This is a genomic window from Sphingomonas sp. LT1P40 (genome assembly GCF_036663835.1).
Classification (GTDB): domain Bacteria; phylum Pseudomonadota; class Alphaproteobacteria; order Sphingomonadales; family Sphingomonadaceae; genus Sphingomonas.
The window spans coordinates 1-57,671 of the sequence record NZ_JAXOJT010000002.1 but is presented as its reverse complement, the minus strand read 5'-3'; the positions used below and the strand labels follow the sequence as shown (position 1 = coordinate 57,671).

Here is a 57,671-nt window from a genome sequence, read left to right as displayed (position 1 = left end):
CCCTGACGGCCGGCGCGTTCGACGACGCGGTGTCGTGGTGCGTGCTCGCGGTCGTGCTGGCGACATTCGGCGGTGGACCCGGCGTCGCGGTGCTCGCGATCGGCGGTGGCGTGGCCTATGCCGTTTTCATGCTGCTCTTCGGCAAGCGCCTGCTCGCGCCGCTGGGTCGTGCAGTCGAAAAGGCCGGCGAGATGAGCAACACCGTGCTGGCGATCACGCTGATGCTATATTGCATGTCCGCATTCCTGATGGACGCGATCGGTATCCACGCGGTGTTCGGCGGCTTCCTGCTCGGCGCGTTCATGCCGCGTGGCCTGTTCGTGGAAGAGCTGAAGCGCAAGGTCGAGCCGATCGCGGTCGTGCTGCTGCTGCCGATGTTCTTCACTTACTCCGGCCTCAACACGCGCATGGACATGGTCAACTCGCTGTCGCTGCTGGCGATCGCGCTGGGCATCCTGGCCGTCTCGATCCTCGCCAAATTCGGCGCATGCTGGGCGGCGGCGCGGCTGGCGGGTGAGGACAACCGCACCGCGCTGGGCATCGGCGCGCTGATGAACTCGCGCGGGCTGATGGAGCTCATCATCATCAACATCGGTCTGCAAAAGGGCATTATCGGCCCCACGCTGTTTGCGATGATGGTGCTGATGGCGATCGTCACCACGGTGATGGCGGGACCGTTGTTCGAGCTGGTCTATGGCCGCAAGGCCCGGGCGAGCGGCGAGTTGGGGTCGCTCCACGGCGGTGCGGTGGCCAACGCGGGCTGACGATCCCATTCAAGACGTCCGGCCCGCACCCCCTCCCCGAGCGGGCCGGACAAGGGGGATTACGATGAAGACGATGCCGGCAATGCTGGTGGCGCTGCTTGTGAGCGGCACCGCCCTCGCGCAAGACGTGAAGGTGATGCCGACGCTCGACGCGCGGCTGCGCTATGAAACGGTCGATCAGGCCGGACTGCCACGCGACGCCGAGGCGCTGACGTTGCGGGTGCGGCCTGGGGTCGAGGCGAGCAAGGGCAACTGGTCGCTGCTGGTCGAGGGCGAGGCAACGCTGGCGATCGTCGAGGATTATAACAGCGGCACCAATGGCCGGACCGCGTTTCCGCTGGTGGTCGATCCCGCCAATTTCGAGCTGAACCGCGCGCAGTTGCGTTATGTCGGTGCGAACGGACTGGCACTGACGGCGGGACGCCAGCGGATCGAACTGGCCGACCAGCGCTTCGTCGGATCGGCGGGCTTTCGCCAGAACGAGCAGACATTCGACGCCATGCGCTTCACATGGGGCAAGCCCGTCGGGTTCAGCACGGACGTCACCTATGCCTGGAACGACCTGACCGTGAATGGCCGCGACGGCACTGGCGCGCGGCAACAGGCGGTGGGCGGCGACAATGCCTTCGCGCTGCTAAGCTATGGCATGAAAGCGGGGAAGCTCACCGGCTTCGTCTATCTTGTCGATCAGGACGAAGCGGCGGTGCAAGGGTATCGCCTGTCGAGCCAGACCTATGGCGTGCGCTTCGCCGGGAGCGCTTTGCTTACGAAGGGCGTAACGCTGGGTTATGTCGCCAGCGTCGCGCGGCAAAGCGACTGGCACCGCAATCCCAACGATTACGCCGCGACCTATTGGCTGGGCGAAGCAGCGCTGGGCGTGCGCGGCTTTACGCTGACCGGCGGCTATGAGGTGCTGGGCGCGGACAAGGGACTGGCGCTGACCAGCGTGCAGACGCCGCTTGCATCCCATTTCAAGTTTCAAGGGTGGGCGGGCAAGTTCGGCACCACGCCGCCCAATGGCCTGCATGACCTGTACGCGACGCTGGCGCGGGGATGGAAGAAGACCGGGCCGTTCGACGCCGTCACCCTGTCGGCAACGTGGCACGACTTTGCCAGCGACCGGCTCGACCAGCATTACGGCAACGAGATCGACCTGCTGGCGAGCGTCAAATACGGGCGTGCAACCGTGTCGGCACGCTACGCCCATTATCGGGCGGACGCCTTTGCGACGGACACCGACAAGGCGTGGCTGTCGGTGGATTTGGCGATTTGAAGCTTACGCCGCCGCGTTGATTTCCTCGATCAGCGCGCGGTGCGCGGGCAGGTCGCGGGTTGCGCTTTCGCTGAAGTTGCGGATTTTGGCAAAGATGCGGTCGGCGGTGCCGACATCGGGGAAATCCTGTCGTACCGGCGCCAGGTCGGTCTGAAAGCCCATGCCGTAGAGAATGTACTGATAGTTGAAGAAGGCGAAGCTTTCGAGATCGAGGATGAAGTCGAACCGGCTTGGCGGGCGGAAGCGCCACTGGTCGAGCAAATCCCGTAGCCGCTCGGAGATCGATGCCGGATCGGCATTGTCGCGCCAGAACGGTTCGGTCCGGCGGCTGAGGCAATAATGTAGTTTCAGGAAATCGGCGATATTGTCGTAGCGCGCGGTCATCAGCTGGTTGAAACGCCGCGCGGGGGCATCGATCGGCCCGCTGCGGGGCAGGAGTTCGGCGATCATGCCGATTGCCGCCTCGATCAGCACCACGCCGGTCGATTCGAGCGGTTCGAGAAACCCGGCGGACAGGCCGACGGCGACGCAATTCTTCACCCATTGCCGCTCGCGATACCCCGCCTCGAACGCGATCAGGCGCGGCGCGATCTCGGCATTCCCGACATAACCGTGCAGGATTTCCTCGGCGCGATCGTCGCTGATGTGATCGCTCGAATAGACGCAGCCGATCCCGCGCGCGCCCTTCAGCCCGATGTCCCAGGTCCACCCCGCTTCGTGCGCAGCGGCGATGGTGTAGCTTTCCAGCGGGGCATCGTCGCGGTCGTAAGGAATCTTGCACGCCAGCGCGCGATTGGTGAACAGGCCGTCGCGTACCGACTTGAACGGCACCTCCAGCGCCCTGCCGATCAGTTCGGCGCGGAAGCCGGTACAGTCGATATAGAGGTCGGCGGTCAGCGCGCCGTGTTCGCGCGTGACGACATGGTCGATCGCGCCTGCATCGTCGAGCGCGACATCGGTCAGCATGCCCTTTTTATGCTCGACGCCAAGCGCGCGGGCGCGATCGGCGAGCACGCCGGCCAGCTTCACCGCGTCGAAATGATAGGCGTAATTGAGCGGCCCGGAAAACTCGCCTTCATGCGGGCGTTTCGGGGCGCGGCGGGCCTCGGCGACGCGGTTTTGAATCGTCACGGCTTCGGCGAAAGGCGGGCGCGTGGCTTCGTCCTGGAGCAGCCAGTAGGAGACCAGACTGGCTTCCTCGGTGTAGAACGGCGCCTCGAACGGGTGGAAATAATGGCTGTGGCGGCCATCCACCGGCGTTTCGGCCCAGTCGTTGAAGCGGATCCCCTGTTTGAATGTGGCGCTGGTCTCGCGGATGAAGCTCGCTTCGTCGATGCCGAGAAACTGGAGCGTGCGGCGGATCGTCGGAAAGGTGCCTTCGCCGACGCCGATGATCCCGATCTCGGGCGATTCGAGCAGGGTGACGTGAAGATGGTCCGCGCCCGACCGCGCCAGATAGGCGGCGGTGAGCCAGCCCGCGGTCCCACCGCCAACCACCAGAATCTTGCGCTTGCCCGCCATGCCGTCAGCCTAATGCAGCATGGCGACGGTGGATAGCGGTAAGCGTCGAAGATGGGGCATTACCCCATGAACGGCTTGCCGCGAACGTAAGGTCTGGGCCATGATCCCGACAGGATCGGGAGAGTGGAATGAAGTACGCGATGTTGGCGGCGGCTGTCGGAATGACGCTGGTGGGCGGTGCTGCCCAGGCGAAGCGTTACGATGCGACGATCGTGCGCACCACGCACGGCATCGCGCACATCACCGCAAGGGACTGGCGCGGGGCGGGTTACGGCGTCGGCTATGCCTATGCGCAGGACAATCTGTGCATGATCGCCGAGGAATTTGCGACCGTCGCGGGCGAACGCTCGCTGCATTTCGGGCCGAAGGAAAGCGCGACCCTGGGGTTCCAGACGGTCGATAATTTGACCTCGGACGTGTTCTTTCGCGGCGCGGTCGATCTGCCCGCCTTGCGCAAGGGCGTGCGGTCGCAGGGCCGGGAAGTGCTGGCGCTCGTCGCGGGTTATGTCGCGGGCTATAACCGGTATCTGCGCGATATCGGCCCGGGCGGCGTTCCGGCCGAGTGCCGGGGCAAGGCATGGGTGCGGCCGATCACCGCCGACGACACGCTGCGGCTGAATGAAAAGCAGATGCTGTTGGCAAGTTCGCTGGCGCTGGCCCCGGCGATTGCGGGGGCGACCCCGCCGGGGGCTGCTCCGGCGGTCAAGACCGGCATGCGCCTGCCCGATCCGGGCGAATTGGGGATCGGCAGCAATGGCTGGGCATTCGGCGGCGACGTGACGGCGGACCAGCGCGGCATGCTGATCGGCAACCCCCATTTTCCGTGGTCCGGCCCCAGCCGTTTCTGGCAGATGCAGGTGACGATCCCCGGCCAGCTTGACGTGGCGGGCGTCGGCATCGCCGGATCGCCGCTGCCGACGTTGGGTTTCAACCGCGACATCGCCTGGACGCATACGGTAACGGCGGCGCGGCATTTCACACTGTATCAGCTGAAGCTCGATGCCACCGATCCGACGATCTATCTGGTCGACGGCAAGCCGCACAAGATGACGTCGAAAACTGTCAGCGTGCCGATGCCGGACGGTGCGGCGGCGGTGACGCGCACGCTCTATTCCACACGCTTCGGGCCGGTCATCACGATTCCGGCGGCGGGCGCGAACTGGACCAAAACAATGGCGTTCACGATGCGCGATGCCAATCAGGGCAATCAGCGCGGGCTTGGCGCATGGGTGCGGATCGCGCGGTCGCGCAACGTGGCCGATGTGCGTGCGGGGGTGACGCAGACTTTGGGCATTCCGTGGGTCAACACCATCGTTGCCGACCGCAATGGCGACGCGATGCATGCCGATGTCACCGCCGTGCCGAACGTGTCGGCGGAGAAGATCAAGGCGTGCGCGACGCCGATCTCGGCGCTGGTCGCCCGCAGCGCGATCCTGCTCGACGGGTCGAGATCGGCGTGCGACTGGGATGTAGCGGCGGGGACGCCGGTTCCCGGCCTGATGCCTGCCAGCGATCAGGCAATCCAGCAGCGCCGCGATTACGTGGCGAACATGAACGACAGTTACTGGCTGAGCAATCCGCGCGCGCCCCACACGCCGCTGTCGCCGATGCTGGGCGATGCGGAGAAGCAGGTGTCGCTGCGCACGCGTTCGGGCTTTATCGAGACCCACGCGCTGATCGCGGGCGGCAAGGTCGATCATGCACGCGCACAGGCCATGGCGTTCGCAAACAAGAGCCTGGCTGCCGATCTGGCGACCGGCCCGATGCTGGCGGCGTGCAAGGGCAACGCCGAGGTGGCCGATGCCTGTGCCGCGCTGGGCAAATGGGATCGCCGTTACGATCTCGACAGCCGGGGCGCGTGGCTGTTCGACCGCTTCTGGATGAAGGCGCGGGGCATCCCCGGCATCTGGGCGGTGCCGTTCGACGTGAAGGATCCGGTCAACACGCCGCGCGATCTGGTGACGAGCGGCGAGACCGGCGTGAAGCTGATCGCGCCGCTGAAAGCAGCGGCGGCGGAGGTGACCAAGGCGGGCATCGCGCTCAATGCGCGCTGGGGCGACGTCCAATATGCGCAGCGCGGCGCCGAGCGGATTCCGGTGCATGGCGGCGACGGCGCGCTCGGCGTACTCAACGTTCAGATGTCGCTACCCGCCTCCGGTGGCGTGACGCCGCGGCATGGCTCAAGCTATGTGCAGGTGGTCGGGTTCGACGCAGACGGGCCGGTTGCGGATACGGTGCTGAGCTATTCGCAGTCACCCGACCCGGCATCGCCCTTCTATGCCGATCAGACGCGGCTGTACTCGAAGAAGGGCTGGGCGCGGTTCCCATTCTCTCCGGCACAGATCGCGGCGGCGGCGGTGGGAAAGCCGGTGAAGATCAGCGAATAGCGGGTCATACTGTCGGGCAGGACTTCGCGGCGTCGCTCAGGCGATAGCGGACCGTCTGCGCCCGCCCGCGCCCCTCAAACCGCACGCGATCGACAGCCCCTGCGACGCAGCGTCCGCTGCGCCGTAGCTGCCAGCGATCGGCAGCATCGCCGGTCAAATGGCATTGCGTCGTATAGGCACGCTCCCCTGTGGGACTGGCGGTGCAGACGCGCATTCCGGCCGGGACCGGCAGCGGGGCGGACCAGCCAGGGGAGGGGGCGATGAGGCTGCCCGTCAGCGCCACGGTCTGGAGCGGCTTGGCGGCGTCGGCGGGCGCGGCCATGCGCCGCTGCACCTCGGCCAGCACCGCCTGATAACGCGCATCGGCCCAGCCGGTGAGGGTCACACGGTCGCGCTGGGCCTGCGCGATTGCCGCCTGATCGGCGGGGGTGAGCGGTTCGCCGCGTTCGACCTTTTCGCGGATCGTCCGCAGCGTGGCGGCACGCGCGGCATTGCGGCGCGTTTCGATCGCCCGCTCGATCCGCGCCAGTTCCTCATCCTGCGGACGCGGCGCACGCAGCCACGCCGGAATGCCCAGCCGCGCGAGCACCGATTCGGGGACCAGCATATTGGCGAGCGCGACCGCCAGCGCAGCCAGCGGCAGGCCGACGAACAGCCCGCGCTCGATCCTCGGCTCAACGCGGCCGAACAGCATGATTGCCAGCACCGCGACGGAGCCGAACAGGACCAGCCGCATCGACGCGAGGAACGAGGTATCGCCCGGTGCCAGCGCGAACAGGAACAGGATGGCGAGGAAGCCGAGCAACAGCCGCCCGAGCAGCCGCGCATAGCCGAGCATCGCCGCCTGTGCGTCCGCCGCCCCGCGTACCGCCGCCACGCCGCCGCCGACCAACAGCAGCCCGGCCAGATGCAGCGGGCTGAGCGCCGCCCATAAAGCGCCTGCGCCCGCCAGCGCGATCAGCGCATAATTGGCTCCCCCCCAGCCGATGCTGCGAAACAGCGCGCCGAGCACGATCAGCCCCGCCAGCGCGAGGATGACGATGAACAGCCGCAACCGCACGCGCTCCGCCGCGACGCCCGCCGCCTCCAGTCCGCGCGCCGCGCCGGATGCGCCGGTGTGAAACAGCCGTGAGGCCGCGCCGCCGATCCGCGCCAGCATGCCGCGCGGCGGGGAAGGATGCGCCAATGGACCCGGTGTCGAAACCGCTGCCGGAAGCTGGCTCATGCGTCGATCCCCCTGACGTCCCCGGGGCGATGCTACACCAAAGCAGCCTGCGGAAAAATGCCCGTCAGCCGCCCGAGATCATGCCGCCGACACCCAGCCTTTTGCCGCGCGTGATGATGACGCGGTCGCCCAGCTTTGCCTGTGCGAACAACAATTTGGCGAAGGGCAGCGGCACGCCGATACAGCCATGCGTCGCCGCGCCCAGCTCGACCTCCGACGCATGGATGGCGACGCCGTCGTTGGTCAGGCGCATCATGTACGGCATCGGCGCGCCATACAGGTTCGAGATGTGATGCACCTTTTTCTGCGTGATCGGATAAATTCCGACCGGAGTCGGCTTCTCGTCCGCGCCGAACAGCACCGCCGTGGCGCCGATTTCATAGCCGTCGCGGAACACCGACATCGTCTCGGCCTCCAGATCGACGGTAATAATCAACGGGCCGGGTGTCTTGGCAGTGTCCGCGTCCCAATAATATTCGCCGAAACGGATCGGGCCGGGGATATCGAGGATGCGCTTGACGATCAGCGCTTCGGGGGTAGCCGGTGCGGTAACAGGTGCCGGGGCGGGTGCAGATGGTGCCACCGCCACTGCCGGCGCCGCGACAGTCGGGCGCGGTGCCGTTGGCACGGCGGTGCGCGCGGGTTCGCTGGCGGGGAGCAGGGTGGTCACAGCCACTGCGGCGGCAACGAAGCCGGCCCCGGCCGCCGCCCTGAACATCCACGCACGCATTACAACGACTCCATAACTCAACCTGCCTGATGCGGGGTCGGATGGCGCGTGGCCACCCCCGATTTGGCGACGTTTCAACCCGGCACATGTGGCCCGACCATTAACTTCCGCGCGCGCCCTCTTTGAAAACGGGGGCGAGTGGGCCTAGAGATCGGCTATTCTCCGGGCGTCGCAGTATCCCATATGGGCGGCCAGCCACCCGGCAATGTCGCGTTTGAGGGTTATGAGAATGTCCAGCTATGCCGATCGTCTGACCGCGCTGCGCGCGCAGCTGAAGCGTGACCGCCTCGACGGCTTTGTCGTGCCGCTGACCGATGAGCATATGAGCGAATATGTTGGCGGCTATGCCCAGCGGCTGGGCTGGCTGACCGGGTTTCAGGGTAGCGCCGGGAGCGCGGTGGTGTTGCCGGAGGCGGCGGCGATCTTCACCGACGGGCGCTATACGTTGCAGGTGCGTCAGCAGGTCGATGGTGCGCATTGGGACTATGTGCCGGTGCCGCAGGTCAGCATCGCGGCGTGGCTGGGCGAGCATGCGCCGAATGGCGGGCGGATCGGATACGACCCGTGGCTGCATACGCGCGGCTGGGTCGAGGAAGCGCGCAAGGCGCTGGCCGAGAAGGGCGCGGAGCTGGTCGCGGTGACCGCAAACCCGATCGACGCCGTCTGGGCCGAGCGGCCGCAGCCGTCCGACGCGAAATTGAGCGTGCAGGCCGATACCACGGCAGGCAAGACCAGCGCCGCCAAGCGCGCCGATATCGCCGACTGGCTGGCCGAGCGCAAGGCCGACGCGGTGGTGCTGTCCGCGCTCGATTCGATCGCCTGGGCGTTCAATGTGCGCGGCGATGACGTCAGCCATACGCCGGTCGCGCTGGCCTATGCCATCGTCAACAATGACGGCACCGCCGACCTGTTCGTGGCGCGCGAGAAGGTGGGTGACGATGTCGCGCAGCATCTGGGCAATGCCGTGCGCATCCATGAACGTAGCGCGTTCGCCCCCGCACTGGCGGCATTCGCGGGCAAGCGAGTGGCGGTCGATCCGGAGCGCGCCGTGGCGGCGATCTTCGATGCGCTCGACGCTGGCGGCGCGAAACTCTTGCAGGTGCGCGATCCGGTGGTGCTGGCCAAGGCGATCAAGAACGACGTTGAGATTTCCGGCCACAAGGCAGCCCAGGCCCGCGACGGCGCGGCGCTCGCCCGCTTCCTGAAATGGGCGGAGGCGGAAATGCCCAAGGGCGGCATTACCGAAATGTCCGCCGCCGACCGGCTTCAGGCGTTCCGCGAGGAAACCGGCGTGCTGAAGGATCTGTCGTTCGACACCATCTCTGCAACCGGGCCGAACGGCGCGATCCCGCATTACAAGGTGACCGACGAATCGAGCCTGGCCGTCGAGACCGGCCAGCTGTATCTTGTCGACTCGGGCGGGCAATATGCCGACGGCACCACCGATGTGACCCGTGTGATCCCGGTGGGGGAACCGACGCAGGAAATGCGCGACCGCTTCACCCGCGTGCTGAAGGGGCATATCGCCATTGCCACCGCCGTGTTCCCGGAAGGGACCACGGGTGGCCAGATCGACGCGTTCGCGCGGCGGCCGCTATGGGAGGTCGGCTGCGATTATGGCCACGGCACCGGCCACGGCGTCGGCGCGTATCTGTCGGTACATGAAGGGCCGCAGCGCATCGCCGCGCCCAGCTATCCCGGCGGTGGGCCGTCCGAGCCGCTGTGCGCGGGCATGTTCCTGTCGAACGAGCCGGGTTACTATAAGGCGGGCGAGTTCGGCATCCGTATCGAAAATCTGGTGCTGGTGACCGAACAGGACATTCCGGGCGCGGAATCGCCGATGCTGGGGTTCGAGACGCTGACCTTTTGCCCGATCGAGCGCGGGCTGATCGAACCGGGACTGTTGAGCGAGGAGGAGCGCCGCTGGCTCGACGGCTATCACGCGAAGGTGCTGGAGGTGCTCGGCCCGCAACTGTCGCCGGACGAGCGGGTGTGGCTGGAGGCGAAGTGCCGCCCGATCACCGCTCGATAGGTTTGTCTTCGGCGACCGGCGGCACGGTGGCCGTTTCCCGCGCCTGCGCCTTGCGTTTGCGCAGATTTTCGCGGAGCGCGGCGGCGCGGCGGGCGTTTTTGTCGGCGTCAGTCATGACGATACCGATAAACCCGCCGCCTTCGCCTTGACAATGGGCCGTGCCCGCGCGAAAGGGCCGCTCCCGCGCGGGGCCGGACACGCCGCCCCTGCCCGAGTGCTGCCGTAGCTCAGTGGTAGAGCGCATCCTTGGTAAGGCTGAGGTCGTGAGTTCAATCCTCACCGGCAGCACCATTTTTCGGGCGAGATTGGGGCGCGATGGGCGCCTCAATGACTTCGTTGAGCCCTTAAGCGCCGCGCTGTGCCGCGAGAATCCGCAGCACATTGCCGCTCCAGATCTTCTCGATATCGGCGTCGCTGTAACCCGCCGCCTTCAACCGTGCCGTGACCTTGGGCAATGCGGTGATATCCTCGATCCCGTCGAGGCCGCCGCCGCCGTCCCAGTCCGCGCCGATGCAGATATGATCGACCCCGGCCACATCGATCGCGCGCAACAGCATCGCCATGAATTTCTCGAAATCGGACGCCCACATCTTCTCGCGGGTATCCAGATCGCGCCAGCGACGGGTGAGGTCGCCCTGTTCGGCGGGCGTCATCGTGCCGATCGCCTCGTATTTGCCGAACAGATCGGCGCGTTCGGCCGACAGGTTCATTTCCGACATATAGATGGTGGAAACACACATCGCACCGCCCTTGGCCGCCAGCTTGCGCAGCCGCCCTTCGTCCAGATTGCGTGGGTGGTCGTAAGCCGATTTCAGGCTGGAGTGCGACAGGATGATCGGCGTTTTCGACAGCTCCAGCAGCTGGTCGAACGCGGCGTCCGACGCATGGCTGGCGTCGATCACCATCCCCAGCCGGTTCATCTCCGCGACCCATTTGCGGCCGAGCGCGCTGAGGCCATTCCAGCGCGGCGTGTCGGTCGCGCTGTCGGCGAACTGGTTGTTCTTGCCGTGCACCGGCCCGGCCATCCGCACGCCCTTTGCGCGGAATTCGGCGAGCAGCGACAGGTCCTCGCCCAAGGGGTAGCTGTTCTCGATCGACCTGAATGCGATCAGCTTTCCCTCGCGGTTCAGCCGCCGAGCATCATCAGCAGTGAGCGCAGGCGCGACCAGCTTTGGATAGGTCGCAATCGTGCGGTCGATCAGGTCGGACCGCGCGCGCGCGAACGCCAGCGCATCGGCATAGCCTTTCGCCGTCAGCGGCCCCTGATCGGTATAGATGACGAAGAAGCCGCCATCGAGCGCGCCCGCCCTCATCCGCCCGCCATCGACTTGCGACATATCGCTCGCCAGATCGTGCGCGACGTCGAACCGCCACCCCGCACGCCCGAAATGCAATGGCGTGTCGAGATGCGTGTCGAGCGTGAGCATGCGGCTGTGCAGTGCGGCCGGATCGCTTGCGGTCTGCGAGGTCGTCGCACAGGCCGACAAGACACACGCGCCAAGTAGGGTGGCGACGCGCCTCACTTCGCGGCCTCCGATACCGGCTTTAGGTCGAGATCGTGAAAATCCCAGCTGAAGTCCGCGATCGGGCTGACGGCCTTCATCGTCACCCCGGTCACCTTGCCATCGGCATCGAGCGCGAAGGTGACATAGGCTGGCTCGATCGCCTTGTCGTCATACTCGCTGACGAAGCTGTCATATTGCCAGTGCTTCAGCCGCCCTTTCATGCGCGGGGTCGAGGTGAAGTCGATCGTCAGGCCCGCCGGGGTCGATGCCACGACGATGTCGCCATACCAGGGATCGCGATAACGACCGGCATAGCGCGCCGGGTCGAGCGACGGACCCACCTTGACCGGTGTCGCCTTGGCCTGTGCCACGAACGCCCGGCCGCCTTCCAGCCGTGCCTCGTACCAGCTCTGCCACTTCGTCGGCCAGTCATAGTCCGGCACGTCCAGATAATGGTCGAGCAGCATGTAGTAGAGGCCGAGCAGCAGCCCGCTGTCCTCGGAATTCAGCATGATTGCGAAAGCGATGTTCTTGTCCGGCACCATCACCACGCGGGTGATCGATCCAAACACGCCACCGCTATGCGCGACAATGCGGTGGCCGCGATAATCCTGAACCTGCCAGCCCAGCGCATAGGCCTGATAATTCGGCATGGCTGGCGCGAGCGAGGCGGGCAGGGGGGTGATCGGCATCGTCACCACCGGGTTCCACATTTCCTTCGCCTGCTTCTCGCTGAACAGACGTCTGCCGTCGGGCAGCGCGCCATAGCCCAGCTGGATTTTCAGCCACGCGGCCATGTCGTCCGCGCTCATTGCGATGCCGCCTGCGGGTGCGCCATTGCGGCCCAGTTCGTCGCGCTCGTCGAGCACTTGCTGCGGGCCGAGGCCACGCAAAGCCCCCGACAGGCGGGCGTGCGGCCAGGAGCGGTTAGCGATGCGGAAGCGGTCCTCGCTGTCGCTGGTCGCGTGCTTCATGCCTCCGGCGCGCAGCACGCGGTCGCGCATGAACACCTCCCATGTCTTGCCGGTGACTTCCTCGATCAGCTGTCCCGCGACGGCATAGAGGATATTGTCATAGGCATAGGCGGCGCGGAAACTGGTCTTCGGCTTCAAATGCGCGACGCGCTCGACCGTCTGCTTGCGGGTGAGATAGGTGCGCGGCACGAACATCAAGTCGCCCTGTCCCAGCCCCAGCCCGCTGCGATGGACCAGCAGGTCGCGGACAGTGATCTCACGCGTCACCCAGGCGTCATGCATGCGGAACCACGGCATATGCTTGATGACCGGATCGTCCCACGCGATCTTGCCTTCATCGACGAGGATGGCGAGCGCGGCGGCAGTCATCGCCTTGCCGGTCGATCCGGTCTGGAAAATCGTGGCGCTGTCGACCTTGGCGCTCTCGCCCAGCTTGCGCTCGCCCCAGCCGCGCGACAGCGTGGTTTTGCCATTCTCGACGATGGCGATCGAGATGCCGGTTGCGCCGACCTTTTTGCGTAGCGCCTCGACCTTTGCCGCCAGATCGCCGGGCGGATCGGCCGCCGCCGGAGTCGCAAACGCGAGCAGGCTTAGAGCCAGCAGATGGATCGGCTTCATGGCAGCGATTCCTTGGATTTGGTACGAAACAGTCGCCAGACGCCGATCGTCAGCAACGGCACGAGATAGACCCCCAGAAACATCCAGGCGAGGAAGCGGTAACCGCTGGCAATCAGGTCGATCAGGCCGATCCGCGCGGCGACGAACATGCAGCCGGTCAGGATGCCGACGCCGATCGCTGCGCGTGCGCGGGTGCCCAGCGCTGGGCGTCCACTTGCCTCGACCGCACCCGAAATCCGTTCGTTGACCGCATGCACCGCGCCCGCGCCGCTTTCGAGCAGGGCGGCGAAAATCATGATCTGGAACAGCAGGTGAAATGCGGGGATGCCCATCATCCGCAGCAGGAAATCGGACGGCAATGCCTCCGCCCCGATCTGCGGATAGAAGGCCATCATCGCGACGAAGAACAGGATTGCGGGCAACATCGCCAGCGGGCCGGCGATCAGCCCGGAAACTACCGCATCGCGCTGGCTGGTCAGATGCCGCAGCACCGGCAGGATCACGACCGCGCCGACGATGTTGTAGCTGGCATAGGTCAGCCCGCCTGCGATCCAGTTGCCTGACGGCGGCGGCGCGGCGGCGAACCCTTCGCCGATCAGCCCGCCGAAACTGGCCAGCGCCAGCACCAGAAACAGCGCATAGACGCCATAGAGCAGGAACGAGACCCATTTGAACAGCTGCTCGACCGCGCCGGTGCCGAGCGCAGTGGTGGCGACGATCCCGACCGCCAGCAGCACCGACCCCGCCACTTCGGGCCAGCCGAAGGTCGCCGCCCCGATCGCCCCCGCCGCTGCGCCGAACACGGCGAGGATCAGGATGACGAAGATCAGATACGCAACCTCGAACGCGATCCATGCCGGGCCCAGCAATGCCTGAAAGAAGCTGCGATAGTCATAGGCGTTCAGCGCACGAGCGAGCGCGAAGGTCAGCGCTGCGACGATGCTCCAGATCGCCGTCGCCAGCAGCATGGCGGCAAGCCCGCCCCACGGCCCGGCGGGCACGAAATACTCGGCCAGCTCGCGGCCGGTGGCATAGCCGCCGCCGATGATGACCGCTTTCAGCGCGAAGCCGGGCAGCAGGAAGCGCTGGAACCAGCTCGACCCGCCGCCCGGGCTCATGCGAGGCAGCTGTCGACGAGCGCGTCGAACGCCGCGCCGCCGCGGATCGGATCGGCGACGGGCATCCCCAGCCGCTCGCTCTCCGCTGCCATCAGCGCGGTCGCCGCCGCTTCGCTGTAGCGCGACGTGTTGAAGCTGACCCCGCCGCAACGGATCGCCGGATTGGTCCGCGATCCCAGCCGGATGGTCAGGTCAATGACATCCTCAATGCTGGGCAGGCTGTATCCCTCCAGCCCCAGCACATGCTCGCGCGCCGGATCATGGCATACGACGAACACGTCGGGCTGGCTGCCATGCAACAGGCCGAGCGAAACCGCCGCATAGGCCGGGTGATAGATCGACCCCTGACCCTCGACCAGATCCCAATGGCCGTCCGCCGCATCGGGACTCAGCATTTCCGCCGCCCCCGCCTCGAAATCCGAAATCACCGCGTCCATCGGGATCCCCCCTCCGGCGATCATGATGCCGGTCTGCCCCGTCGCGCGGAAGTCCGCATCGATCTCGCGTGCGACGAATGCCCGGTGCAGCGCCAGCGCGGTGTATTTCTTGCCCAGCGCACAATCGGTGCCGACCGTCAGCAACCGTTTGCCGCTGCGCCTGCGTCCGGTTGCGATGGGAATGTCCGACGGCGGGGTGCGCACGTCGATCAGCCGTTGCCCGGTTCGTGCCGCCGTAGCTGCCAGCTCGGGCACGCTCGCCAGCCGGACGTGCAGCCCGCTGACGATGTCCAGCCCCGCCTCCATCGCCGCGACCAGCGATGCGATCCAGCTTTCGCCGATCACCCCGCCCTGATTGGCGACCCCGATCAGCAGCGACCGCGCGCCCGCAGCCTTTGCTTCGGCGGGCGACAGATGGGGCAGCCCGGTCGTCACCGTACAACCAGCGACCCCCAGTTCCCCCACGCAGCGATCCGCTGCCCAATCCGCCAGCCCGAACGCGGTCTTGGCAAAACCCGCCTCGGTCGTGTCGCCCAGGAACAGCAGATAGGGCTGGGGCAGCATTGTCGCGCCCTCCCCATCGGCGTTCACACGCCGTTGCAACGCAGTGGCCATCTCAATTCTCTCCGGTGCGTCGTCAAAACCCGGCGGTCAGGCTGATGCCAAACGTCCGGGGGCGGATGACGGCCGTTCCGGCGGCACCCAGCGGAATGTTGCTCGGCTCCTCGAACGACGTCTTGCCCTCTGCATCGGTCAGGTTCTTGGCGTAAAGCTCGATCGAATAGCGGCCGAAATCGACGCCGGTACGAAGATCGACGACTTCATAAGCGGGCAGATAACGCTGGCGCCCATTGGCGGTACGGAAAGCCGCGTTGAAGGCGGCGGGCTGTTTCGACAGGCTGCGGATCGATGCCCCGACGAACGCCGTGGTGTCGCCGCCCAGCGACCATTCGTAATCGGCATTGGCACCGATGCTGAATTTGGGCGTGTAAGGCAGACGATCGCCGCTGCGTCCGCCGACCTGCGCCGGCGTGTCGTCCTTCAGCTTGGCGTTGGTATAGGCGCCGTTGAACGACACGTTGAAGCCGCGCGTAGGACGCAACGTGGCGGTGAATTCGACGCCGTCGCTCCTGGCCTTGCCGCCGTTGAAGTTCACGCCAAAGGTCGTGTTGTTGACCGGCACCTGGCCGAACACCTGAATGTCGCTCCAGTCGATATGGAAAGCGGCAATGTCGATCGTGAAGCTGCGGTCGGCAGTTTCGGCCTTCACGCCGATCTCATAGCTGATCAGCGAATCCGAGTCATAGGTTCGCACGCTGGCGGGAGCTCCCGGCGCGAGAATGTTCGGCCCGCCCGGGCGAAACCCCTTGGCCACCCGCGCATAGACGGTCGCGTGGTCGTTGATTTCGAACTGCGGTGCGACCGAGAAGGTGAACACGTTCTCGGACGAGCGAGCCGTCGGCAACACGTTCGGTCCGCCTGCCAAGGCACCGTCCGATCGCTGATCGGCGGACTGGCGGTTGTCGCTATAGCGGCCCCCGACGGTCAGGTTGAACCGGTCGCCAAAATGCACCGTCGCATTGGCGAAGCCGGCAATTTCACGATAGCGCGAATCAACCCGGGCGACGCCCAGCAGCGGCAGGCCAGGGACCGGGGTCAGCGTGCCCGGATTGACCGCATTGAATGTCTGATCGATCAGCCCCTTTTCATGCGTGTAATAGCCGCCGATCAACCATTCAAAGGTGTCGCTTTCGGGCGATTGAAGGCGAACTTCCTGAGTGAACCGCTTCACACCGGTCAATTGGCCCTGAAAGAATTCGTTCGGCGTTCCGAACACCGCTGCGACCAGTGCGGCGAGCGAGGGTGTCAGATCGCCCCGGAACTCCTGCTCCAGCGTGCTGTAGCTGGTCGCCGATATCAGGTTGGCAAAGCCGAGATCGGCATCGATCACACCGCTGTAAACGCGATAGCGAACGTCCGAAAATTCCGGCACGAACCGCGATTGGGTCAGGCCGCCATACAGCGTCGCGCCGGTGAAGGCATTGCTGTCGACGATGTTCGACGCATCCGATTCCTGATTTTGCAGATAGGCGCTGACCTGGACCGAGAGGCTCTCGCTTGGCTTGAACAACAGCGACGCACGTCCGCCAAAGCTCTTCAACGTGTTGATATTCTCCGCGCGGTCCGACCCGCCGGTGCCGATCGAGTCGATGTAGCCGCCGAAGTCACGATAAAAGCCGGTTGCACGGAAGGCCAGGACATCGCCCAGCGGCACGTTGACGACCGCACTGCCCAGATAGGATTCGTCACCGCCGCGCGTCGTTTCGACATTGCCGCGTGCGCGCGCCTCGAACGCACCCAGCTCCGGTTTGCGCGTCACATATTTCAGCACGCCGCCCATCGCGCTGGCGCCATAGATGCTGCCTTGCGGTCCGCGCAGGACTTCGATCCGTTCAACGTCGAACGTGTCGAAATCGCCGGCCAGGATCGCGCCATTGGCGATACCGCTGCTCGACCCGAAGATCGTTTCATCCTGATAAACCGCCACGGTCGATGCGACTCCGCCGGTGTTGATGCCGCGTAGCACCAGCCGCCCGAAACCGGGTGTCGCCTGAGTCAGCTGCAAGCCGGGAACGAGTTTCAGGAAATCGGCGAAGTTGGTCGCCTGAACTTTCTCAAGCGCTTCCTGCGACACGACGCTCACCGATTGCGGCACGTCGATCAGCGCCTGTTCGCGCTTCTGCGCGGTCACGACGACCTCGGCGATATCCTGCGCGTCGCTGTCCTGCGCCAGCGCGGGCAGGGCGGCGCCCATTGCGATCGTGCTGCCGGCAATCCAAAGAACTCGCTTCATCATTGTCGTTCCCCCATTTCGGTAACTGCAACCGATCTGTCGTCGGCCAGATGTCATGCGTCCCCGATCGCCCCGCACTTGCCATGCGGGACGTCGCCGGGAACGATTCCCACGCTCAACTTCACGATATTTCAATTACGAGACTATTGTCCTGATTGGAGAATTGTCAACCCTATCAGGCTATCTATTTTTCGCTTAACCGCCCCAAATCGCATCGGGACAATGGATCATCCCTTCACGATAGCTGACACCCGGCTCCCGATCGCGCGCCAGAAAGGTCGGCCCGTCCAGATCGACGACGTCGCACGCCTGCCCCAGCAGATAGGCGGGGGCCATCGACAGGCTGCTGCCCATCATGTTGCCGACCATCACCTTCAGCCCCAGCAGTTTCGCCTGGGCGGCGATCGCCAGTCCCTCGGTCAGGCCGCCGCATTTATCCAGCTTGATGTTGACCACGTCGAACCGTCCGACCAGCGCGGCGGTATCGGCGAACGACACCGCGCTCTCGTCGGCGGCAAAGGGCAGGGGTCGCTTCAACCCGTCCAGATCGCCCTCACACCCCCGTGCCAGCGGCTGTTCGAGCAGCGCGATCTCATTCTCCACCAGCACGGGTAACAGGTCGCGCAGTGATGCGATCGAATAGCCCTGATTGGCATCTACCCCGATCCACGCCTTGGGTCGCGCCGCGCGCACCGCCGTGACCCGCGCCATATCGTCCACAATATCACCGGTGAGCTTCAGCTTTACCGGTGCCTGAGGGTCGATTGCCAGCGCCGCCGCCGCCATCACCTCGGGCGTATCCGCCCCGATCGTCAGCGTCGAGCGCAACGGTCGCGGCTCGTCCAGTCCGGCCAATGCCCATACCGGCTTGCCCGCCCGTCGCGCTTCTAGTTCCCAGAACGCACAGTCGAGCGCGTTGCGCGCCCCCCCCGGCGGCAACAGCGATTGCAGCTCGGCCCGCGTCGCACCGCCCTCGATCGCGCCGCGCACGCTTTCCGCCTGGGCCAGCATATGATCGGCATCGTCGCCCAGATAATAGACGCCCGCCCCCTCGCCGCGCCCGCGATGTTCGCCGTCCGAAAGCTCGGCGACCAGCACGACGGTCTCGGTAAAGACATGGCCGGAGATGCGGAAGGGTTGATGGTAGGGGAAGCGCTCAAGCGTCAGCCTGAGCGCCACCCCCGTCGTCGCGGTCGCCATCAATAGACCATCCCGAAGCCATAGAGATTGGCCTTCAATACCACCCACAGCACGACCAGCCCGGCGAGCAACAGCAACGCCGCCCCCAGCTTCGCAGTCCAGCGACGCTTTTCCTTCCAGCTGAGCCAGAGCAGCCAGCCCGCCGATGCTACCAGCCCGATCGCGGTGAGCGGCGAGAGGATGCGCAGCAGGTGGATCAGCCAGTCGAGCGGGCCGCCGATCGCACCGATATCGGCGGAGAAGGCCGCGATCAGCCCCATCCACCCGGCCACCGCCGCGAGCACGCCCCAGGCAAAGCCGCGCGACAGGCGATAGGCAAGCCGCGAACGACCCTCCAGTGCTAGCTTCGTACCATAGCTGCGACGCACCAGCGCCCGCACCGGCCAAGCCAGCGCCGCCAGCAGGATCAACCCGAGCGACAGCAGCAATGCGGGCACCAGCCATGCGGCGTTGATCCCCGCCGGAACCGGCTGAAACACCATGAATGGCGAAGCCGGATCGACGCTCATCCGCACGACCTTGCCGTCGCGTACTTCGGCGGCAATGCGCTCGCCGCTATTGGCATCACGCCACACGAATGGCGCAACCTCGACCCAGTCGCGTGCACCCGCACTCAGGCCATCCAGTGCGGGGAAGGCGATCTTGCCGTCCTCGTTCACGGTGACGGTCGCCTGTCCGATTAGGCCGAGCAGGCTGAGGAAGTTGGTGAACGAGCCCCGGCTGCTGCCATAATGGCCTGCCAGCATCGCGGCGTGCTGCTTCGCGGTCGCATCGTCGACCTTTCCGACCTTCGTTTCGCCCGGCAGATAGCGGTCGGCGAATTTGTGGAACAGCGCGCTGCGGATCGCACCCGGTGCCCCCGCCTCGCCATCGCTGTTCATCGAGATGTACAGGCCGATATCGGCGTCCGGGAACAGCCACAGATAGGAGTGGAACAGCGTGGTATCGCCGCCATGCGCGATCGCGCGGCGGCCGTTGACGTCCAACTCATAGAAGCCCAGCGCCATGGTGTTGAGCGGTCCGATGCCCGGCGCACGGAAATCGTGCATCGCCTTTGCGGTTGCGGGCTTCAGCAACGCGCCGCCGTCGTTCAGATGCGCCATCATGAAGCGCCCCATGTCCGCGCCGGTTGCCGACAGGCTGCCTGCGGGTGCGGGGATAACGATCTCGAACGGCTTCGGCTTTTCCGAAACCGTCGGATAGCCAAGCGACATCATCGGCGCGAGCTTCGCGGGGAGCGGCTGGCGGAAGGTCGATCGCGTCATGCCGATCGGTGCCATAACGCGCTGTTCGATATAATCGTCGAAATTCATGCCCGACACGCGCTCGACGATGTAACCCGCCAGTGCGGTTGCGTAATTCGAGTAAGCCGGGGTCGTGCCGGGTGCGAACACCCGCTTCGGCAATGCCAGCGGCATCTGTTGCTTCAGTGGCATGACCTTCGCCGGGTCGCTGCTGATGAGATAGCGCACCGATTCCTCGAACCCGGCGGTGTGCGTCATGATGTTGCGCAACGTGATCGGTTTGCCGTCGAACGGCGGAATCTTGAAATCGAGATAGGCGTTGACGTCCTTGTCCAGATCGAGCTTGCCCGCCTCGACCTGCTGCATCACTGCGGTCCAGGTCAGCAGCTTCGACACCGAGCCCGGCCGGAACAGCGTGGCGTCCGTCGACACCGGCTTGCGCGCCGCGACATCGGCATAGCCATAGCCCTTTTCCAGCACTGCGCCGTTGCCGCGCACGACCACGACCACGGCACCCGCGACGCGGCCCTTTTCCAGCGCATAGGGCATGAAGCCGTCGAGCCATGCCTCGACATCCTTCGCGTCCAGCGGCACGGCAGCACCCCCGGCTGGCTGTGGCGCGGCCGGGACAGCGGGCGCGTCGGCTTTCTTCGCGGCAGGCAGCGGCGCCGGTCCCTGTGCCGCCAGATGCCCCGCCAGCGGAAGTGTCAGCAGCGCCATCATTACGATCATCAGCTTGCGAATCGAACGCATCGCTTTCCCCCTTTTTGCCTTCCCCACGCGACAAGGTTGCAGCCTGTCGCCGGAGGGCTTAGCATTAGGCCAGTAGTTAGCCCGATGGGGACATAATGATCCTGATTGGAAAATTGTCAAACGCGGAGTGTGATATCTGATGGCGGATCGTGCGGCACCGCCGACATTGGGTACCGTGATGCGCGGGATTCGGGCGCGCCATGGCTGGACACTCAAGGAAATGAGCGCGAAATCGGGGATACCCGTGTCGACCCTGTCGAAGGTCGAGCATGACCGGCTGACGCTCAGCTACGACAAGCTGCAACAGCTCAGCCAGCGGCTCAACATCCGCATGTCCGATCTTTTCGCCGAAGGGTCGGACGACAGCGTTCCCCGCGTTACGGGTCGCCGCAGCCTGGGCACGATGGACCAGGCCGTTCGCGTCACCACCGACAATTACGACTATAATTATCTATGCACCGATCTGCGCCGCAAACGCATGATCCCGCTCATCACCCGCATTCGCGCGCACAGCGCCCGCGAGTTCGGGGACCTCGTCCGCCATCAGGGGGAAGAGTTCATCTATGTGATCGAGGGGCGGATCGAGGTTCACACCGAGTTCTATGACCCCGTCACGCTCGGGCCGGGCGAAACCATCTATATCGATTCGTCGATGGGCCATGCCTATGTCGTCGCCGAGGGATGTGACGAGGCGCTGGTGCTGGGCGTGTGTTCGAGCGCGGACGAAGGCCTGATGGACTCGCTGATGAGTTTGCATGGCGAGGCCGCTGCCTGACAGGTTACGCCGCCGACTCGTCTAGTCTCTCGACGGCGCTCACCAGCACCATCGACCGGAGCTTGTCGACGATGCGTTCGGCCAGCGCCATCGCAACCGGGATCGTATCGAGCAGCATCCGGCATCCGCCGTCGTCACGCTCGATCAGCGCACGCTCGACCACAACCCCCTGTTGCGCCAGCAGGTTGAGCACGCGCAGCGCGAGTTCAGGCGATTCCGCTCCGGTAATCGAAAGGCGCATGGTCGGTCACAATCCTGGCTGAATGCGCGTCACCTATGCCTTGAAGTTCGCGGTGATTGTCACCTGACATGTGCGGAAAGTGGTCATAAGTCGGTCAGTCTGTCCGCAACGTAAATATTATGAGGTCATAATGATCGAACTCGACCGATATGAGCGCCGGATCATCCGCGAGCTTCAGCGCAATGCGGATCAGACCACGGCCGAGATCGCGGCCAAGGTCGGCCTCTCCGCCTCGCCCTGCTGGCGGCGGATCGACCGGCTGGAGCGCGAAGGCGTCATCCGCGCGCGCATCGCGGTGATCGACCGCCGCAAGATCGGCCTCAACGCGCATATCTTCGCGCAGATACGCCTCAACGCGCATGGCCGATCCAACCTGGACGAATTCAGCTCGGCGATCCGATCCTTTCCCGAAGTGCTCGACGCCTATGTCCTGATGGGCCAGACCGATTTCATGCTCCGCATCGTCGCCACCGACATCGATGCCTATGAGCGCTTCTTCTTCGAGAAGCTCAGCAAATTGCCGGGAATTCAGGAAATCAACTCGACGGTCGCGCTGTCCGAGATCAAATCGACCCATGAATTGCCGCTGGGCGATTAAGAGCCGCCGCGACGATGCCTCACCTGATCGACGCGCTATCGTGCGGTCGCGTTACGCCGATCCATGCCGATAGTTGCATGAACGCCACAGGTGCAAACCGCCACTAGTTTGCATTAATTTGCATTGTATCTGGATTGACCTTCATACACCCCGCGATTTAGATATGCGCAACTGGCAGCACGAGGCTCGACAAGGAGTCCGGATTACCGGCTGAAAAGGGGAGGAGCGAGGCAGTTTTTGCACCGATGACGGCAGGCACCGAATTCCGCCGATCGTGCAAGCGCAACCAAGTTCCGAGACTCTGCACGACAAGCCCCGTCAAAAGGGGCGCGCCACAGGCGAAGCAAAAATTTGGGGAGGTTTCCATGACTGATCGCATCTTCATCCGGTCCCGGCGTGCCGCTTGGCGCTATGGCGTGTCCGTCGCGGTGCTGAGCGGGGCGCTGGCTGCAACGGCGGCACAGGCGCAGGACACCACCGGCGCGGGTGACGCTGCGGTGGCTGAGGAAGCGGCGGCCGACGATGTCATCGTCACCGGTTCGCGTCAGGCGCTGGAAACTTCGCAGAACATCAAGCGTAACGCTGACACCGTTGTCGACACGATCACCGCGACCGATATCGGCGCTTTCCCCGACAAGTCGGTGGCGGAGGCGCTGCAACGCGTGCCGGGCATCACCGTCCAGCGTTTCGCCGCGAGCGACGACACCTCGCACTTCTCCGCCGACCCCTCGGGCGTGCTGATCCGGGGTCTGACTCAGGTCCGCTCCGAGTTTAACGGACGCGACACGTTCAGCGCCAACTCGTCGCGCGGCCTCAGCTGGGCGGATATCTCGCCCGAACTGATGGCTGGCGTCGACAGCTACAAGAACCAGACCGCCGAACTGATCGAGGGCGGTCTCGCCGGCACGATCAACCTGCGCACGCGCGTGCCGTTCGATCAAAAGGGGCTGCTGGTCCAGGCCAGCGCCAACGCCAATTACGGCGACCTTTCCGAGAAATGGACGCCCGATGTGTCCGCGCTGGTCAGCAATCGCTGGGAGACCGGTATCGGCGAGATCGGGCTGCTCGGCAACGTCGCCTATTCCGACATCCAGAGCCGTACCCAGGGCATCGCCTATGGGCGCACCGCCGTGTTCCGCGATGTCTATGGGCCGGGGATGCAATATATCCCGTCGAGCGTAGGCTTTCGCGACACCATCTACGACCGCACGCGCCTCGGCATTTCCGCTGCTGCGCAATATGAGAGCATCGGCGGCGATTTCCTGCTGACCGCGCAGTATAACCGTTCCGACTATGAGGAAACATGGCGCGAGCGCGGCGTCATTAGCTATCTCACCGACTTGTTCGCCTTTCCCGCGAATTTCGTGTTCACCAACGGCGGCGCCTTTTCGCCGCGCATCCCGCGTGCCGCGCCGGGCACGTCCGCCTTCACCTTTGACGAGGACGGCAATTTCGAGACCGGCGTGCTGGTCAATCAACAGACCGATTTCTCGTGGTGGGGCGCCAGCGATGCCGAGGCCGGGCAGATCGCGCTCAACAGCCAGGGCGTCAACATGCTGCATCCCTGCTATAGCTGGGGCCCCGGTGCGCCGGGTTCGTGCGGTGCGGATGCGCGCGGCCCCGATCTCAACGCCGTCACCCGCTATAACGAAACCAACCGTCTGACGCAGGATTTCGGCCTCAACGCCAAGATCAAGCTGACCGACCGGCTGCAGGTCAATCTCGACGCGCAATATGTCGAGGCGAGCCTCGACAATTACGATGTCGAGGTCGGGCAGTATTCGTTCGCCAATGTCGGCTTTAACGGCAGCGGCGACCTCCCGCGCATGACCTTCCTTCCGCCCACCAACATCAACCAGTCGCCCGGTGGCCTGACCAATCCCAACAATTATCGCTACAATCACGCGATGGATCATGTCGAGCAAAGCCGGGGGACCGAATGGGCCTTCCGCGCCGATGCAGCATGGGATCTCGACGGCGAATGGCTCGACTCGCTCAAATTCGGCGCGCGCTATGCCGTGCGCGAGCAGGAGGTGCGCTACAGCAACTTCAACTGGGGCAACATCGTCAACAACTGGAATCTGGGCAGCGGCCAGTCCGCTTACTGGAACATCGACAAAACCACCCCGAACGGCGCGTTTCGCGGCTATCCCGGCACCTATGAGGCCGTGAATTTCGGCAGCTCCTTCTTTGGCGTCAATCAGCCGTTCGTGTTCTTCGACATGAACGCGCTCGAAAATCGTGGCGTCAACGCGCTGGGCTTCGACAAGCTTGGCGTCGGACAGGATCAGTGGATGCCGACCTGTTCCGGCGGCGGCAACAGCGGGGGCAGCCCCCGCCGTGGCGAAACGCAGGGCTGCTTCCGACCCGACGAGATCAACCTGGTCGAGGAGGAAACCACCGCCGCCTATGTCATGCTGAAGTTCGGCGGCCGCGATGCGCAGGTCGGCGGGATCGGAGTCTCCGGCAATATCGGCATGCGCTATGTGCGAACGGTCGATCGGGTATCGGGCTCCACCGTTTTCCCGAACGCGCTGACCCCCGCGACCAACAGCTGTCAGCGCAACGTGCCGGGTGCCGGGCAGCCGGCCGCGCCGATTCCCTATACGCTGGGCTGTTATCTGTTCGGCAACGCCGCGTTGCGCGCCAGTACGCCGCCGCCTGCTGGCTTCACCGATATCGTGCTGACTGGCAGTCCGAACACGGTCGCCTTCAACAATGGCGGCGCCACGCCTGGTGCATCCGAAACAGTGCATCACAACTGGCTGCCCAGCCTCAATTTGCGGCTCGATCTCGATGACAAAACGCTGCTGCGCTTCGCAGCGTCGCGGGCGCTGTCGCGGCCGGACATGGGGCTGCTCAAAAACTACACGACGATTCAGTCGCAGCTGCCCGGTGCCGATCCCAATGATCCGCGCTATATCAAGAACGGGGCGGGCCAGATCACCGGTGTCAATGCCAGCTATACCGCGAGCGGTTACAACCCGACGCTGAAGCCGATGACCGCGACGATGTTCGACCTCAGCCTCGAACATTATTTCGCGCCGGTGGGTTCGATCACGGTCGCAGGCTTCTACAAGAAGTTTCAGAACTACATTCAATACGGCTCGCGCTTCGTCGATTTCAACAACAATGGCGTGACCAACTCGGTCGAGGTGCGCACGCCGATCAACGGCGATGGTGGCAAGGTTTATGGCGTCGAGGCGGCGTTCCAGACCTTCTTCGACTTCCTGCCCGGCCCGCTCAGTGGCCTCGGCGTTCAGGCCAACGTCACCTATGTGAAGAATGACGGGATCACCAATTCAGGCCTGAAGAACCAGAGCGGCACCGAAGGCGGCGGTCAGGCGCAGCCAGGGTCGGCCGGCACCGTGCTCACCGTCAACTCGCTCGAGGGGCTGTCGGACTGGTCGTATAATCTGGTCGGCATGTACGAAAAGTCGGGGCTGGCGGTTCGCGTCGCCTATAACTGGCGGTCGAAATTCCTGATGACCGCCGTCGATTGCTGCACCTACTTGCCAATGTGGCAGAAATCGGCCGGCTTCCTCGATGCCTCGATCCGCTATGCGGTCACGCCCAATATCGAGCTGAGCGTGCAGGGCACCAATTTGCTCAACACGATCACCAAGCTCGATCAGCAGGTGTCGAGCGCGGAGGATGGCAGCGTCCTTCGGCCGGCGGGGTGGTTCCGCAACGACCGGCGCTTCATCGGCGGCGTCCGCGTCAAATTCTGATTATTGGTGTCCTCCTGGGAGCGCCCCTGTCGGGCGCTCCCTTTTCCTTTGGCGAACGGTGTCGTCGCGCTAGGTTCGACGTGGATCAGCGGAGGGGGAAGTCAGCGCAATGAGCGGGCCGATGCACGTCGTGATACTGGGCGGCGGCACCGCAGGCTGGATGACGGCCATCGCGCTGGCGGCGCTGGTGCCCGAACGCCGGCGCAAGATCCGGCTGGTCGAATCGGAAGCGATCGGCACCGTCGGGGTGGGGGAGGCGACGCTGCCGCAGATGCGCGCCTTCAACGATGCCGTCGGCGTGATCGAGGCCGATATGATGCGGCGCACCAACGCCACCTTCAAACTGGGCATCGAATTTGCCGACTGGGGCTTTGAAGGCAGCAGCTACATCCACCCGTTCGGCGCGCACGGCAAGGCGATGGCAGGGGTCGCCTTTCACCATCTGTGGCAGCGCGCGGCGCGATCGGGCGATGCGGGCGCACTGGAGGAATACAGCTTCGCCATCGCCGCCGCCCGCGCGCACCGCTTCGATTTCCCCGGCGACGATCCCGCCGCGATCGACGCCACCTTCGACTATGCCTATCATTTCGACGCGAGCCTTTATGCCGCCTATCTGCGCGATCTGGCTGAGCGACGCGGGGTGCTGCGAACCGAGGGCAAGTTCGTCGAAGTGCTGCGTGACGGCGAAAGCGGCAACGTCACCGGCGTGCGGATGGAATCGGGCGAAATCGTCGCGGGCGACCTGTTTGTCGATTGCACCGGATTCCGCTCCGCCGTGCTCGGCGATGCGCTCGGCGTCGCATGGGAAGACTGGTCGAAATGGCTGCCGTGCGATCGCGCCTGGGCGGTACAGAGCGAGCGGATGGATGACTTGCCGCCCTATACCAAATCGATCGCGCGCGGGGCAGGGTGGCAGTGGCAGATCCCGCTACAGCACCGCACGGGTAACGGGCTGATCTATTCCAGCGCGTTTATCGACGACAATGCCGCGCGGGAGACGCTGGTCGCCGGATTGCCGACCGCCGCGCTGATGGAACCGCGCCAGCTGCGTTTCGTCCCGGGTCGGCGGATCGACAACTGGGCGCGCAATTGCGTGGGCGTGGGGCTGGCGAGCGGTTTTCTGGAGCCGCTCGAATCGACCTCGATCTACCTGATTCAGGTCGCGGCGATGAACCTTGCCGCGCTCTTTCCCGAACGCGCTGACGACGCCATACTCGCCACCGAGTTCAACCGGCGGATGGATGTGGAATATGGCCGCATCCGCGACTTCCTGATCCTCCATTATCACGCCAACCGCCGCGACGAGGCGATGTGGCGGCATTGCCGAGAGACGCAGGTGCCAGACAGCCTGGCCGAGAAGATCGCGCTGTTCCGCCATCGCGGGGCGATCCCGCGCTATGGCGAGGGCCTGTTCTCGCCGCCAAGCTGGGTCAGCGTCTTCTTTGGTCAGGGGCTGGAACCGGACACGGTACACCCGCTGGCAAAGGCGCTGCCCGATGCCGAACTGGAAAAGCGGCTGTCGGCGATGCGCCGCGAGATCGCCGCTGCGGTCGACGCGATGCCGCGCCATGACCGCTTCGTCACCGACTATGCGGAGTTCGGTCTCTGATGGCCGCACCGGTGCGCAGCGTGGCGGTGGTCGGGCGGGACATTGCTGCCGTTCTCATCGCTTTGGGCGTGCATCGCGCGCTGGCGTCGGTCGGCGTCGCGGTGCGGCTGGTCGAACTGCCCTCGGCGCTCGGGCCGGGTCAGGCCGTTTCGGCGCTGCCGTCGCTCGGCAATCTGCACGCGCTGCTGGGCTTGCGCGAAGAGGTGCTCGCTACGCGCTGCGGCCGGGTTCCGGTGATGGCGCAGCAATTCACCGGCTGGTCGGCGACGCCATTTCTGCACGGCTATGACGTCGCGCGTCCCGCGATCAACGATGTCGATTTCGTGCAGTTCTGGTCGCTCGCTCGGCGCAGCGGCATGCGCGTCCCGCTCGACGAGTTCTCGCTTGCCGCGGCGGCCGCAAAGCAGGGACGGGTGAGTGGGGGCGGCGATGCGCCCGCGCCCGGCTATCATCTCGACGCAAGCGCCTATGCCGCCTTGCTGCGCGAAGGCTGCGCGGCGGCGGGCGTGACGATCGACACGACGTCGTCGGTGCAGATCGAGCGCGAGGGCGAGCGCATCGCCGCCATACAGCTCGCGGACGGGCAGCGGATCGAGGCGGATTTCTTCGTCGATGCGTCGGGTGCCGAACGCGTGCTGGTCGGCGACGCGCCGTTCGAGTCCTGGGCGCAGTGGTTCCCCGCAGATCGCGCCTTCACCGCTATCGCCGCGCCGATCGACCCGCCGCCCGCTTTCGCTCGCATCGCCGCCGCACCCGATGGCTGGGTCGGCATGTTTCCGTTGCAGCGCCACATCGCCCTTGCCGGACATTTCGCCGCCAGCGGCGCGGGCGACGAAGCCGATGCACATCGCATGCTCGACGCCGCCGGGATCGCGGGGGTACAGGCGCTGACGGTGCGTCCCTTCGCATGCGGCGCGCTGCGGCGGAGCTGGATCGGCAATTGCGTCGCGGTGGGGGAGGCGGCAGTCGCGCTCGAAGAGCTCGATGCAGTCGAACTGCAAGTGCTCCAGATCGCCCTGTCCACGCTTGTCGCATGGTGGCCGGTGGACCGGGATACCATGCCCGAAGCGGTCGAATATGACCGCGCCATCGCAGGACATGTCGGCAATATCCGCGATTTTCAGCTGGCGCATTACGTACTGTCGGACCGTCCTGAGGAAATGTGGCGCACCGCTCGTGCGGCACCACCGCCGGAACGGCTGGCGGCGCGTCTGGCGCTGTTCGGCGCGCGCGGGATCCTCCCGCCCTATGATGACGAGACATTCTCGGCGCAAAGCTGGGCGGCGGTGCTGGCGGGCCATGGCGTGGTTCCCGCCGAATCCGATCCCGCGGTCGATCGCACCCCGCCGGACGAGCAGATCGGCAAGGTCCAGCGATTGCTCCAGCTGATCGCCGAACAGGTGCGCGCGATGCCTGACATGGCCGCGCATCTGGCCGCGCGAAAGGCCGCCCGGTGACCGCGCCGCCGCGCATTGGACGGGTCGTCATCGTCGGTGGCGGCACCGCCGGATGGATGGCCGCCGCTGCGCTCGCGCGCGTGCTCGGGCCGCGCGGCCCGTCGATCACCCTGATCGAGTCCGAGGCGATCGGCACGATCGGGGTGGGGGAGGCGACGATCCCGCCGATCACGCTGTTCAACAAGCTGGCCGGGATCGACGAAGACGAATTCATCCGCGCGACGCAGGCGACGTTCAAACTGGGCATCGAATTCGCCGACTGGCTGCGTCCCGGCCACCATTATCTTCACAGTTTCGGACTGTATGGCGCCGACATGAACGGCATCGCCTTCACCCATTATCTGTTGCGCGCGCGACATGAGGGGCAGGCGATCGACCGCGATCTTTACAATGCCGAGGCGATGGCGGCGCGCGACAATCGCTTCGCGCGCACTCCGCCCGGTTCGCCGCCGACCTTGCCAAAGATCAACTACGCCTTTCAGTTCGATGCCGGGCTCTATGCGGGATTTCTGCGCCTTCATGCCGAGAGGATGGGCGTCACCCGTATAGAGGGCCAGATCACCGGCGTGGCGAGCACCGGCGAGCGTATCGACGCCGTTATCCTTGCCGATGGACAGCGGATCGCGGGCGATCTGTTCATCGACTGCTCGGGTTTTCGCGCGTTGCTGATCGAGCAGGAACTGGCGTCGGGCTATGTCGACTGGAGCGAGTGGCTGCCGTGCAACCGCGCGGTCGCCATGCCCTCGGCCCGTCTTGCGACCGTGCCACCCTATACCCGCGCCACCGCGCGTGCGGCGGGATGGCAGTGGCGCATCCCGCTCCAGCACCGCACCGGCAACGGCTATGTCTTTTGCGACGCGTTCCTCTCGGAGGATGAGGCGACCGCCGATCTGATCGACCAGATCGAGGGTGAACCGACGGGCGAGCCGCGCATCTTGCGCTTCACCGCCGGTTATCGCTGCCGTCAATGGATCGGCAATTGTGTCTCGCTCGGGCTTGCCTCGGGTTTTCTCGAACCGCTCGAATCGACCAGCATCCACCTGGTGCAAGCGGGCCTTGCCAAGCTGCTCGCGCTGTTCCCACAGGGCGATTGCGATCCCGCGCTTGCCGATCGCTACAATCGCGAAATGGCGGTGCTGTATGAGGGTATCCGCGACTTTCTCGTCGCGCATTATGTGCTGACCGAGCGCGACGACACGCCATTCTGGCGCAGCCGCCGCTCGATGACGCTTCCCGATACGCTCACTGCCCGCCTCCACAATTTCCGCACGCGTGGCGAGGTCGGCGCGGGCGGCATGGAGCTGTTCCGCGACACCAACTGGTTCGCGATCCTCGACGGGCAGGGGCTGGCGGCGGCGGATTATCATCCCGTCGCCGACGCGATGCCGCCGGAGCTGTTCGAGCAGCGGCTTCGGCAAATCCGCGCGGCGATCGAACAGCGCGTCACGGGTATGCCGTCGCATGACGACACGCTCGCGGCAATCGCCCGACGTTGATGAAGCGCCTTGCCCTAACCCTACTTGCCCTCACCCTCGCCGCGTTCGCAGCGCCGGACATCCCGGCTCCGACCAAAGCCACCATTGCCGCCACCGACGCCGCCGTCGCCAGGGGCCGCGGCGCGCCCGTCCCGTTCGTCGAATATGAGGCCGAGAACGCGGTCACCAACGGCGTCCAGATCGGCCCCGACCGCCGTTTCGGACAGCTTGCCGCCGAAGCATCCGGGCGTCGCGCAGTACGGCTGGACAAGGGCTCGCACAGCATCGCCTTCACCCTCGATCGGCCCGCCAACGCCATCACCCTGCGCTATGCCATTCCCGACGCCGCAGATGGCAGCGGCATCGACGCTAGCATCGGGATGTTCGTTGGTGGCAAGCGCATCGCGTCGCTGGCGCTCACCTCGCGTCACGGCTGGTTCTATGGACGCTATCCGTTCACCAACGATCCGAAGGACGGCAAGGCACACCATTTCTTCGATCATGCGCGGCTGCTGCTCGACCGTCCGCTTCCCGCCGGAACCATCGTGACGCTGAAACTGGAGGCGGAGGACCGCACCCCCTGGGCGGCGATCGATCTTGCCGATTTCGAGCTGGTGCCGCCGCCGCGCGCCCAGCCGAAAGGGTCGCTGTCGCTGCTCGATTTCGGTGCGGATCCGGCGGGTATGCGCGAGTCCGGCGATGCCCTGCGCCGCGCCGTTGCTGCCGCGCGGGAAGCGGGCAAGCCGCTATGGATTCCGCCGGGCAATTTCCATGTGGAGGGCCATGTCCATGTCGATCGCTTGACCATCGAAGGCGCGGGCATGTGGTACAGCGTGCTGCGCGGCGAGGGACTCGGCTTCTACGGCAGCGCGCCGCCAACAGGCTCCACGGCGGTGGTGTTGCGCGACTTCGCGGTGATCGGCGAGGTGACCGAGCGCAAGGATCATCTGGCGCTGTCCGGCATCGGCGGTTCGATCGGTGGCGGCAGCGTGATCGAGCGATTGTGGTTGCAGCATCACAAGGTGGGCCTGTGGTTCGACGGGCCGATGGACGGCATCCGCATCACTGGCTTGCGCATTTTCGACATGACCGCCGACGGCCTCAATTTCCATTGTGGCGTGAGCAATGCGGTGATCGAGGACAGCTTCATTCGCGGAACCGGCGATGACGGGCTGGCGGCGTGGTCGGAGAAGAAGCCTAACCGCAACCTCGTCTTTCGCAACAACACCGTCATCGCGCCGGTTCTGGCCAATGGTATCGCAATCTATGGCGGGCGCGACATTACGGTCAGTGGCAACATCGTCGCCGACACGCTGACTCAAGGCGGCGGCATCCATCTCGGCAACCGGTTCAAGGCGGTGCCGCTGGCCGGACGGATCGACATCGTCGACAATGCGCTGATCCGTGCAGGCAGCTTCGATCCCAACTGGAAGTTCGGTGTCGGCGCGTTTTGGTTCTACGCGCTCGACGCTCCGATTGCGGCGGACATCGCGGTGATCCGGCTCGACATCATCGACAGCAGCGAAGAGGCGGTGAGCTTCATCGGCTCATCGGTCTCCGGGGTGTCGTTGCGGGATGCGCGAATCATCCGACCCGGCGGGTTTGTCGCAACGCTGCGCAGCGCCGGTGCCGCGCGCTTCGACGCGATTGCGGTCGATCCGCCGAAAGCCGCAGCTATTCTTGCCTGCAACACCCGCTTTCGTATCACCGCGCCGTTTCGCAAGCGCGCCACCGCGCCCTGCGGTCCGATCGATCGCTGACTATTCGCGGTCCAGCCCGCGTTGCACCGCCGCGCGCACATCGCTGCGCCCCTTGTCGTCGAGCGGTCCCAATATCCCGCGCGCACCGGTCGGCAAATGCGCACCCGCCTGTTCCTCCCCGGCAAAGACATAATGGTCGAAATGCGCGCGCCACGCGCGGCGGTGCGCCTCGGGCAGGTGCCGGATCGCCAGCATCGCGTGTAGCAGCGCGTCGGTCGGGTGGCTGGCATCGACCTTGGTCGGCCCCCACCAGTAATTGACCAGCATGTTGATCGCGTCGACCGACCGCACATGATGCCACCACATATAGGGGATATAGAGCGCGTCGCCCGGCACCATATCGACTATGATCGCGGCCTTCATCGCCTCGGCAAAACGCGGATGGGCGACCGGGTCGGGATCGTCGAAATCGACCATCGAGATCGTCGCCCCGGCGGGCGTTTTCTCCATCGGTCCCATATAAAGATTGTCGATCTGTTCGGGCGGAAACAGCGTGAAGCGCCGCCGCCCGCTGACGACACAGGCGATATTCTCGTTCGGATCGTGATGCGCCGCGACGATTACGCGATTGCCGATCCACACGCGCGGCTCGACCTCCGGCCCCAGCAGCGGCAGCAAATTCTCACCCTCGAACCCCGGCAACCCGTTCCACACCTGGGCCGACTGGATGGCGAAGGTAGGCGGCTCCGCTTCCTCCGCCGCGCGCAGCAGGAAATCGAACGCGCCGTCGAGCTTCACGCTCTGGCGGCGGAAATTAAAGCCGGTAGCGTCGTCATTGTAAAACAGCCGGCCCTTGATCCGTGGCGGGCCGAGCATCGCGCCCATCGCCCGCGCGCGATCGAACCGTGCGAGATACTGCGCCAGCGCCGCCCCGGATTGCTGCGCGGCGGCGACCACCGGCCAGTGCGCGACCAGCCCGCGCAGCACCACCGGACGTCCGGCGGGCACGATCTCGCTATGGAAGCGTTCGGGCGTGACGCCGGTGGCCTCCATGATCTCCACCGCTCAGGCGCCGCAAGATTCGCGGACGATCAAATTGGTCGGCAGCAGTTGCGGCTGATTGTCGGACGTGGGGTCGAGCACATGGCCGACAAGGATGCGTCCGGCCTCCTGCGTATCCTGTCGGATCGTCGTGAGCGCCGGGGTGCTCAGCCGCGCCAGCAGCATGTCGTCATAGCCGACCACCGAAACGTCGCGCGGCACCGAAAGGCCGGCGCTGCGCAGCGCGCGGATCGCCCCCAGCGCGATCAAGTCGCTCGATGCCACGATGCCGTCGAATCGCATGCTCCGGCGCAGCAGCCGCGCAACTGCGTCCTGTGCCGGCTCCATCTCGAAGTCGATCGGTACGATCAGCTCGGGGTCGAGCGTCATGCCACTTTCCTCCAGCCCCTCACGATAGCCGCGCCGCCGCAGGATCGCCTCTGGATCGGTAGTGCCGAGGAACATGATCCGCTTGCGCCCCAGTCGCGCAAGATGCTGTGTCGCGCGCCGTCCGCCCAACAGATTGTCGGACCCGACAGAGCAATATTTCTGCTTCGGCATCTGTGCACCCCACACGACGAAGCGGGTACCGATATCGGCCAGCCGGTTAAGCTCGTCATGCAGCATGCTCTGCCCCAGAAAGATCACGCCATTGGCGCGGCTCGTCGTCGTGGTCAGCACCAGATCGTCGAAGCTGGCGGGGGCGGTGTGGCTGACGGTGAAATCGCAGTCGCGCGCGCGTGCCGCCTCGCCGATGCTCGCCAGCAGTTCGAGGAAAAAGGGGTGCGACAGCGGCAGCGCGCGCCCGCGCAGATGCGGGGTCACGATCACGATCGATCCCTCCGCCCCGATCGGTCCGGCGGGCATGTGGCGGCGAAACGGATAGTCGTGCTCACGCGCCAGCGCCCAGATTTTCTGCTTGGTGCGCGTGCTGATCGCCGGATGATCGTTGAGCGCACGCGACGCCGTGGACACCGACACGCCGGCCAGCGTGGCAAGGTCTTCCAGACGGGTGGTTCCGTTGCCGTTGCTCATCGCGCCATACTATGTTGAGGGGTATCCGGAACGTTAATGCACCTCGCCACGATCTTGGCAAGCGAGGGCGGGGGAAGAGGATGGAAAAGCTGCCACAGGTTCCGCTCGCGCGGCAGTCGATCCGGGCGATCTGCAACATGTGCCTGGGCCTGTTCGGCGTTCAGATCGTGTGGGGGCTGCACAACGTCAACACCAGCCGCATCTTCCAGACATTCGGCGCGGACATCGACCAGCTGGCGTTCCTGTGGATCGCCGCGCCCGCCGCCGGATTGCTGGTGCAGCCGCTGATCGGCTATCTCAGCGACCGGACCTGGGGGCGATTGGGGCGGCGGCGGCCCTATATGCTGATCGGCGCCTTGCTCTCCGCTGCGGTGCTGTTCGCCATGCCGCACATGACCAGCCTGTGGGCGGCAAGCGTGATGTTGTGGCTGCTGATCGCCGCAATCAACATCGTGATGGAACCGTTCCGCGCGCTCGTCGCGGATTCGTTGCCCGAGGATCAACGCACGCTGGGCTTTGCGATCCAAGTGTTCTTCATCGGCACGGGTGCCGTGTTCGCGTCCGCTTTGCCATGGATGTTGTCGCACTGGTTCGGGGTCGAGGCGCAGGCGGCGGCCGGGCAATTGCCGCCCGCGATCCGCGTCGCCTTTTATGCAGGTGCAGTGGCGCTGCTGCTGTCGGTTGCGTGGACCGTTTTCACCACGCGCGAATCCCCGCCCGCGCCGCTCTCCGGTGTGGCGCTCGAACAGGCTTCGGAAGGGGGCATGGACCCGGTCGATCCGCGTGGCTGGGCGATATGGGGCTGGGGCTGGCTGGGCGCGGCGCTGCTCGTCGCGCTGACCGCGATATTCTGGCTCGACGATCGTGAACTGCACGTGCTTGCGGCGATCGCCGCCGGCTATGGCGTGCTGGTGCTGCTGGTCGTGCGCTATCGTCTGCGCGGCAGCGCGCTGCCGCCGGTGCTGGAAATCGTCGAGGATGTGATCCGCATGCCGCCCGTGCTGCGACGGCTGGCAGTGGTGCAATTCTTCACCTGGTTCGGCTTGTTTGCGATATGGGTGTTCACCATGCCCGCCGTCGCCGCACGGCATTTCGGCACGCTCGATCCCGCCAGCGCCGCCTATGCGCTCGCCGCCGACCGGGTCGGGTTGATCTTCGCGCAGTATAACGGCGTCGCCGCGCTCGCCGCGTTGCTGCTCCCGTCGCTCGCCGCGCGAATCGGACGGCGGCTCACTTACTCGGCGTGCCTGCTGGTCGGCGCGGGTGGACTGCTCGGCATCGTCGGTTTCGGCGATCCGACGTTGCTGTGGCTCCCGACACTCGGGCTCGGCATCGCGTGGGCGGCAGTGTTGTCGCTGCCCTACGCGATGCTCGCCGACGCGCTCCCGGCCGCCAAGCGCGGGGTGTATATGGGCATTCACAACATCTTCCTGGTGCTGCCCCAGCTGGTTGCGGCGTCGGTGCTGGGCGTGGTGGTGCAGACTTGGTTCGGCGGGCATACCGAATTCGCGCTCATCCTCGCCGCCGCCTGCATGGTTGTCGCCGCTGCGGTCGCGCTCACGATCCCGCGCCCGCGATGATGATCGGCGATTAGTGCAAAGTTTTGCATCATATTTGCTGATTACGCTTGCATATTGCCGTTGCCTATAGCGCAAAAAAACGCAAATAGTGCCCCGTAAGCAGCGTCCGAAACGGCGCGGCACCGGCTGACAGGGGGAGAGGATCATGGCCCGGCCCGTGGCAACACAGGTTGCCCGATTGTTTCTGCGCGATCGTCGCAACCGCCTCACCCCGCTTGTTGCAACGCTCGCCGCCACGCTGCTGCCCGCCGCCGCGATCGCCGCGGCGCGCGAATGCGCGCAATCGCCGGACAAGGTGATCGAGCTGTGCGTAGCCATCGACAATGGCCGTGCGGTCTACGCCGTCAGCCGCGCTGGTCAGCCGGTGATTGCGCCATCCGCGCTTGGCCTGGATTTCGCCGGTGAACCTGCGGCGCGCTACACCGCGCTCACCACCCCCCGTCGCAATTCTGCGGATTCAACGTGGGAACAGCCTTGGGGCGAGCAGCGGCTGGTTCGTGACCGCCATACGGAATTGGCGGTCACCCTGACTGGCGACACAGTGTTGACGAAAAACGTCCAGGTCACATTCCGCCTGTTCGACGACGGCATCGGCTTTCGCTATAGCTATGCCAACATCCCCGCCGGTCAGGCGGTGTCGGTCGCCGCCGATCGCACCGAATTCCGTCCGGTCGGCGACCATCAGTCATGGTGGTATCAGGCGCTCGGCCCCGATCGCGACGAGTATCTCTACACGCAGGCCGACGCCCGCCGCATCACGCTGGCGGAATCGCCGCTGACATTGCGACGCAGCGATGGTCTGCATTTGTCGATCCACGAAGCGGCGCTGGTCGATTTTCCCAGCATGCTGCTGTCCGGTGACGGCGCAGGCAAGCTTACCGCGTGGCTGATGCCCGCACCCGACGGCGTGCTCGCGCGCAAAACCGGCGCCTTCACCACGCCCTGGCGCACCATCCTGATCGGCGACAGCGCCGCCGCGCTCGCCGACAGCCGCCTGACTCTCAACCTTAACGAACCCAACAAGCTCGGCGATGTCTCCTGGGTAAAGCCCGGCAAATATGTCGGCATCTGGTGGGAGATGCATCTCGAGAAATCGACCTGGGGCAGCGGGCCGAAGCACGGTGCGAACACCGCCAACGTGAAACGCTATATGGATTTTGCCGCGAAATACGGTTTCGACGGCGTGCTGGTGGAGGGCTGGAACAAGGGCTGGGACGGCGACTGGATCGCAAACGGCGACAAGTTCAGCTTCACCGAACCCTATCCCGATTTCGACCTGGCCGGAATCACCGCCTATGGCCGGACAAAGGGCGTGCGCCTGATCGGCCATCACGAAACCGGCGGCGGCGTCCCCAATTACGAGGCGCAGCTGGCGGACGCGATGCGCCTCTATGGCAGGATGGGCGTGACGCAAGTCAAGACCGGCCATGTCCATCCCAGCGGCACGATCCGGGACAGCGAAGGCAAGGGACACTGGTTTGCCGATCAATATATGGTCCGCCACCATCTGCGCGTCGCCGAAGTCGCGGCCGCGAACCGCATCGCGGTCAATGCGCATGAACCGGTCAAGGATACCGGCCTGCGCCGCACCTTCCCCAATATGATCGCCCGAGAAGGCGCACGCGGACAGGAATTCAACGCCTGGGGCCGCCCGACAAACCCGCCCGAGCATGTCACGATCCTGCCCTTCACGCGCATGTTGGCGGGGCCGATGGATTATACGCCCGGCATTTTCGACATCACGCACGGCAAGAGCGATCTGAACCACCGCGTGCAATCGACGCTGGCGACTCAGCTCGCGCTCTATGTCGTGCTGTACAGTCCGGTGCAGATGGCGGCGGACCTGCCCGAGAATTACGAGAAGCACCCCGATGCCTTCCGCTTCATCCGCGACGTGCCGACCGACTGGGAGACCTCGCGCACGTTGCAGGCCGCGATCGGCGATTATGCTGTGGTCGCGCGTCAGCCGCGCGACGGGCGCGACTGGTTTCTGGGTGCGGTGACCGATGAAACCGCCCGCACGCTCGACCAGCCGCTCAATTTCCTGAGCGAAGGCAAGCGCTATGAGGCGCAAATCTACCGGGACGGGCCGGGGGCGGATTATCGCACCAGCCCGCTGGCGCTGACGGTGGAAACGCGACTCGTGACGCGCGCCGACCGGATGAGTCTGGCGATGGCACCGGGCGGGGGCGTCGCGGTCCGGTTCCGCGCGCTCGACTGAGCGGTTCGGGTTCACACCGGTGGTTGCGCTGGGCGTTCAGCCGAATTATATACCGCCCGATATGGAAACCGTTATTGCCCATCCCGCCAAAGGGCGTCCACGCGAATTCTGCGTCGATGCGGCGCTGGCGGCCGCGCTCAACGTATTCTGGAGCAAGGGGTATGAGGGCGCATCGCTGAACGATTTGACCGAGGCTATGGGCATCACCCGCCCCAGCCTCTACGCCGCGTTCGGCAATAAAGAGGCGCTGTTCCGCAAGGCGCTCGACCTCTATCAGGAAGAGAAGCTCTGCTATATCGGCGCGTCGCTCGACCAGCCGACCGCGCGTGAAGTCGCCCGCCATTTGTTGTGCGGCAGTCTGGCGAATCAGACCAGCAGTTGCGAGCCGCATGGCTGTCTGGGCGTCATCAGCTCGGTCGCGTGCGGCGCTGAAGCCGAATCGATCCGTCACGAAGTGCTCGAGCGCGGCAAGGTCGCGCGCGCGGCGCTGGTCGAACGGCTCGAACGGGCAAAGGCCGAGGGCGACCTCCCCGCGACTGCCGATGTCGAGGGGCTGACCAGTTTTCTCTATGCGATCGTTCAGGGCATGGCGGTTCAGGCCGGTGCCGGCGCGACGCGCGAAGATCTGGAGCGACTGGTCGATACCAGCATGGCGATGTGGCCGTCTAAATAAGCGCTTTACCCGACCGCCGATAAAAACATATCGAGCGGTACAAAATGATCTTGACGCAGTGCAGCGCGCTTTCTATACCATACAGTACAGAAGGCGGAGCGGCGTCACCGCAGCTTCGGCATCGAAAGGGAAACGATGCGGACAGAGAAATTTCGTAAGGGCTGATCCCGGACGGCGACGTCCGGTTCACTGACATTCATGACTGACGGCTGTCCGGCGAGCATGCGCTTCGTCGCGTAGGGAACATGCGCGTTCTCGCCAGGCAGCCTCCCCAAAAACCGTAGAAAAACGGGCGGTGGTGCTTGGCACTTCGTCCGAAGGAGGCATGCATCATGGCGTATCTGTCTTTTGGCGAATTCGGCACCGCCGCATTGGCGGGCATCGATCAATCCGTCACCCGCTCCCCCGAGCCGGACCCCGTTCCCGCGCGCTTCTCCGCGCTTGAATGGGCGGTCGTGGCGCTTGCCGAGCGCGATCCGTTGTCCACCCTCAAGGCTCCCAGCCGGATGACGGTCGCGCTCGGCACCTTGTTCTGGGGGCGGCCCAATCCCAAGCTTGCCGATCCGAAACTGGAGGCGCTTCGCCGTCTGGCGGTGCTGACCTGGCATCAGGGCTATCGCGTCGCCGAGTCCGCGGTGCGCGCCTTTCTCGCGGTCGGTTTCACCCTTCACCATTACGAGCTGCTCGCGGGCAGCATCGTCAGCGCACGCGCCAAGCGCGTCCGGAGCAAATCACGATGAACATGATTTCCCCTATCGAAGCAGCCCCCGTGGCGAAAACCACCGTGCCGCACCGGCGCTTTTCCGACAGGCCCTTGTGGCAGCGGGCGTCGGCAATCGTGCTGCCGCTGGTCGCAGTCGGGGCCGGAGTCGGTCTCCTCAATCGCGAAGCACCCGCAATCGCCGCCCCGCCGCCGCCCACGGTGACTGTCGCCACGCCATTGGCGCGCGACCTGACCGAATGGGACGATTATGTCGGGCGGTTCGAGGCATCGAAGAGCGTCGAGGTGCGGCCGCGCGTCTCCGGCGCGATCACCGCCGTTCACTTCACCGATGGTGCGATCGTGCGCAAGGGCCAGTTGCTCTTCACGATCGATTCGCGCCCGTTCGCGGCATCGCTTAACGAAGCGCGGGCCGGGGTGACTCAGGCACAAAGCGACGTCGCATTGGCCGAGGCCGATCTGGCTCGCGCCAGCCGCTTGCTGTCCGAGGACGCCGTGTCGAAGAGCGATTATGATCGCCTCGCCGCTCGCGTCCGCGCGGTGCGGGCGTCGCTCTCCGCGGCACAGGCCCGCGTCGGTGCACGTGCGCTCGACGTTCAGTTCACGCAGGTGCGCGCGCCGATCACCGGCCGCATTTCCGACCGCCGGGTCGATGCGGGCAATCTGGTTTCGACGGCGGATGCCGCTGGCGGCACGTTGTTGACCACGATCAACGCGCTCGACCCGATCTACTTCACCTTCGACAGTTCCGAAGCTCTGTTCCTGAAGGCACAGCGTGAGCGGCAAAAGGGCGGCGATGCGGCGCAGCAGGTGGAGATCAAGCTGCAGGACGAGAGTGGCTATAGCCGCACTGGCCGGGTCGATTTCACCGACAATGGCATGAGCGCGCAGTCCGGCACGATCCGCGCCCGCGCGGTCATCGCCAATCCGGACTATTTTCTGACGCCCGGCATGTTCGGCAATATGCGCCTCACCGGCGGTCCGGCCGAGCGCGCGCTGCTCGTTCCCGACGCAGCGGTTCGCACCGATCAGGCGCGGAAAATCGTCTATGTCGTGGGCAAGGACGGCGTCGTCGCAGCGAAGCAGGTGACGCCGGGTCCACGCATCGGCGGGCTGCGCAGTATTCGCGCGGGGCTGGCACCGACCGACAAGGTGGTGATTCAGGGTCTGCAGATGATCGGACCGGGCGCGAAGGTGACCGAACGCGCCGGCAAGATCGAGGCGCCACGCGGCACCGGCGCACCACCATCCGCGCCGCTCAACGAACAGGCCGCATCGCAGGCAACTCTCACCGCCCGCTAACGCCGCCGCACATCAATGAAATCAGCGCCGCCCGCGCATAAGCGGGCGGCGCAAGCCGAGGCTTTGCCCGATGCGTTTCAGTCATTTCTTCATCCGCCGCCCGATCTTTGCAGGCGTGATCGCGATCCTCATCACGATCATCGGGGCCTTCGCTTATTTCGGGCTGCCGGTGTCGCAATTCCCCGCCGTCGTTCCGCCAACGGTGACGGTCGCCGCCAATTATCCCGGCGCATCGGCCGAGACGGTCGCCGACACGGTCGCGGCCCCGATCGAGCAACAGATCAACGGCGTCGACGACATGCTGTACCAGTCGTCGCAATCGACCGGCGACGGGCGGGTGACGATCACCGTCACCTTCAAGCTCGGCACCGACCTCGATACCGCGCAGGTGCTGGTGCAGAACCGCGTCGCGCTGGCCGAACCGAGCCTGCCCGAGGAAGTGCGGCGGCAGGGCGTGGTCGTGCGCAAGACGTCGCCGTCCTGGCTGATGGCGATCAACGTCCTGTCGCCCGACGGGTCGCTCGATCGCGGCTATGTCTCCAACTATGCGCTGACGCAAATCAAGGACCGGCTGACGCGCGTCGACGGGATCGGCGACGTTCAGGTGTTCGGCGCGCGCGACTATGCGATGCGCGTGTGGATCGATCCCGGTCGTACATCGCAGCTGGGCCTGACCGCCGGTGAAGTGGTCGCGGCATTGCGCGCACAGAATGTTCAGGTCGCATCCGGCACCGTTGGCCAACCCCCATTCGATACCGGCGCGACACAGCAGCTGAGCGTCGAGACACAGGGCCGCTTCAAGACCGCCGACGAATTCGCCGACATCATCGTCCGCACCGACGCCACCGGCGCGATCACGCGCGTCCGCGACGTTGCGCGGGTCGAACTGGGTGCCGAGGATTACGGCGTCAACGCCTATCTCTCGGGCCAGGACTCGATCATCATGGGCGTCACGCAGCGCCCTGGCACCAACGCGCTCGCAGCAGCCGAAGGCATAAAGGCCGAACTGGCCGATGCCGCCAAGAGCTTCCCCAAGGGTCTTGAATACCGGATCATCTGGAACCCGACCGAGTTCATCAGCGAATCGATGGACGCGGTGGCGATGACATTGCTCGAAGCAGTGTTGCTCGTGGTGCTCGTCATCCTCGTTTTCCTGCAAAGCTGGCGTGCCGCAATCATCCCGATCGTTGCCATTCCGGTGTCGCTGATCGGCACCTTCGCGGTGCTGGCGTCGCTGGGCTATTCGCTCAACACGCTCTCGATGTTCGGGTTGGTGCTGGCGATCGGCATCGTCGTCGACGACGCGATCGTCGTGGTGGAGAATGTCGAACGCAACCTCGAACACGGCCTCTCCCCGCGCGAAGCGGCGCACAAGTCGATGGACGAAGTGTCGGCGGCGCTGGTGGCGATCGTGCTGGTGCTGTGCGCGGTGTTCGTGCCGACCACCTTCCTCACCGGTATCACCGGCGAATTCTATCGCCAGTTTGCGGTGACGATCGCTAGCGCGACGATCATCTCGCTGGTTCTCTCGCTCACACTGTCGCCTGCGCTCGCCGCGATGCTGCTCCGGCCCAAGCTGGAGGTGGTACCGGAGCGCGGCTGGCGGCGCTGGACGTGGCGGGCGGGGGCATGGTTCAACCGCCACTTCGACCGGCTCGGTGAGTGGTATGCGGCGATCACTGCGCGTCTGGCAGCGGCCCCGAAGCGTATGTTCGCGGTCTATGGCGGGCTGGTGCTGGCAACCGGCGCAATCTTCTGGTCCACCCCGGTCGGGTTCATTCCCGCGCAGGACCAGGGCTATGCCCTCGCCGCGATCCAGTTGCCTGCGGGCAGTTCGATCCAGGAAACCGACCGCGTGCTGAAGAATGCGGTGAAGAAGCTGCTCGAAGTGCCCGGCACCGAGGCTGCAGTCATGTTCTCCGGTTTCGACGGCGCATCGAGCACCCAGGCATCGAACGGTGCGGCCGCCTATATCACGTTCAAGCCGTTCGCCGAGCGTGCCGGGACCGACATGACGGAAGCGAATATTGTCGCGGGCATGCGCGGCGCACTAGCCGACATCAACGAAGCGTTCACCTTCGTCCTGCCGCCGCCCGCGATCCAGGGCATCGGCAATGGCGGCGGCTATCGCATGATGGTTCAGGACCGCAGCGGCGCGGGTTACGAGGCGCTCGAAAAGGCCGCCGGTGGGGTGATCGGCGAGGCGCACAAGAGCAAGGAGTTGGCCAACGTCTACACGCTGTTCAACACCGCGACTCCGCGCGTCTATGCCGATATCGATCGTGCCAAGGCCGATATGCTCGGCGTGCCCGCAGCGCGCGTGTTCGAGGCGATGCAGGTTTATCTCGGCTCATCCTATGTCAATGACTTCAACCTGCTCGGCCGCACCTTCCGTGTGACGGCGCAGGCCGACGCGCAGTACCGTGACGATCCCGCCGACATCGCGCAGTTGAAGACGCGGTCGAACAGTGGCGGGATGGTGCCGATCGGCGCGGTGGCGACCTTTCAGGATCGCACCGGCCCGTATCGCGTGACGCGCTTCAACCTGTTCCCCGCGGTCGAGGTCGATGGCGACACCGCGCCCGGCTATTCGACCGGCCAGTCGCTGGCGCGAATGGAGGTCATCGCCAAGGATCTGCCGCAGGGGTTTGCGGCGGAATGGACCGATCTCGCCTTTCAGCAAAAGGCGGCGGGCAATGTCGCGGCGCTTGTCTTCGCGCTGTCGGTGGTGTTCGTCTTCCTGGTGCTGGCGGCGCAGTTCGAGAGCCTGATGCTGCCGATCTCGATCATCCTGATCGTGCCGATGACGCTGTTGGCGGCGATGCTGGGCGTGAACATTCGCGGGCTGGACAACAATATCCTTACGCAAATCGGCCTGATCGTGCTGATCGGTCTGGCGGCGAAGAACGCGATCCTGATCGTGGAGTTCGCCAAACAGGCCGAGGAACGCGGGGCCACCGCGCTGGAGGCAGCGGTCGAGGCGGCACGTGTGCGGCTTCGTCCGATCCTGATGACCAGCTTTGCCTTCATCCTCGGCGTGCTGCCACTGGTGACGGCATCGGGCCCGGGCTGGGAACTGCGTCAGGCACTGGGGACGGCGGTGTTCTACGGCATGATCGGCGTCACCCTGTTCGGGCTCGTCTTCACGCCGACCTTCTACGTCGCCTGCCGCGCGTTGGCCTACCGGATGGGGCGCTCGCGCCCCACGCCAGCCGCCGACCTGCAGCCCGCCGAATAATTAAGAAAGGCGCAAGCCATGTTTCGCAACCTGATGACTGCCGCTTCCGCATTGGCACTCGCCGCCTGTGCCACCGGCCCCGATTATGCCGCGCCGCAAACCCCGTCCGCAGCCGCGGGCAAGTTTGTCGCGGCGACCAGCCCGGCGGTTGATCCACTCGCGCCCGTCGCTGCCGACTGGTGGCGGCTGTACGACGATCCGGTGCTCGACCAGCTGATCGCCGATGCACGCGCCGCCAACACCGATATCCGCGTCGCGGTCGCGCGGCTGGACAAGGCACGCGCCATGCTCCGCGAAGTCCGTACCAACCGCTTGCCCGAAGTCGGCGTCGGCGCCGGCGCGAATTACGGGCGCGCATCGGAAAGCCAGCGCGGCCCCGGTACGCGGCGCGAAGACTGGTCGATCGATGCCGGGCTCGACGTCGCCTATGAAGTCGATCTGTTCGGCCGGGTATCGCGCAGCGTCGAGGCGGCACGCGGCGAGCTTGGCGCGGCGGAAGCCGATGTCGAAGCCGTGCGCATCGCGGTCGTTGCCGAAACCGCGCGTGCCTATGCCGACGCTGCGTCTGCCGCCGAACGCATCGCGGTGGCGGGACGGATCGTCGCCTTGCTCGATCGATCGCTCACCCTCACCGATCGGCGCCGCGAAGTCGGGCTGACCACAGGCCTCGATACCGCGCGCATCGCTACGCTACGCAACCAGCGTGAGGCGGACATTCCAGCGCTCGCAGCGGAGCGCGACGCAGCGTTGTTCCGGCTTGCCACGCTAACCGGCCGCGCCCCGTCCGAACTGCCCCCGATCGCCGCGCAGCGTGTCTCCACGCTGCGGCTCGACCAGCCGATTCCGGTCGGCGACGGTGCGCAATTGCTCGCACGCCGCCCCGACATCCGCGCGGCCGAACGCCGCCTCGCCGCCGCGACCGCACGGATCGGCGTAGCCACCGCCGATCTCTATCCGCGCATCACCCTGGGCGCATCGATCGGCTCGACCGGCAGCAATATCGGCGACGTTTTCGGCGGCGGCCCCCTCCGCTGGCTGCTCGGCTCGCTGATCAACTGGTCGTTCACCGACCACGCCGCCGCCCGCGCGCGGATTGCTGGCGCGGAAGCAGACACCCGCGCCGAACTGGCGACGTTCGACGGTGCCGTGCTGGGCGCGCTTCGGGAAACCGAAACCGCGCTGTCGGTCTATGCCCGCACGCTTGACCGCCGCATCGCGCTTCAGGCCGCGCGCGACGCCGCTGAACGGGCCGCGCGCATCGTCCGCGCGCAGCAGCGCGAAGGGCAGGTTGACGGCCTCGTCTTGCTTGATGCCGAACGCAGCTTTGCTGAAGCGGAGGCGCAACTTGCGGCGACCGACGCGAACATCGCAAGTGCACAGATTGACCTGTTCAAGGCGCTTGCCGGGGGATGGCGAGATCGGTCGTGATCGTCAACGCTGTGGCACGGCACCCCATTTGCGATCCGCCGCCCAGATCGCAAAGCCGCCGAACATCGCGTCCTGTGCGCGGGCGGCTTCCGATCCCGCCGGAAAGACATGGCCGCCGATCATGCTGATCTTGGCCATCACCGGGTTGCCCGCGGTCGTCAGATGGCGCGCTTTCACCGCGAACTTGAGCGGCTCGAAGAACGACACCCGCTCATCCGCGACATTGCCGGTGGCAAGCAACGCCGGATAGGGTGCCGCCTTCAGATTGTCGTAGGGCGAATAGCTGGCGATATAGGCGAACTCGGCAGGAATGCGCGGATCGCCCCAGATCGGCAATGCGGTGGTGCCCAGCGGATGGCTCTCGAAATAGTCCATCGTGTTGAGCGGATCGACGAACGGCACCTGCGCGATCACGCCGGCCCACAGATCGGGCCGCATCACATAGACCGCACCCATCAACAGGCCGCCCGCCGAATAGCCATGCGCGACGATGCGCCCCTTCGCAGTATATCGCTGCGCAATCAGATGCTCGGCACAAGCGATGAAATCGGTGAACGTCCTCTTCTTCCCCTTGCGCAGCACCGACCGCCACCAGTCATTGCCGCGCTCCGCCCCGCCGCGTACATGCGCGATGGCGCAGGTCCAGCCCTGATCGACCAGCGCCAGCGCACCGGGGCGGAAATCGGCATCGATCGTCGCGCCATATGAACCGTATCCGTAGAGGAACAACGGTGCCTTGCCGTCGCGCACCGCGCCCTTTGCGCGCAGCAAGGTGATCGGCACCAGCGCGCCGTCATCCGCCTTCGCCACGATCCGCTCGACGACATAGCGGGCAGGATCGTAGCCGGGGGTGGGTTTCGGCGCATGGGTCGGCGACGCGCGGCCATCGGCCAGCGTCAGACGATAGGCACGTTTGGGCAGGCGCGGCGACTGATAGGAAAATGCAGGCGCGGCCACGTCCCAGCCCTGACCCGATGGCATGGTCAGCGCATAGGCGGGCTCGTCGAACGCAACGTTCCGCTCTTTGCCGTCGCGGCCCATCACCACCAGCCGGGGCAGCGCATCGCGCCATTCCTCCCGCACCAGATGATCGCGGAACGGGTGAATCGCGGCAATGAAGCGCCCCGGTTGATGCGCAACCAGCGGCTTCCAATGCGCCTTGCCTGGTGTTTCGACCGGTGCGGTCATCAGCTTCTGGTCGGTCGCGCCATCGGCATCGGTCAGGATGACGAGTTGGTCATTCCAATGCTCGACATCGTAGCGCAGATCGGGCGCGCGTTTCGCCACCAGGATCGGCTTGCGCTCCGGCTCCCCGGCGGGGATCAGCCATGCCTCGGTCTGCGCGCCGTTCATCATGCGGAACATTACGAACTTGCCCGATTTCAGCGTGCGCAGGTCGATGAAGAAGGAGGGATCGTCCTCGGCATGAAGCTTTACGTCGGCGCCGGTCTGCATATCGCGCCGCCACACCGAATTGGCGGTGCCGGTGGCGTTGCGCCCGACCCAATAGAGATAGCGTCCGGCGGGGTCGAAGGCCATCCCGCCATGACCTTCGTTCAGATCGTCCACCACCAGCTTGCCCGTCGCCATGTCGCGCACGCGCAGCTGGAAGATGCCGGAGCCGGTCAGATCCTGTGCCCATCCGAACAGCTTTCCGTCCGGGCTGCGCACGACGCCGTTCCAGTGGATTGCAAAGAACGGCTTGTTCGCCGCCTCTGCGCCCACGTCGATCAGTAGCTGCTCAGGCCCGCCCGCGACCGGACGACGGACATAGGCGGCCTGATCGTCGACCGCCGATTTGCGCGTGTAATAGAGATAACCGCCATCCTCGACTTCCAGCTTCTGATCGTCGATGGCGTAGAGGGCGTCGGCGCGCGCGCGCAGTTTGGCGACCAACGGCGCGGCGGGGGCGAGCATCGCGTCGGTATAGTCATTCTCGGCCTTCACCGCCGCCGCGATCGGCGCGTCGAGCGTCGAGGGATCGCGCAGCACCGCCTGCCAGTCGGCGGGACGCATCCACGCATAGTCGTCGATGCGCTTGTGCCCGAAATTGCCGACGCTTTGCGGCCTTCGCGGGGGCTGCGGCGGCAGGGGCCATTTCCCTGCCGCCGCGAATGCGTCCGGCGTCCGTGCGAACATCGCGGCGGTGAGAGCGAAGAGCGATGCGGATGCCTGACGCCGGTTCATGTCAGAACGACCAGCCGGCCTGGACGCCGAAGGTGCGCGGGCGGACATAGAATTGCTCCGCCCCCGCGCCGCCGGAATAGCCGAAGGTGATCGCGCGCTTGTCGCCGATATTGTTCACGAACAGCGACAGGTCGATGTCCGCCAGCTTTACCGACGCGCGTGCATCGAACAAATGGTAAGCGGGGAAGATCGTAGCGTCGTTGAGATAGCCCGGCGAATCCGAGACATAGCGGTGCAGGAACGTCACCACCGGCTGTGCATCCCCGCCGAAATTATAGCTCAGCGTGTTCGAGATGCGCCATTCCGCCGCCGATGGCAGCCGCTTGCCCGCCGCGATCAGACCGCTGGCGGTCGGGATCGATTCGGTGATCTTCGCGTCCAGATAGGTCGCGTTCACGACATAGCTGAACCCGCCGAGCCGCAGATTGACGCTGGCCTCGACGCCCTTGATCTCCGCCGCACCGGCATTTGCGCCATAAGTGAAATTGTCGGGCCGGACGAGGCGGACCTGGAGGTTGGTCCAGTCGATATAGAACCCCGTGAGGTCGATCTGGAGCTTGCGGTCGAGGAAGGAGAGACGCGTTCCCACCTCGTAATTCCACAACGTGTCCGATGTCGTGCCATCGGGCGTCACGAACCCGGCGAGCGGCAGGAGACCCAGATTGGGCGAACCGAAGCGAAACCCCTTCGACGCCAGCGCATAGACCATCGCATCGCTGTTGAAGGTGTATTTGACCGATGCCTTGGGCGTGAAACCATCGTCGCGCAGCGTCTGGGGCAGGGTGATGTTGGGGGTGGGGAAGAAGAACAATATCTGCTTGCCCGAGCGGGTCTGACGGTTCTCAAACAGCCGCCCGCCGGCAGTCAGCGTCAGCTTGCCGAAATGCAGGCTGGCCTCGCCGAAGATCGCCGACTCTTCGCCCTTGGTCGCGCCGTCGCCATAATAATATTCGTCGCCGATAATCAGTCCGGCAGCCGCCGCCGCAGGTTGCGCGGCGGCGACGCCGGGGGAGGTCAGATGCTCCTCGAACAGCTTTTCGGTGTTGATGTAAGTGGCACCGACCAGCCAGTCGAACACCTCGCCTTTGGAGGATGCAACACGCCCCTCGAACGACCAGGTCTTGCTGGTTCCGGCTTGCAGAAAGACATGGTTCTTGCCGGGGTTCACAAAACCGTAAAATGGCGTGAAGTCGAAATAGAGATCGCCATCCTTGTGGTTGTACGACGCCAGCAACGACACGTTCGCCGCGCCGAAATCATGATCCATGCGCAGCGAGTGGATCTGTGTCAGATAGCGTTCGGTTTCCGGAAACGCCGAACTGCGCGCCAGTTCGCCGATGGCAAGCTGAGAGAAGCTCTTGTCGTCGCTTTTCGTGCGATAATAGAGGCCGAGATAGCTGATTTTGGTATCCACGTCCGGCGTGAACACGATCGACCCGCGCACGCCCAGATTGGCGACATCGTTCGATCCGTCGACCCCCGTGCCGACATTGTCGATATAGCCGGGATCGACACGCTGCGTGACGGTCAGGCGCGCGGCGAGCTTATCGGCGATGATCGGCACGTTGACCATGCCCTTTGCGCGATAGCCCAATTGTCCGGCACCGTTCTTGGTGGTGGTCAGCGCGGTCTCGATCGCGGCGTCGAAGCCCGACGCATCGGCGAGGCTGGCGATATAGTTGATCGCGCCACCCAAGGATGCGGAGCCGAACAACGACCCCTGCGGCCCGCGCAGCACCTCGACCCGCTCGACATCGAATGCGTCGATATCGGGGATGATGACGGCATAGCCGGGTTCGGTCAGCGGAATGTCGTTGATGAAATAACCGGTCGTCCCCTGTCCCTGGTCGAGCCCGGCGGTGGTGCCGACGCCACGGATGACGACCGTGGCGTTCTGGGGCGGGCCTTCGTTAAAGGCGACACCGGGGACGCGGGGCAGGTAATCGCGATATTCCTGTGCGCCGATCGCCGCGAGCTGCGCACCGGTTTGCGCGCTGACGCTGCCGGCGATGCTGCGCAGCGGTTCCGAACGCTTGGTCGCGGTGACGACGACATCGTCCTCGACCCCGCCGTCCGAAACGCGCTCGATCTGTGCGCCGCTGCTGCCGGTCGCTTCGGTCTGCATCGCGGCGGGAGTCACGACCGCGTCGGCGCGCTGGATCACCAGCACGCCCCGACCCGCTCGGCGCGCGGTGAGGCCGGTGCCACGCAGCAGGATGGAGAGACCGCCATCGACGCTGTGATTGCCGCGCAACGCGACATTGTTGCGTCCGCGCACCAGCGAGCCACTGAACGAAACCTGCTGACGCGATGTCTGTGCGAACTTGCGCAGCGCGCTGCCCAGATCCTGCGCCGGAATGTCGAAGCTGTAGGTCTGTGCCTGTGCGATCGCCACCACCGGCATCGTCAGCGCAATCGCCGCCGCCGCCTGAGCTGCCCGGCTGATCTTTCGCGTCATGGTCATATCATGTCCCCCTGAAGCGGCGTTTCCCACGCCTGCAAGAGATTAGACGCGCCACTCAAAAAACACCGCCCGGTCCAGATTTCACAAAGATGCGGGACCAAAAAAGCGTTGGCTTTACTGGGGCATGATCGTCACCGCCCCGTCGTCGCGCGTCACGCGCACCGGCAGTGTTTCCTCGACCCCAACCGCGAACGCCTCGACATCACCGGTGTTGAACACGCCGTTCAGCCGCAGCCGCCCGGTCGCACCCTTCAGGATCACCGGACGCGCGGAGTAGCGATTGATCCGGCTGACCGCGAGCGCAAGCGGTTCGTCCTCGAACACCAGCTGCCCCGCCTCCCACGCCAGTGACCGGCCGAGATCGGCGGGGGCGATGCGCGCCTCCGGACCAGCCATGTCTGCGATCAGTTCACGCCCGGGTGTCAGCGTCCGTTCCTTGCGCTCGCCTTGCTCGATGCGCACCGGGGTCGCCTTGCCGCCATATGCGGGCAGGTCGAGAATGGCGACGCGACCCTCATAGAGAATGACGCGCATCTTGCCATTGAGCAGTTCGACGCTGAATGCGGTGCCGACCGCCACGACCATCTTGTTGCCGACCCGGACGCTGAACGGTTTCAGCGGGTCTTTGGCGACATCGAATTTGGCGCGTCCGGCCAGCAAATGCAGTTCGCGCCGGTCGCCGTGCATCCGCACATCCACCTGGGTCGCGGCATCGAGCGAGGCGCGCGATCCGTCGTCGAGCATCACCACGCGCCGCTCGCCGACGCCGGTCTGGTAGATTTCGGGCCGCGTCTGTATCCACAAGGTCACGCCGATCACCGCGAGCAGCGACGCGGCGATCGCCACCAGCGTGCGCACGCCGATCACCCGCCGCGCCCAGCGCCGCTGGTTGTGACGGCGATAGACGCTAAGCGCCCGCTCGCGCACATCGATGAATTCGGGCGATGTCGCGGCATCGCCGAACTGCCGCCACGCCGCCACCGATCGCTCGAACGCTGCCAGATTCTCCGGCGCTTCGTCGGCCCAGCGCTCGAACGCAGCCTGTTCGCCGGGCGTCAGCGGCCCTTCCGCAACGCGCAGACACCAATCGGCTGCCGCTTCCAGCTGATCGGAGTGCATCGTCGCGCTGCTCACAATTCGTCCCCGAACCGCGCCGTCAGATGCGCCATTGCTTTGGTCAGGTACTTTTCCACGGTGCGAACCGTGATGCCGAAACTGTCGGCAATGATGTCCTTGCTCATATATTCCAGTCGATAAAGCACGAAGATGGCGGCGGTGGTGGCGTCGAGTTCGTCGAGCGCCGCGCGCATCGCCGCGATCGAGTGGCGCGCGGCGGTGACGCGATACGGATCGATCAGCTCGACCCCGAGCCCATCGGTTTCCGCCAGCGTCTGGCGATAGCTGGTGCGGATGCGCTGCCGCCGTGCGCGATCGCGCAACAGATTGGCGGCGACCTGAAACAGATAGGCGCTGCCCGATCGCATCGTCATGTCGGGCTGGCTGGAAATGCGCGCGAACACCTCCTGCGTCAGATCCTCGGCCTCGGCATGATCGTACACGCGGCGCAGAAAATACGCCATCAGCGCGGGACGAAACTCCCGGCTGAGATTGACGATATCCTTGCCCGTTGCGGTGGTCACGCTGTGTTCGTCCAAAGCTGTCGATGCACCATTAGACGCATCAGGCCGAACTCTCCGCCAAAATATCTGTCGTCGGTCGCGCTGCAGTCACCCGATGCCCCTCATTCTGGCACAGGCGCGATAATCAGCGCCTGCGCCGGTGCGCATCCGCGATGCTGAAGGCGGAGACCAGATCGACCGCGAGCAGCGCATGCGCCGCCCATTTGGCGAAGCCGGTTTGCAGCACCGGCGACACCCGCACGCGCCCCTCGACCCTGTCCGACAGTTCGACCAGTCCCCGATCCCGCGCCAGATGCAGGACGGCGCGAACCTGTACGCGCGAGGTTGCGGTCCGTGTGGCCGCCGCCGAATAAAATCCGGCCGGGGTCCAACCATCGGCATTGCCGCGCGCCGCCTGCAGCAGCACCGCCAGCAGCCGCGCGCCGGACGTGTGGTGCATGAAGAAGTCCACTGGCGGATTCTCGACCATCACCCGGTTGGCGAGCGCAAGGGCTTGCTGGCTGACATAGCGATAGTCGTGATGATAGTCCGGATCGCGTACCACTGCAGCACGAAAGCGTGGTTCGTTTGGCGCCAGTTCGAGCAATGGGGCGTGGAATGCCGCGAGCCATTCGCGGTCGATCGCCAGCATCCGTTCGGTCGCGCGCAGGCGGTGACGGCGGCGGTCATCGGGCATGGGGTCGGCCAGTATCAGCCCGTCCTCGCGCCATTCATCGACGAAGCGCCGCACGACGCGCACCGGACCGATCCCCATCAGCGCAGCGGCATCGGCCAGGGTGGCCACGCTGAGTTCGGCGTCACCTTCGCGCTGCATGGCGTCGATGCCCACGGCGATCATAAAGGTGACGGCGCGCTGAAACTCGAACAGCGTGCGCACCAGCCGCAAATCATTGCCATACAGGCTGGCAAGACCGTCGATCAGGCTGTCGATCGCCGCCGGGAAATGGCGGTGATGCAACAGATCGTCGGCAGTCCGAAAGCGCGGGCTGCCCGATGGCGAAGGCAGATTCTCGGTCAATCCCACTGCGCGTGCCCCATTTTGAGTAAGGGGGTTTGCCAATGTCAACACGGGGTCGCAACTAATTTATTTAACGCGAAATTTTCCAGGAATGGCGGATTTGTGCCGATTTCTGCGAAATGGCCAAATTCTTACCAACTTGTTTCATTGATTACGAAATTTGATGTTCCTAGACCGCGCGCAGGCAACGGAGCGTGCGGCCCTTTACGCGCGGTCCAGCGGCGTCAGACCGGCGCATGACGCGGCCCGCGGGGAACATAGATGGTTGGGACCAGAATTGGCGGTATCGCCGCCGACGTCACGTTTTCGGACGGAGGCGCGGCTCGTTCGGCACCCCGGCTGCTCAACGGCAACATCTATTTCGTCAATCCTGCGACTTGGGTGGCGGGCGGCACGCTGACGGTGAGCGGCGTCGCAAGCTATGACCGCATCTCGATCCTGCACGAGGGCAATGCCGCAGGCGAAGTTGGCGTCAGCGGATCGACCCTGTTCTTTGGTGGCGTCGAGATCGGGACGGTCAGCGGCGGCGAAGGCACGAACTTCACGGTGACGTTCAACGGCGCGGCTGGCGCGGACGCGGTGACGGCGGTGACCGAACGGCTGGCCTATCAGCTGGGGCAGGGCGGGATCGTTACGGACCACAGCCTGAACATCGCGCTGGTCGATGGCGCGGGCGTCGCGGTGGCGAATGCGGGGCAGTGGGAGCAGGTCGCGGGGGCGGATTACCCGAACTATGACATCGGCGCGCTGGTGACCTCTTCACTGTTCCGTCCGGTGCTGGGCGACCTGAATGGCGATGGCTATGCCGATTTGATCCTTACCGGGGTCACGGTTCCCGCTGGGGAATGGCGTCTGGTCGATGAAAGTGACCCGGCCTTCAACGAGTGGCAGGAAAATATCACGAGCCCGCAATATGAGGTCCGGGAGGACGGAACCCTGTGGATCCGCGATGCCGACGACGTCCAATCTGCGACGGCAGTTTATATCAACGATCAGAATGGCGGCTTCACTGAGCTGGGTGATGCGGGCACCGGCACTTCGACCGGTATCAACGGCGCGCTTGCCGATGTCGATGGCGATGGCGACCTGGACTTGTTCTGGTCGTCGCTCGGGCCGAGCCGGATGGTTCGATCTGTGTTTGTCTCGTACAATCTGGGGGACGGGACATTTCATTATGTCACTCAGGTCGCCGGCACAGAGAGCTCCTTGCTGAGCGACGGCGGTTTTGACGTGAACACTTATGTTGCCGCCGGAGACGTCGACGGAAACGGAACGGCCGAGATCAATGTTGGCATCGCATATGGTACCTTCCGGCTCGATGTTGGCGGTTATGGCTTGGTGTGGATGCTGCCAGGAGCCTATTCCGGCGAGGACTTTTTCGGAAAACCGTTTCTGTTCGACTATGACGGCGATGGCGACCTCGATGCCCTCTCGCTGGGGATCAACGCACATTATTTCGAGAATGTCGGCGACGGGCAGTTCGTCCTGCAACATGGCGCGGACAATCCGTTCACCAACCTGCTGTCGTTCAACAACTGGAACAGCTTCGGCGATCTGGATGCGGACGGCGACCTGGACCTGGTGATCGTCGGCCCCGATGGCGCGACGCAGATCCTGTGGAACAACTCCAGCTATGGCGCGCAGTCGAATTCGACCGACGGCAGCATCGACCTGGCGTTCACCTTTCCCGAAACCGTTGCGCCGGATGCCTATGCGATCGACGAGGATCAGCCGCTGGTCACCAACGCGGCTACTGGCGTGCTGCTCAACGACACGATCCCCGGCACGCTGACGGCGGTGCTGGCGAGCGGGCCGGCGCACGGGTCGCTCACGCTGAACGCCGATGGCAGTTTCACTTATACGCCGACCGCCAACTATCATGGCATCGACAGCTTCACCTATCGCGTGAACGACGGCACGACGCTGAGCGAGCCGGTCACGGTTTCGCTGACGATCAATTCGGTGACCGACACGATCATCGCGGTGGACGATCTGGCGACGACGCTGGCGACCGGGACGGCCACGATTCAGGGGCTGGCCAACGATCTCAATCCCGAAAATCGTTCGGTTGCGGTGTCGGCGATCAACGGTGTTTCGATTTCGGGTCCGGTTACGACAGTCACGTTGCCATCTGGCGCGACGCTGGAGGCGCGCGCGGACGGGCAGTTCATCTATAACCCCGGCAACGCGTTCGACCGGCTGGTGTCGCCTGGCACGGGGGCCGCGACCGGGCTGGCCTCCACCGCGACCGACAGCTTCACCTATTCGATCGACGGGAGCACTGCGACGGTCAGCGTGACGGTCACCGGCGTCGACGGGCCGGGCGATGCCGCCCCGGCGCGGGTCGGCGGGATCGCGGCCGATTTCGATCTGGACGATGCGGCGACGGCGCGGGCGGCACCGCAATTGCTGAACGGCGCGATTTATTTCACCGACGCGGCGAACTGGACGCCGGGCGGCACGCTGAGCGTGACCGGCGTGGCCGCCTATGACCGCATCTCGATCCTGCACGAAGGCAATGGCGCGGGCGAGGTTGGCGTCAGCGGTTCGACCCTGTTCTTTGGCGGGGTCGAGATCGGGACCGTCAGCGGGGGCAATGGCACCAACTTTACCGTCGCGTTCAACGAAGCGGCGAGTGCGGATGCGGTGACGGCAGTGACCGGGCGGCTGGCCTATCAATTGGGGCAGGGCGGCGCGGTCAGCGACCACAGCCTGAACATCGCACTGGTCGATGGCGCGGGCGTCGCGGCGGCGAATGCCGGGCAATGGGAGCAGGTCGTCGGGGCGGATTATCCGACCTATGACATCGGTGCGCTGGTCACCTCCGCGGTGTTCCGTCCGGTGCTGGGCGATTTGAACGGCGATGGCTATGCCGACCTGATCCTGACGGGCGTCACGGTGAAAACGGGCGAATGGTACCTCGTCCGATATGACGATTACGAATTCGACCTGTTGACCGAGACTTTCACCAGTATCGAATATGCCCAGTTCGAGGACGGGCTTTGGTATGTTCGGGACGCCGACATCGTCGATTCCGCGACGCGCGTTTACCTCAACGACCAGAATGGTGGCTTCGCGTTATTGGGTGATGCGCGCACCGGCACTTCGACCGGGATAACCGGCGCGCTTGCCGATATGGACGGCGATGGCGATCTCGACTTTTTCTGGGCGAGTCATGGCCCAAGTCCCGCCAGCCGCGGCATTGCCGTTTCTTACAATCTTGGGGATGGGACGTTCCACTACGTCGCCGATTTCGCCGAAGTTTTTAGCAGCGATCTGACACTTTATGGCAGAGATACCTATCTGGCTGCCGGCGACATCAGCGCGGACGGGACCGTCGAGGTTCTCGCCGCTATTGGCTGGATCACGCTGCGTCTGAACGTCGGCGGCGGAGGCCATATTTCGACGCAGATCGGCGCGTATACGGGGCAGACCGGGTTTCCGGGATCAGACCCGTACGGCCAGCCATTCCTGATCGACTATGACGGCGACGGCGATCTCGATGCGATTTCGGCAGGTGGCAGTGCGCGCTATTACGAGAATGTCGGGGGCGGTTTGGTCGAGCGACACGGGTCCGCCAATCCGTTTGCCGGTCTGGTCCCGTTCAACGGCACGACCAGTTTCGGCGATCTCGACGGTGACGGTGATCTTGACCTGGTCATCGCCAATGGCACTGGCAACGCGCAAATCCTGTGGAACAACTCCAGCTATGGCGCGCAGTCGAACTCGACCAATGGCAGCATCCAGCTGAATTTCGGCTTCACGACATCGAACTTCGATCCGGTGCTCGATCTTCAGCTTGCTGCCGTGATCGAGGCGGACGAGGCAAGCTATCGCGCCATCGCCGAGGCCGCGATCGTCACCGACGCGGATTCCGCCGATTTCGCGGACGGGCAACTGGTGGTGACGTTCGTCGATGGTGCTTCGGCGGACGAAGGCGTGTTCATCGGTGCGCAGATCGGCATCACCGCGATTGGCGGCACGATCCTTTACAACGGGCTGCTGGTCGGCACCTATACCGGCGGCGACGATGGACAGCCGTTGGTGGTGACCTTCACTGCGCTCGCCACAGCTGGCGCGGTGCAACAGGTCGTGCGCTCGCTGATCTATTTCAACAATTCCTTCGACACTGCCGAGAACCGCGACATCAGCTTCGTGCTCACCGACGGCGATGGCGGGACCAGCGCGGTCAATTTGGTGACGGTCCATATCGAAACCGTCGACACGCCGCTGATGCCCGGGGATGATTATGCCAGCACGCTGGCGGACGCGACCGTCGTGATCGACGTGCGTGCCAACGACGTCGATCCGGACGGCGGCGTTGCTGAAACGATCGACGCGATCGACGGCATGGCGATCGTGATTGGTCAGACCGTAACGCTGGCGTCGGGTGCGCGGGTCACGCTCAATGAAGACGGCACGCTGACCTATAACCCCAATGGCCGATTCAATGCGCTCGTGTCCGAAGCGCGCGCGCTGCTGACCGGCGCGTTCAACGCATATGGCAATGACGGGTTCACCTACACACTTTCGGGCGGCATCGAAGTCTGGGTCGAACTTGAAATCGTCGGTGTCGATGGTCCGGGCGATCAGCTGTGGGGATCGTTCGGCAACGACACGCTGACCGGTCCGTCCGGCGCAGCCAGCTATTTCGACTTGTCGCAAGGCGGAACGGACAGCGTCAATGGCGGTGCCGCCAACGACGCGTTCCTGATGGGGGCTGCGCTGGATGCCAGCGACAGCATCGACGGCGGGACCGGGATCAACGATCAGGTCGGGCTGCGTGGCGATTATGCCGGGGCGAACGCGCTGGTGCTCGGCTCGACGACGCTGCGCAACATCGACACGATCGGGCTACTGGCCAGCCCGGGCGACAGCTACGACATCACCACGCATAACGAC

At 65.0% G+C, this 57,671-nt stretch carries 38 protein-coding genes and 1 tRNA gene (1 of these 39 running past the window's edge); 20 read left to right on the top strand and 19 right to left on the bottom strand.

Translation table 11 applies throughout. From position 1 onward, the window contains the following. Nucleotides 1-764: the 3' portion of a cation:proton antiporter gene (locus tag U1702_RS11680; RefSeq protein WP_443026837.1), read on the top strand. Its footprint begins 607 nt before the window's first position; 764 of the gene's 1,371 nt are visible here — the last part of the coding sequence; its start codon lies off the left edge, out of view; its stop codon occupies nucleotides 762-764. 64 nt (nucleotides 765-828) lie between these two features. Further along, a complete protein-coding gene (locus tag U1702_RS11675; RefSeq protein ID WP_332724796.1) occupies nucleotides 829-2,037 on the top strand; it encodes an alginate export family protein in 1,209 nt (402 codons plus the stop codon). 3 nt (nucleotides 2,038-2,040) lie between these two features. Here U1702_RS11675 and U1702_RS11670 read toward each other — a convergent pair whose 3' ends face one another. Further along, a complete protein-coding gene (locus tag U1702_RS11670) occupies nucleotides 2,041-3,558 on the bottom strand; it encodes a tryptophan halogenase family protein (protein ID WP_332724794.1) in 1,518 nt (505 codons plus the stop codon). A 128-nt stretch (nucleotides 3,559-3,686) separates the two neighbouring features. On the opposite strand from U1702_RS11670, the gene U1702_RS11665 reads away from it, so the two are divergent. After that, entirely contained in the window at nucleotides 3,687-5,945 is a 2,259-nt protein-coding gene (locus U1702_RS11665) for a penicillin acylase family protein (RefSeq protein WP_332724792.1), read from the top strand. Between the two features lie 4 nt (nucleotides 5,946-5,949). On the opposite strand, the gene U1702_RS11660 is transcribed toward U1702_RS11665, so the two are convergent. Together U1702_RS11660 and U1702_RS11655 are read right to left on the bottom strand one after the other, a co-directional pair. Continuing rightward, complete coding sequence (locus U1702_RS11660) at nucleotides 5,950-7,170, bottom strand: hypothetical protein (protein ID WP_332724790.1); 1,221 nt, start codon at nucleotides 7,168-7,170, stop codon at nucleotides 5,950-5,952. A 64-nt stretch (nucleotides 7,171-7,234) separates the two neighbouring features. Continuing rightward, the gene (locus tag U1702_RS11655; RefSeq protein WP_332724788.1) at nucleotides 7,235-7,900 is read right to left on the bottom strand and encodes a L,D-transpeptidase family protein; all 666 of its coding nucleotides are present in this window, start codon (nucleotides 7,898-7,900) and stop codon (nucleotides 7,235-7,237) included. A 229-nt stretch (nucleotides 7,901-8,129) separates the two neighbouring features. On the opposite strand from U1702_RS11655, the gene U1702_RS11650 reads away from it, so the two are divergent. Further along, on the top strand, nucleotides 8,130-9,932 hold the full coding sequence (locus tag U1702_RS11650) for an aminopeptidase P family protein (RefSeq protein WP_332724786.1): 1,803 nt from the start codon (nucleotides 8,130-8,132) through the stop codon (nucleotides 9,930-9,932). Here the strand turns inward: U1702_RS11650 and U1702_RS11645 are convergent. Next, nucleotides 9,919-10,047, bottom strand: a complete 129-nt coding sequence (locus U1702_RS11645) for a hypothetical protein (protein ID WP_332724784.1) — start codon at nucleotides 10,045-10,047, stop codon at nucleotides 9,919-9,921. The two genes, U1702_RS11650 and U1702_RS11645, sit on opposite strands and share 14 nt — an antisense overlap. A 101-nt stretch (nucleotides 10,048-10,148) precedes the next feature. On the opposite strand from U1702_RS11645, the gene U1702_RS11640 reads away from it, so the two are divergent. After that, nucleotides 10,149-10,223: transfer RNA gene (locus tag U1702_RS11640), tRNA-Thr, on the top strand. 53 nt (nucleotides 10,224-10,276) lie between these two features. Here the strand turns inward: U1702_RS11640 and U1702_RS11635 are convergent. The 7 genes from U1702_RS11635 to U1702_RS11605 all read right to left on the bottom strand — a co-directional run bounded on the left by U1702_RS11635 (nucleotide 10,277) and on the right by U1702_RS11605 (nucleotide 20,635). Then, nucleotides 10,277-11,455, bottom strand: coding sequence for a dipeptidase (locus U1702_RS11635; RefSeq protein WP_332724782.1), 1,179 nt, complete (start codon nucleotides 11,453-11,455; stop codon nucleotides 10,277-10,279). Beyond that, a complete protein-coding gene (locus U1702_RS11630; protein ID WP_332724780.1) occupies nucleotides 11,452-13,029 on the bottom strand; it encodes a serine hydrolase in 1,578 nt (525 codons plus the stop codon). Before U1702_RS11630 ends, U1702_RS11635 begins: the two co-directional genes overlap by 4 nt. Beyond that, the gene (locus tag U1702_RS11625; RefSeq protein ID WP_332724779.1) at nucleotides 13,026-14,147 is read right to left on the bottom strand and encodes a YkvI family membrane protein; all 1,122 of its coding nucleotides are present in this window, start codon (nucleotides 14,145-14,147) and stop codon (nucleotides 13,026-13,028) included. The genes U1702_RS11630 and U1702_RS11625 overlap by 4 nt, the downstream gene beginning before the upstream one ends. Continuing rightward, complete coding sequence (locus U1702_RS11620) at nucleotides 14,144-15,199, bottom strand: N-acetyltransferase DgcN family protein (protein ID WP_332724777.1); 1,056 nt, start codon at nucleotides 15,197-15,199, stop codon at nucleotides 14,144-14,146. Before U1702_RS11620 ends, U1702_RS11625 begins: the two co-directional genes overlap by 4 nt. Nucleotides 15,200-15,221: 22 nt before the next feature. Further along, nucleotides 15,222-17,438, bottom strand: coding sequence for a TonB-dependent receptor (locus U1702_RS11615; RefSeq protein WP_332724775.1), 2,217 nt, complete (start codon nucleotides 17,436-17,438; stop codon nucleotides 15,222-15,224). A 195-nt stretch (nucleotides 17,439-17,633) separates the two neighbouring features. Continuing rightward, nucleotides 17,634-18,638: a dipeptide epimerase gene (locus U1702_RS11610; protein WP_332724773.1), complete on the bottom strand. Its 1,005-nt coding sequence runs from the start codon at nucleotides 18,636-18,638 to the stop codon at nucleotides 17,634-17,636. Then, nucleotides 18,638-20,635 (bottom strand): serine hydrolase domain-containing protein, encoded by a 1,998-nt coding sequence (locus U1702_RS11605; protein WP_332724771.1) that lies wholly within the window; start codon nucleotides 20,633-20,635, stop codon nucleotides 18,638-18,640. The genes U1702_RS11610 and U1702_RS11605 overlap by 1 nt, the downstream gene beginning before the upstream one ends. 139 nt (nucleotides 20,636-20,774) lie before the next feature. Here U1702_RS11605 and U1702_RS11600 point away from each other — a divergent pair, with 139 nt between their 5' ends. Next, nucleotides 20,775-21,410: a helix-turn-helix domain-containing protein gene (locus tag U1702_RS11600; RefSeq protein WP_332724769.1), complete on the top strand. Its 636-nt coding sequence runs from the start codon at nucleotides 20,775-20,777 to the stop codon at nucleotides 21,408-21,410. 4 nt (nucleotides 21,411-21,414) lie between these two features. Here U1702_RS11600 and U1702_RS11595 read toward each other — a convergent pair whose 3' ends face one another. After that, nucleotides 21,415-21,651 carry an ACT-like domain-containing protein gene (locus U1702_RS11595; protein WP_332724767.1) on the bottom strand — a complete coding sequence of 79 codons (237 nt, stop codon included), beginning with the start codon at nucleotides 21,649-21,651 and terminating at the stop codon, nucleotides 21,415-21,417. A 130-nt stretch (nucleotides 21,652-21,781) separates the two neighbouring features. Here U1702_RS11595 and U1702_RS11590 point away from each other — a divergent pair, with 130 nt between their 5' ends. The 6 genes from U1702_RS11590 (at nucleotide 21,782) to U1702_RS11565 (ending at nucleotide 32,281) form a co-directional block, all read left to right on the top strand. Beyond that, a complete protein-coding gene (locus U1702_RS11590; protein WP_332724765.1) occupies nucleotides 21,782-22,249 on the top strand; it encodes an Lrp/AsnC family transcriptional regulator in 468 nt (155 codons plus the stop codon). A 365-nt stretch (nucleotides 22,250-22,614) separates the two neighbouring features. Further along, entirely contained in the window at nucleotides 22,615-25,980 is a 3,366-nt protein-coding gene (locus U1702_RS11585) for a TonB-dependent receptor (protein ID WP_332724763.1), read from the top strand. A gap of 121 nt (nucleotides 25,981-26,101) precedes the next feature. Further along, on the top strand, nucleotides 26,102-27,589 hold the full coding sequence (locus U1702_RS11580) for a tryptophan halogenase family protein (RefSeq protein ID WP_332724761.1): 1,488 nt from the start codon (nucleotides 26,102-26,104) through the stop codon (nucleotides 27,587-27,589). After that, nucleotides 27,589-29,046, top strand: coding sequence for a tryptophan 7-halogenase (locus U1702_RS11575; RefSeq protein ID WP_332724759.1), 1,458 nt, complete (start codon nucleotides 27,589-27,591; stop codon nucleotides 29,044-29,046). Before U1702_RS11580 ends, U1702_RS11575 begins: the two co-directional genes overlap by 1 nt. Beyond that, the gene (locus tag U1702_RS11570) at nucleotides 29,043-30,542 is read left to right on the top strand and encodes a tryptophan halogenase family protein (RefSeq protein WP_332724757.1); all 1,500 of its coding nucleotides are present in this window, start codon (nucleotides 29,043-29,045) and stop codon (nucleotides 30,540-30,542) included. The genes U1702_RS11575 and U1702_RS11570 overlap by 4 nt, the downstream gene beginning before the upstream one ends. Next, nucleotides 30,542-32,281: a right-handed parallel beta-helix repeat-containing protein gene (locus U1702_RS11565; RefSeq protein ID WP_332724755.1), complete on the top strand. Its 1,740-nt coding sequence runs from the start codon at nucleotides 30,542-30,544 to the stop codon at nucleotides 32,279-32,281. The genes U1702_RS11570 and U1702_RS11565 overlap by 1 nt, the downstream gene beginning before the upstream one ends. On the opposite strand, the gene U1702_RS11560 is transcribed toward U1702_RS11565, so the two are convergent. Both U1702_RS11560 and U1702_RS11555 read right to left on the bottom strand, forming a co-directional pair. Continuing rightward, nucleotides 32,282-33,274 (bottom strand): cupin-like domain-containing protein, encoded by a 993-nt coding sequence (locus U1702_RS11560; protein WP_332726372.1) that lies wholly within the window; start codon nucleotides 33,272-33,274, stop codon nucleotides 32,282-32,284. It abuts the gene before it with no gap. Between the two features lie 12 nt (nucleotides 33,275-33,286). Then, the gene (locus U1702_RS11555; RefSeq protein ID WP_332724752.1) at nucleotides 33,287-34,297 is read right to left on the bottom strand and encodes a LacI family DNA-binding transcriptional regulator; all 1,011 of its coding nucleotides are present in this window, start codon (nucleotides 34,295-34,297) and stop codon (nucleotides 33,287-33,289) included. Nucleotides 34,298-34,377: 80 nt separating this feature from the next. On the opposite strand from U1702_RS11555, the gene U1702_RS11550 reads away from it, so the two are divergent. The 7 genes from U1702_RS11550 to U1702_RS11520 all read left to right on the top strand — a co-directional run bounded on the left by U1702_RS11550 (nucleotide 34,378) and on the right by U1702_RS11520 (nucleotide 45,460). Further along, the gene (locus U1702_RS11550) at nucleotides 34,378-35,877 is read left to right on the top strand and encodes an MFS transporter (protein WP_332724750.1); all 1,500 of its coding nucleotides are present in this window, start codon (nucleotides 34,378-34,380) and stop codon (nucleotides 35,875-35,877) included. Nucleotides 35,878-36,022: 145 nt separating this feature from the next. Continuing rightward, nucleotides 36,023-38,098: a glycoside hydrolase family 97 protein gene (locus U1702_RS11545; protein WP_332724748.1), complete on the top strand. Its 2,076-nt coding sequence runs from the start codon at nucleotides 36,023-36,025 to the stop codon at nucleotides 38,096-38,098. A gap of 61 nt (nucleotides 38,099-38,159) precedes the next feature. Further along, nucleotides 38,160-38,771 carry a TetR/AcrR family transcriptional regulator gene (locus tag U1702_RS11540; RefSeq protein WP_332724746.1) on the top strand — a complete coding sequence of 204 codons (612 nt, stop codon included), beginning with the start codon at nucleotides 38,160-38,162 and terminating at the stop codon, nucleotides 38,769-38,771. Between the two features lie 332 nt (nucleotides 38,772-39,103). Next, nucleotides 39,104-39,511 carry a hypothetical protein gene (locus U1702_RS11535; protein WP_332724744.1) on the top strand — a complete coding sequence of 136 codons (408 nt, stop codon included), beginning with the start codon at nucleotides 39,104-39,106 and terminating at the stop codon, nucleotides 39,509-39,511. After that, on the top strand, nucleotides 39,508-40,794 hold the full coding sequence (locus tag U1702_RS11530) for an efflux RND transporter periplasmic adaptor subunit (protein ID WP_443026836.1): 1,287 nt from the start codon (nucleotides 39,508-39,510) through the stop codon (nucleotides 40,792-40,794). The genes U1702_RS11535 and U1702_RS11530 overlap by 4 nt, the downstream gene beginning before the upstream one ends. A gap of 70 nt (nucleotides 40,795-40,864) precedes the next feature. Further along, nucleotides 40,865-44,032, top strand: coding sequence for an efflux RND transporter permease subunit (locus U1702_RS11525; RefSeq protein ID WP_332724740.1), 3,168 nt, complete (start codon nucleotides 40,865-40,867; stop codon nucleotides 44,030-44,032). An 18-nt stretch (nucleotides 44,033-44,050) separates the two neighbouring features. Continuing rightward, a complete protein-coding gene (locus U1702_RS11520) occupies nucleotides 44,051-45,460 on the top strand; it encodes an efflux transporter outer membrane subunit (protein ID WP_332724738.1) in 1,410 nt (469 codons plus the stop codon). A gap of 3 nt (nucleotides 45,461-45,463) precedes the next feature. Here U1702_RS11520 and U1702_RS11515 read toward each other — a convergent pair whose 3' ends face one another. From U1702_RS11515 to U1702_RS11495, 5 genes are all read right to left on the bottom strand, one after another. Next, complete coding sequence (locus U1702_RS11515) at nucleotides 45,464-47,647, bottom strand: prolyl oligopeptidase family serine peptidase (protein ID WP_332724736.1); 2,184 nt, start codon at nucleotides 47,645-47,647, stop codon at nucleotides 45,464-45,466. A 1-nt stretch (nucleotide 47,648) separates the two neighbouring features. Then, nucleotides 47,649-50,111 (bottom strand): TonB-dependent receptor, encoded by a 2,463-nt coding sequence (locus tag U1702_RS11510; RefSeq protein WP_332724734.1) that lies wholly within the window; start codon nucleotides 50,109-50,111, stop codon nucleotides 47,649-47,651. A gap of 114 nt (nucleotides 50,112-50,225) precedes the next feature. Then, nucleotides 50,226-51,230, bottom strand: coding sequence for a FecR family protein (locus U1702_RS11505; RefSeq protein WP_332724732.1), 1,005 nt, complete (start codon nucleotides 51,228-51,230; stop codon nucleotides 50,226-50,228). Nucleotides 51,231-51,241: 11 nt separating this feature from the next. Further along, nucleotides 51,242-51,751, bottom strand: coding sequence for an RNA polymerase sigma factor (locus tag U1702_RS11500; RefSeq protein WP_332724730.1), 510 nt, complete (start codon nucleotides 51,749-51,751; stop codon nucleotides 51,242-51,244). Nucleotides 51,752-51,875: 124 nt separating this feature from the next. Next, nucleotides 51,876-52,775 (bottom strand): hypothetical protein, encoded by a 900-nt coding sequence (locus U1702_RS11495; protein ID WP_332724726.1) that lies wholly within the window; start codon nucleotides 52,773-52,775, stop codon nucleotides 51,876-51,878. Between the two features lie 255 nt (nucleotides 52,776-53,030). Here U1702_RS11495 and U1702_RS11490 point away from each other — a divergent pair. Next, the coding region (locus U1702_RS11490; protein WP_332724723.1) for an FG-GAP-like repeat-containing protein at nucleotides 53,031-57,671 on the top strand (4,641 nt) is incomplete at its 3' end.

Coding starts and splice junctions, on each gene's coding strand:
- U1702_RS11665 (WP_332724792.1), top strand. CDS start 3,687: ATGAAGTACGCGATGTTGGCGGCGGCTGTCGGAATGACGCTGGTGGGC.
- U1702_RS11670 (WP_332724794.1), bottom strand. CDS start 3,558: ATGGCGGGCAAGCGCAAGATTCTGGTGGTTGGCGGTGGGACCGCGGGC.
- U1702_RS11515 (WP_332724736.1), bottom strand. CDS start 47,647: ATGAACCGGCGTCAGGCATCCGCATCGCTCTTCGCTCTCACCGCCGCG.
- U1702_RS11565 (WP_332724755.1), top strand. CDS start 30,542: ATGAAGCGCCTTGCCCTAACCCTACTTGCCCTCACCCTCGCCGCGTTC.
- U1702_RS11675 (WP_332724796.1), top strand. CDS start 829: ATGAAGACGATGCCGGCAATGCTGGTGGCGCTGCTTGTGAGCGGCACC.
- U1702_RS11650 (WP_332724786.1), top strand. CDS start 8,130: ATGTCCAGCTATGCCGATCGTCTGACCGCGCTGCGCGCGCAGCTGAAG.
- U1702_RS11580 (WP_332724761.1), top strand. CDS start 26,102: ATGCACGTCGTGATACTGGGCGGCGGCACCGCAGGCTGGATGACGGCC.
- U1702_RS11575 (WP_332724759.1), top strand. CDS start 27,589: ATGGCCGCACCGGTGCGCAGCGTGGCGGTGGTCGGGCGGGACATTGCT.
- U1702_RS11615 (WP_332724775.1), bottom strand. CDS start 17,438: ATGAAGCGAGTTCTTTGGATTGCCGGCAGCACGATCGCAATGGGCGCC.
- U1702_RS11625 (WP_332724779.1), bottom strand. CDS start 14,147: ATGAGCCCGGGCGGCGGGTCGAGCTGGTTCCAGCGCTTCCTGCTGCCC.
- U1702_RS11620 (WP_332724777.1), bottom strand. CDS start 15,199: ATGGCCACTGCGTTGCAACGGCGTGTGAACGCCGATGGGGAGGGCGCG.
- U1702_RS11545 (WP_332724748.1), top strand. CDS start 36,023: ATGGCCCGGCCCGTGGCAACACAGGTTGCCCGATTGTTTCTGCGCGAT.
- U1702_RS11605 (WP_332724771.1), bottom strand. CDS start 20,635: ATGCGTTCGATTCGCAAGCTGATGATCGTAATGATGGCGCTGCTGACA.
- U1702_RS11535 (WP_332724744.1), top strand. CDS start 39,104: ATGGCGTATCTGTCTTTTGGCGAATTCGGCACCGCCGCATTGGCGGGC.
- U1702_RS11610 (WP_332724773.1), bottom strand. CDS start 18,638: ATGGCGACCGCGACGACGGGGGTGGCGCTCAGGCTGACGCTTGAGCGC.
- U1702_RS11590 (WP_332724765.1), top strand. CDS start 21,782: ATGATCGAACTCGACCGATATGAGCGCCGGATCATCCGCGAGCTTCAG.
- U1702_RS11555 (WP_332724752.1), bottom strand. CDS start 34,297: ATGAGCAACGGCAACGGAACCACCCGTCTGGAAGACCTTGCCACGCTG.
- U1702_RS11525 (WP_332724740.1), top strand. CDS start 40,865: ATGCGTTTCAGTCATTTCTTCATCCGCCGCCCGATCTTTGCAGGCGTG.
- U1702_RS11630 (WP_332724780.1), bottom strand. CDS start 13,029: ATGAAGCCGATCCATCTGCTGGCTCTAAGCCTGCTCGCGTTTGCGACT.
- U1702_RS11645 (WP_332724784.1), bottom strand. CDS start 10,047: ATGACTGACGCCGACAAAAACGCCCGCCGCGCCGCCGCGCTCCGCGAA.
- U1702_RS11510 (WP_332724734.1), bottom strand. CDS start 50,111: ATGACCATGACGCGAAAGATCAGCCGGGCAGCTCAGGCGGCGGCGGCG.
- U1702_RS11560 (WP_332726372.1), bottom strand. CDS start 33,274: ATGGAGGCCACCGGCGTCACGCCCGAACGCTTCCATAGCGAGATCGTG.
- U1702_RS11550 (WP_332724750.1), top strand. CDS start 34,378: ATGGAAAAGCTGCCACAGGTTCCGCTCGCGCGGCAGTCGATCCGGGCG.
- U1702_RS11660 (WP_332724790.1), bottom strand. CDS start 7,170: ATGAGCCAGCTTCCGGCAGCGGTTTCGACACCGGGTCCATTGGCGCAT.
- U1702_RS11530 (WP_443026836.1), top strand. CDS start 39,508: ATGAACATGATTTCCCCTATCGAAGCAGCCCCCGTGGCGAAAACCACC.
- U1702_RS11655 (WP_332724788.1), bottom strand. CDS start 7,900: ATGCGTGCGTGGATGTTCAGGGCGGCGGCCGGGGCCGGCTTCGTTGCC.
- U1702_RS11540 (WP_332724746.1), top strand. CDS start 38,160: ATGGAAACCGTTATTGCCCATCCCGCCAAAGGGCGTCCACGCGAATTC.
- U1702_RS11505 (WP_332724732.1), bottom strand. CDS start 51,230: ATGCACTCCGATCAGCTGGAAGCGGCAGCCGATTGGTGTCTGCGCGTT.
- U1702_RS11585 (WP_332724763.1), top strand. CDS start 22,615: ATGACTGATCGCATCTTCATCCGGTCCCGGCGTGCCGCTTGGCGCTAT.
- U1702_RS11520 (WP_332724738.1), top strand. CDS start 44,051: ATGTTTCGCAACCTGATGACTGCCGCTTCCGCATTGGCACTCGCCGCC.
- U1702_RS11600 (WP_332724769.1), top strand. CDS start 20,775: ATGGCGGATCGTGCGGCACCGCCGACATTGGGTACCGTGATGCGCGGG.
- U1702_RS11595 (WP_332724767.1), bottom strand. CDS start 21,651: ATGCGCCTTTCGATTACCGGAGCGGAATCGCCTGAACTCGCGCTGCGC.